Origin of the sequence: Nonomuraea sp. NPDC049129 (assembly GCF_040648495.1) — a bacterium.
Classification (GTDB): Bacteria; Actinomycetota; Actinomycetes; order Streptosporangiales; family Streptosporangiaceae; genus Nonomuraea.
Genome location: NZ_JBEZDU010000004.1, coordinates 56,767 through 112,124, shown reverse-complemented (window position 1 = coordinate 112,124; position 55,358 = coordinate 56,767). Strand labels below are relative to the sequence as shown.

Annotated in this window: 58 protein-coding genes (2 of these 58 only partly in view); 30 read left to right on the top strand and 28 right to left on the bottom strand. The window is 68.9% G+C overall.

What is annotated here, in order from left to right:
• Positions 1-135: the 5' portion of an ABC transporter substrate-binding protein gene (locus tag AB0B64_RS13405; RefSeq protein WP_357941783.1), read on the bottom strand. The gene continues 852 nt to the left of window position 1, outside the view; 135 of the gene's 987 nt are visible here — the first part of the coding sequence; the start codon lies at positions 133-135; the stop codon falls past the left edge of the window.
• A 575-nt stretch (positions 136-710) separates the two neighbouring features.
• Between AB0B64_RS13405 and AB0B64_RS13400 the strand changes: the two genes are divergently transcribed.
• From AB0B64_RS13400 to AB0B64_RS13385, 4 genes are all read left to right on the top strand, one after another.
• Positions 711-3,335 (top strand): nitrate- and nitrite sensing domain-containing protein, encoded by a 2,625-nt coding sequence (locus AB0B64_RS13400; protein ID WP_358177123.1) that lies wholly within the window; start codon positions 711-713, stop codon positions 3,333-3,335.
• A complete protein-coding gene (locus AB0B64_RS13395; RefSeq protein ID WP_357941780.1) occupies positions 3,332-3,754 on the top strand; it encodes a roadblock/LC7 domain-containing protein in 423 nt (140 codons plus the stop codon). Before AB0B64_RS13400 ends, AB0B64_RS13395 begins: the two co-directional genes overlap by 4 nt.
• 153 nt (positions 3,755-3,907) lie before the next feature.
• Complete coding sequence (locus AB0B64_RS13390) at positions 3,908-5,212, top strand: PHB depolymerase family esterase (RefSeq protein WP_357941778.1); 1,305 nt, start codon at positions 3,908-3,910, stop codon at positions 5,210-5,212.
• Between the two features lie 82 nt (positions 5,213-5,294).
• Entirely contained in the window at positions 5,295-5,873 is a 579-nt protein-coding gene (locus AB0B64_RS13385) for a TetR/AcrR family transcriptional regulator (RefSeq protein ID WP_357941776.1), read from the top strand.
• A 7-nt stretch (positions 5,874-5,880) separates the two neighbouring features.
• Here the strand turns inward: AB0B64_RS13385 and AB0B64_RS13380 are convergent, their stop codons facing one another.
• Positions 5,881-6,831, bottom strand: coding sequence for a M56 family metallopeptidase (locus tag AB0B64_RS13380; protein WP_357941774.1), 951 nt, complete (start codon positions 6,829-6,831; stop codon positions 5,881-5,883).
• A gap of 1 nt (position 6,832) precedes the next feature.
• On the bottom strand, positions 6,833-7,207 hold the full coding sequence (locus AB0B64_RS13375) for a BlaI/MecI/CopY family transcriptional regulator (RefSeq protein ID WP_357941772.1): 375 nt from the start codon (positions 7,205-7,207) through the stop codon (positions 6,833-6,835).
• A 154-nt stretch (positions 7,208-7,361) separates the two neighbouring features.
• Here AB0B64_RS13375 and AB0B64_RS13370 point away from each other — a divergent pair, with 154 nt between their 5' ends.
• Positions 7,362-8,720, top strand: a complete 1,359-nt coding sequence (locus AB0B64_RS13370) for a glycosyltransferase family 4 protein (RefSeq protein ID WP_358177120.1) — start codon at positions 7,362-7,364, stop codon at positions 8,718-8,720.
• On the opposite strand, the gene AB0B64_RS13365 is transcribed toward AB0B64_RS13370, so the two are convergent.
• Genes AB0B64_RS13365 through AB0B64_RS13355 form a run of 3 tightly spaced genes read right to left on the bottom strand, consistent with a single transcriptional unit; the run spans position 8,650 to position 10,842 of the window.
• Positions 8,650-9,045, bottom strand: coding sequence for a tautomerase family protein (locus AB0B64_RS13365; protein WP_358177117.1), 396 nt, complete (start codon positions 9,043-9,045; stop codon positions 8,650-8,652). The two genes, AB0B64_RS13370 and AB0B64_RS13365, sit on opposite strands and share 71 nt — an antisense overlap.
• Positions 9,046-9,070: 25 nt before the next feature.
• Positions 9,071-9,628 (bottom strand): TetR/AcrR family transcriptional regulator, encoded by a 558-nt coding sequence (locus AB0B64_RS13360; RefSeq protein ID WP_358177114.1) that lies wholly within the window; start codon positions 9,626-9,628, stop codon positions 9,071-9,073.
• Between the two features lie 50 nt (positions 9,629-9,678).
• Positions 9,679-10,842 (bottom strand): FAD-dependent monooxygenase, encoded by a 1,164-nt coding sequence (locus AB0B64_RS13355; RefSeq protein ID WP_358177112.1) that lies wholly within the window; start codon positions 10,840-10,842, stop codon positions 9,679-9,681.
• A 226-nt stretch (positions 10,843-11,068) separates the two neighbouring features.
• On the opposite strand from AB0B64_RS13355, the gene AB0B64_RS13350 reads away from it, so the two are divergent.
• The 6 genes from AB0B64_RS13350 to AB0B64_RS13325 all read left to right on the top strand — a co-directional run bounded on the left by AB0B64_RS13350 (position 11,069) and on the right by AB0B64_RS13325 (position 17,161).
• Entirely contained in the window at positions 11,069-11,566 is a 498-nt protein-coding gene (locus AB0B64_RS13350) for a hypothetical protein (protein ID WP_357941762.1), read from the top strand.
• A gap of 74 nt (positions 11,567-11,640) precedes the next feature.
• On the top strand, positions 11,641-13,002 hold the full coding sequence (locus tag AB0B64_RS13345) for an ATP-binding protein (RefSeq protein ID WP_358177109.1): 1,362 nt from the start codon (positions 11,641-11,643) through the stop codon (positions 13,000-13,002).
• 48 nt (positions 13,003-13,050) lie between these two features.
• Positions 13,051-15,339, top strand: a complete 2,289-nt coding sequence (locus AB0B64_RS13340; RefSeq protein WP_358177106.1) for a glycoside hydrolase family 95-like protein — start codon at positions 13,051-13,053, stop codon at positions 15,337-15,339.
• A 168-nt stretch (positions 15,340-15,507) separates the two neighbouring features.
• Positions 15,508-15,933 carry a hypothetical protein gene (locus tag AB0B64_RS13335; RefSeq protein ID WP_357941757.1) on the top strand — a complete coding sequence of 142 codons (426 nt, stop codon included), beginning with the start codon at positions 15,508-15,510 and terminating at the stop codon, positions 15,931-15,933.
• Positions 15,927-16,160 carry a helix-turn-helix transcriptional regulator gene (locus AB0B64_RS13330; RefSeq protein ID WP_358177103.1) on the top strand — a complete coding sequence of 78 codons (234 nt, stop codon included), beginning with the start codon at positions 15,927-15,929 and terminating at the stop codon, positions 16,158-16,160. The genes AB0B64_RS13335 and AB0B64_RS13330 overlap by 7 nt, the downstream gene beginning before the upstream one ends.
• Positions 16,157-17,161: an NAD(P)-dependent alcohol dehydrogenase gene (locus AB0B64_RS13325; protein ID WP_358177100.1), complete on the top strand. Its 1,005-nt coding sequence runs from the start codon at positions 16,157-16,159 to the stop codon at positions 17,159-17,161. The genes AB0B64_RS13330 and AB0B64_RS13325 overlap by 4 nt, the downstream gene beginning before the upstream one ends.
• A gap of 132 nt (positions 17,162-17,293) precedes the next feature.
• Here the strand turns inward: AB0B64_RS13325 and AB0B64_RS13320 are convergent, their stop codons facing one another.
• Together AB0B64_RS13320 and AB0B64_RS13315 are read right to left on the bottom strand one after the other, a co-directional pair.
• Positions 17,294-17,956: a hypothetical protein gene (locus AB0B64_RS13320; RefSeq protein ID WP_358177097.1), complete on the bottom strand. Its 663-nt coding sequence runs from the start codon at positions 17,954-17,956 to the stop codon at positions 17,294-17,296.
• A 157-nt stretch (positions 17,957-18,113) separates the two neighbouring features.
• Positions 18,114-19,121, bottom strand: a complete 1,008-nt coding sequence (locus tag AB0B64_RS13315) for a hypothetical protein (protein WP_357941749.1) — start codon at positions 19,119-19,121, stop codon at positions 18,114-18,116.
• Positions 19,122-19,351: 230 nt separating this feature from the next.
• On the opposite strand from AB0B64_RS13315, the gene AB0B64_RS13310 reads away from it, so the two are divergent.
• From AB0B64_RS13310 to AB0B64_RS13295, 4 genes are all read left to right on the top strand, one after another.
• A complete protein-coding gene (locus AB0B64_RS13310; protein WP_357941747.1) occupies positions 19,352-20,077 on the top strand; it encodes a helix-turn-helix transcriptional regulator in 726 nt (241 codons plus the stop codon).
• 117 nt (positions 20,078-20,194) lie between these two features.
• Positions 20,195-20,722: a hypothetical protein gene (locus tag AB0B64_RS13305; protein ID WP_357941745.1), complete on the top strand. Its 528-nt coding sequence runs from the start codon at positions 20,195-20,197 to the stop codon at positions 20,720-20,722.
• 148 nt (positions 20,723-20,870) lie between these two features.
• Positions 20,871-21,791 carry a M23 family metallopeptidase gene (locus AB0B64_RS13300; RefSeq protein ID WP_357941743.1) on the top strand — a complete coding sequence of 307 codons (921 nt, stop codon included), beginning with the start codon at positions 20,871-20,873 and terminating at the stop codon, positions 21,789-21,791.
• Positions 21,792-21,917: 126 nt separating this feature from the next.
• Complete coding sequence (locus AB0B64_RS13295; protein WP_358177094.1) at positions 21,918-23,054, top strand: NAD(P)/FAD-dependent oxidoreductase; 1,137 nt, start codon at positions 21,918-21,920, stop codon at positions 23,052-23,054.
• Between the two features lie 79 nt (positions 23,055-23,133).
• Here AB0B64_RS13295 and AB0B64_RS13290 read toward each other — a convergent pair whose 3' ends face one another.
• From AB0B64_RS13290 to AB0B64_RS13265, 6 genes are read right to left on the bottom strand one after another with little or no spacing between them, the layout of a single operon-like run.
• On the bottom strand, positions 23,134-23,922 hold the full coding sequence (locus AB0B64_RS13290; RefSeq protein ID WP_357941739.1) for a DUF1932 domain-containing protein: 789 nt from the start codon (positions 23,920-23,922) through the stop codon (positions 23,134-23,136).
• 44 nt (positions 23,923-23,966) lie between these two features.
• Entirely contained in the window at positions 23,967-24,728 is a 762-nt protein-coding gene (locus AB0B64_RS13285; protein WP_357941737.1) for an IclR family transcriptional regulator, read from the bottom strand.
• A 49-nt stretch (positions 24,729-24,777) separates the two neighbouring features.
• Positions 24,778-25,362 (bottom strand): methyltransferase, encoded by a 585-nt coding sequence (locus AB0B64_RS13280; RefSeq protein WP_357941735.1) that lies wholly within the window; start codon positions 25,360-25,362, stop codon positions 24,778-24,780.
• A 27-nt stretch (positions 25,363-25,389) separates the two neighbouring features.
• Positions 25,390-26,382: a tripartite tricarboxylate transporter substrate binding protein gene (locus tag AB0B64_RS13275; protein WP_358177091.1), complete on the bottom strand. Its 993-nt coding sequence runs from the start codon at positions 26,380-26,382 to the stop codon at positions 25,390-25,392.
• Positions 26,383-26,416: 34 nt separating this feature from the next.
• Positions 26,417-27,916: a tripartite tricarboxylate transporter permease gene (locus AB0B64_RS13270; RefSeq protein ID WP_357941731.1), complete on the bottom strand. Its 1,500-nt coding sequence runs from the start codon at positions 27,914-27,916 to the stop codon at positions 26,417-26,419.
• Entirely contained in the window at positions 27,916-28,449 is a 534-nt protein-coding gene (locus AB0B64_RS13265) for a tripartite tricarboxylate transporter TctB family protein (protein ID WP_358177088.1), read from the bottom strand. The genes AB0B64_RS13270 and AB0B64_RS13265 overlap by 1 nt, the downstream gene beginning before the upstream one ends.
• Before the next feature lie 251 nt (positions 28,450-28,700).
• Here AB0B64_RS13265 and AB0B64_RS13260 point away from each other — a divergent pair, with 251 nt between their 5' ends.
• From AB0B64_RS13260 to AB0B64_RS13245, 4 genes are all read left to right on the top strand, one after another.
• On the top strand, positions 28,701-29,903 hold the full coding sequence (locus AB0B64_RS13260) for a hypothetical protein (RefSeq protein WP_358177085.1): 1,203 nt from the start codon (positions 28,701-28,703) through the stop codon (positions 29,901-29,903).
• 188 nt (positions 29,904-30,091) lie between these two features.
• Positions 30,092-31,129: an ABC transporter substrate-binding protein gene (locus tag AB0B64_RS13255; protein ID WP_225289951.1), complete on the top strand. Its 1,038-nt coding sequence runs from the start codon at positions 30,092-30,094 to the stop codon at positions 31,127-31,129.
• On the top strand, positions 31,126-32,763 hold the full coding sequence (locus tag AB0B64_RS13250) for a sugar ABC transporter ATP-binding protein (protein WP_358177082.1): 1,638 nt from the start codon (positions 31,126-31,128) through the stop codon (positions 32,761-32,763). Before AB0B64_RS13255 ends, AB0B64_RS13250 begins: the two co-directional genes overlap by 4 nt.
• Positions 32,756-33,853, top strand: coding sequence for an ABC transporter permease (locus AB0B64_RS13245; RefSeq protein WP_358177079.1), 1,098 nt, complete (start codon positions 32,756-32,758; stop codon positions 33,851-33,853). The genes AB0B64_RS13250 and AB0B64_RS13245 overlap by 8 nt, the downstream gene beginning before the upstream one ends.
• 133 nt (positions 33,854-33,986) lie before the next feature.
• On the opposite strand, the gene AB0B64_RS13240 is transcribed toward AB0B64_RS13245, so the two are convergent.
• Positions 33,987-34,940 (bottom strand): zinc-binding dehydrogenase, encoded by a 954-nt coding sequence (locus tag AB0B64_RS13240; protein ID WP_358177076.1) that lies wholly within the window; start codon positions 34,938-34,940, stop codon positions 33,987-33,989.
• Positions 34,941-35,171: 231 nt separating this feature from the next.
• Between AB0B64_RS13240 and AB0B64_RS13235 the strand changes: the two genes are divergently transcribed.
• Complete coding sequence (locus tag AB0B64_RS13235; RefSeq protein WP_357943094.1) at positions 35,172-35,255, top strand: putative leader peptide; 84 nt, start codon at positions 35,172-35,174, stop codon at positions 35,253-35,255.
• Between the two features lie 94 nt (positions 35,256-35,349).
• Complete coding sequence (locus tag AB0B64_RS13230) at positions 35,350-36,639, top strand: dicarboxylate/amino acid:cation symporter (RefSeq protein WP_358177073.1); 1,290 nt, start codon at positions 35,350-35,352, stop codon at positions 36,637-36,639.
• Positions 36,640-36,695: 56 nt separating this feature from the next.
• Here the strand turns inward: AB0B64_RS13230 and AB0B64_RS13225 are convergent, their stop codons facing one another.
• Positions 36,696-37,295 carry a TetR/AcrR family transcriptional regulator gene (locus AB0B64_RS13225; RefSeq protein ID WP_358177071.1) on the bottom strand — a complete coding sequence of 200 codons (600 nt, stop codon included), beginning with the start codon at positions 37,293-37,295 and terminating at the stop codon, positions 36,696-36,698.
• Positions 37,296-37,362: 67 nt separating this feature from the next.
• Here AB0B64_RS13225 and AB0B64_RS13220 point away from each other — a divergent pair, with 67 nt between their 5' ends.
• Positions 37,363-38,277 (top strand): NAD-dependent epimerase/dehydratase family protein, encoded by a 915-nt coding sequence (locus tag AB0B64_RS13220; protein ID WP_357941714.1) that lies wholly within the window; start codon positions 37,363-37,365, stop codon positions 38,275-38,277.
• A gap of 10 nt (positions 38,278-38,287) precedes the next feature.
• On the opposite strand, the gene AB0B64_RS13215 is transcribed toward AB0B64_RS13220, so the two are convergent.
• Both AB0B64_RS13215 and AB0B64_RS13210 read right to left on the bottom strand, forming a co-directional pair.
• Complete coding sequence (locus tag AB0B64_RS13215) at positions 38,288-38,638, bottom strand: hypothetical protein (protein ID WP_358177068.1); 351 nt, start codon at positions 38,636-38,638, stop codon at positions 38,288-38,290.
• Between the two features lie 73 nt (positions 38,639-38,711).
• A complete protein-coding gene (locus tag AB0B64_RS13210; RefSeq protein ID WP_358177065.1) occupies positions 38,712-39,116 on the bottom strand; it encodes a hypothetical protein in 405 nt (134 codons plus the stop codon).
• Between the two features lie 208 nt (positions 39,117-39,324).
• Here AB0B64_RS13210 and AB0B64_RS13205 point away from each other — a divergent pair, with 208 nt between their 5' ends.
• Entirely contained in the window at positions 39,325-40,575 is a 1,251-nt protein-coding gene (locus AB0B64_RS13205) for a sensor histidine kinase (protein WP_358177062.1), read from the top strand.
• Positions 40,560-41,207, top strand: a complete 648-nt coding sequence (locus AB0B64_RS13200; RefSeq protein ID WP_358177059.1) for a response regulator transcription factor — start codon at positions 40,560-40,562, stop codon at positions 41,205-41,207. Before AB0B64_RS13205 ends, AB0B64_RS13200 begins: the two co-directional genes overlap by 16 nt.
• Before the next feature lie 7 nt (positions 41,208-41,214).
• Here the strand turns inward: AB0B64_RS13200 and AB0B64_RS13195 are convergent, their stop codons facing one another.
• Entirely contained in the window at positions 41,215-41,775 is a 561-nt protein-coding gene (locus AB0B64_RS13195) for a helix-turn-helix domain-containing protein (RefSeq protein WP_357941705.1), read from the bottom strand.
• Positions 41,776-41,917: 142 nt separating this feature from the next.
• Between AB0B64_RS13195 and AB0B64_RS13190 the strand changes: the two genes are divergently transcribed.
• Positions 41,918-42,682, top strand: a complete 765-nt coding sequence (locus AB0B64_RS13190; protein ID WP_357941703.1) for an SDR family oxidoreductase — start codon at positions 41,918-41,920, stop codon at positions 42,680-42,682.
• Between the two features lie 97 nt (positions 42,683-42,779).
• Here AB0B64_RS13190 and AB0B64_RS13185 read toward each other — a convergent pair whose 3' ends face one another.
• Positions 42,780-43,451 (bottom strand): hypothetical protein, encoded by a 672-nt coding sequence (locus tag AB0B64_RS13185; protein ID WP_358177056.1) that lies wholly within the window; start codon positions 43,449-43,451, stop codon positions 42,780-42,782.
• A 92-nt stretch (positions 43,452-43,543) separates the two neighbouring features.
• Between AB0B64_RS13185 and AB0B64_RS13180 the strand changes: the two genes are divergently transcribed.
• The 3 genes from AB0B64_RS13180 to AB0B64_RS13170 all read left to right on the top strand — a co-directional run bounded on the left by AB0B64_RS13180 (position 43,544) and on the right by AB0B64_RS13170 (position 44,933).
• The gene (locus AB0B64_RS13180; protein ID WP_358177053.1) at positions 43,544-44,170 is read left to right on the top strand and encodes a TetR/AcrR family transcriptional regulator C-terminal domain-containing protein; all 627 of its coding nucleotides are present in this window, start codon (positions 43,544-43,546) and stop codon (positions 44,168-44,170) included.
• A gap of 101 nt (positions 44,171-44,271) precedes the next feature.
• The gene (locus tag AB0B64_RS13175; protein ID WP_358177050.1) at positions 44,272-44,484 is read left to right on the top strand and encodes a hypothetical protein; all 213 of its coding nucleotides are present in this window, start codon (positions 44,272-44,274) and stop codon (positions 44,482-44,484) included.
• Between the two features lie 179 nt (positions 44,485-44,663).
• Positions 44,664-44,933: a hypothetical protein gene (locus AB0B64_RS13170; protein ID WP_358177047.1), complete on the top strand. Its 270-nt coding sequence runs from the start codon at positions 44,664-44,666 to the stop codon at positions 44,931-44,933.
• Positions 44,934-44,981: 48 nt separating this feature from the next.
• Here AB0B64_RS13170 and AB0B64_RS13165 read toward each other — a convergent pair whose 3' ends face one another.
• Positions 44,982-45,440 (bottom strand): carboxymuconolactone decarboxylase family protein, encoded by a 459-nt coding sequence (locus tag AB0B64_RS13165; RefSeq protein ID WP_357941693.1) that lies wholly within the window; start codon positions 45,438-45,440, stop codon positions 44,982-44,984.
• A gap of 231 nt (positions 45,441-45,671) precedes the next feature.
• Here AB0B64_RS13165 and AB0B64_RS13160 point away from each other — a divergent pair, with 231 nt between their 5' ends.
• On the top strand, positions 45,672-47,951 hold the full coding sequence (locus AB0B64_RS13160) for a helix-turn-helix domain-containing protein (RefSeq protein ID WP_358177044.1): 2,280 nt from the start codon (positions 45,672-45,674) through the stop codon (positions 47,949-47,951).
• A gap of 120 nt (positions 47,952-48,071) precedes the next feature.
• Positions 48,072-48,557 (top strand): DUF1801 domain-containing protein, encoded by a 486-nt coding sequence (locus tag AB0B64_RS13155; protein ID WP_358177041.1) that lies wholly within the window; start codon positions 48,072-48,074, stop codon positions 48,555-48,557.
• 54 nt (positions 48,558-48,611) lie between these two features.
• Here the strand turns inward: AB0B64_RS13155 and AB0B64_RS13150 are convergent, their stop codons facing one another.
• The 7 genes from AB0B64_RS13150 to AB0B64_RS13120 all read right to left on the bottom strand — a co-directional run.
• A complete protein-coding gene (locus tag AB0B64_RS13150) occupies positions 48,612-49,469 on the bottom strand; it encodes a 2OG-Fe(II) oxygenase family protein (protein WP_357941688.1) in 858 nt (285 codons plus the stop codon).
• Between the two features lie 185 nt (positions 49,470-49,654).
• Entirely contained in the window at positions 49,655-50,332 is a 678-nt protein-coding gene (locus tag AB0B64_RS13145) for a LuxR C-terminal-related transcriptional regulator (RefSeq protein WP_357941686.1), read from the bottom strand.
• A 48-nt stretch (positions 50,333-50,380) separates the two neighbouring features.
• Positions 50,381-51,343, bottom strand: coding sequence for a nucleoside hydrolase (locus AB0B64_RS13140; protein ID WP_358177038.1), 963 nt, complete (start codon positions 51,341-51,343; stop codon positions 50,381-50,383).
• Complete coding sequence (locus AB0B64_RS13135; RefSeq protein WP_357941682.1) at positions 51,336-52,061, bottom strand: GntR family transcriptional regulator; 726 nt, start codon at positions 52,059-52,061, stop codon at positions 51,336-51,338. The genes AB0B64_RS13140 and AB0B64_RS13135 overlap by 8 nt, the downstream gene beginning before the upstream one ends.
• The gene (locus AB0B64_RS13130) at positions 52,058-53,008 is read right to left on the bottom strand and encodes a ribokinase (protein WP_357941680.1); all 951 of its coding nucleotides are present in this window, start codon (positions 53,006-53,008) and stop codon (positions 52,058-52,060) included. The genes AB0B64_RS13135 and AB0B64_RS13130 overlap by 4 nt, the downstream gene beginning before the upstream one ends.
• Positions 52,984-53,895, bottom strand: coding sequence for a hypothetical protein (locus AB0B64_RS13125; protein WP_358177036.1), 912 nt, complete (start codon positions 53,893-53,895; stop codon positions 52,984-52,986). The genes AB0B64_RS13130 and AB0B64_RS13125 overlap by 25 nt, the downstream gene beginning before the upstream one ends.
• Before the next feature lie 11 nt (positions 53,896-53,906).
• Positions 53,907-55,358 carry the 3' portion of a N,N-dimethylformamidase beta subunit family domain-containing protein gene (locus tag AB0B64_RS13120; protein ID WP_358177033.1) on the bottom strand. It continues 615 nt past the right edge of the window, so the window shows 1,452 of its 2,067 coding nt (coding positions 616-2,067); its start codon lies off the right edge, out of view; it ends in the stop codon at positions 53,907-53,909.

Here is a 55,358-nt window from a genome sequence, read left to right as displayed (position 1 = left end):
CTTGATGGTGGTCTTCTCCAAGCCGTTGCTGTTGGCCGACGCGCCAGGAGAGTCGCTGTTCCCACCACAGGCGGTAAGGGTGAGAGCGACTGCGGCGCCGAGAAAAAGGGCGCGACAGCGCAGTGTGCGGGTCATCGGGGGGTCTCCTACCAGGGGAAGCAGCGTCTGGCGATCCGACATCGAGAACGCCGAGCGTGAAGCGTAGCGGAGGGAAGATCAAACCTGAAGCGCCATGCCACGCATATCCAAATATTTCAATGAAACGCAATATATGTGGAGATATAGACTCTATGTACTTAGAGTACTATTGATGATCACATGCCCGGATTGGCATGATTTTTCAGATATATGCACTGTAATGTAAAATATGATTAAAGTATCAACAAAAAAATATCGCGTTGGACCCGTTGAAACTTCCGAGGAGTTGGCTAACCTCTCGACTTCGTGATCAACTTGCCTGCACTAACTCGACAGTGTGACGAATTCCGTGACGAATTCCCTGTAGCAGGCCACGCGAGAGGTTGCCACCAGTGAGGACAACGACGACCAAACACGGACGCGTCGGGGCCCCCGCTCTGCCGGGACATTCAGTAGCGAATTCGAAGTCAACCGACTCGGCGCCCGCCCGCGGTAGCGCAATGGCCTTGCGCAATTGGCGGGTGCGAACCCGCCTCATTTCTCTCATTGCCATTCCCACCCTGGTAGCCGTTATGCTGGGCGGGCTACGCGTCGCCACCTCGATCAGCAGCGCACAGCAGTATCAGCACATCAGCAACGTGAGTTCCCTCGTCGCGCAACTCGGCGAGCTGTCCCGCGAGATGGCCCTCGAACGTGACCTCTCGGCGCAGTTCGTCGCCTCCAACAGGGCATCGGCCGAGAAGGAGCAGCTCGCGGCCCAGCAGGGGATCGTGAACGCCAGCGTGGCGCGCACGAACGCGGCCGCCGCGACGGCCGAGGACTCGCTGTCCGATCTCGGCCGCAGGAAGCTGGCCACCATACGCACCAGGCTGACCCAGCTCGCCTCGCTGCGAGCCACCGTGGCCGGCACACTGCTGCCGCCGCTCCCGACGATGGAGAAGTATTCCGAGGCCATCGCCGAGATGCTGCAACTCTACGACGAGGTCACACAGGGCTCGACAGACGAGCAGCTCATCTCCACGACCGCGGCCCTGCGAGCCATCGCCCGCTATGAGGAGGAGACCTCCAAACTGCGAGGCCTGCTGATGATCGCGCTGGTCAGAGGGTCGTTCGAAGAACCCGAGTACAAAGCGTTCCTCGATGCCCGCTCCAGGCGTGAGAGCGAACGCACCTCGTTCCGCACCGTGGCCACCGTCGCCCAGCGGCAGTTCTTCGACAACACGGTCGCCAGCGTGAAGGTCGGCCGGGGCGAGTTCTACATGAACAGGGCCGTGTTCCTCACCAACACGGGCCTGTCCCTGCGGCGGCTCGACACCTCGACCACCGACGACGTCGCCCGCTGGTTCGAGTCCATCAGCGACACCGTCGACAGCGCGCACACCGTGCAGAAGGCGATGTCGCAGCAGGTCGCCACCATCAGCGCCGACGTCCAGGGCAACGACCAGTACGTGGCCGGGCTCAACATCGCCCTCGTCATCACCCTGATCATCCTGGTCCTCGCCGTCACCGCCGTCATGGCCCGCTCGCTCGTCCGGCCGCTCAGGCGGTTGCGCGGAGACGCGCTCAAGGTCGCCGGCCAAACGCTGCCTGAGCTCGTTCGGCAGCTCCGCACCAGCGAGGTCAGCGCGGACGATGTCCAGGTGCCGCCGATCGCCATCTCGTCGACGGACGAGATCGGTGAAGTCGCGCGGGCGTTCGACGAGGTACACCGGGAAGCCGTCCGGCTGGCCGGTGAGGAGTCCCGACTCCGAAGCAACGTCAACGCGATGTTCGTCAACCTCTCGCGCAGAAGCCAGACGCTGGTCGAGCGGCAGATCACCCTCATCGACGGGCTGGAGCAGGGCGAGCAGGACGAGAGCCGGTTGGCGAACCTGTTCAAGCTGGACCACCTGGCCACCCGTATGCGCCGTAACAGCGAGAACCTGCTCGTCCTCGCCGGTCAGGACCCGCCGCGCCGCTGGAGCCAGCCGGTCAAGCTGGTCGACGTGGCCCGCGCCTCCCTGTCGGAGGTCGAGAACTACGAGCGGGTCGTCCTGCAGGTGCCCGACGGCGTTGCCGTCGCCGGTCAGGCCGTCAACGACGTCATCCACCTGCTGGCCGAGCTGGTGGAGAACGCGCTGTCGTTCTCGCCCCGCGAGACCCGCGTCACGGTCTCCGGCAGCCGCATTGACGGAGGCGGCGTGATGCTGTCGATCACCGACTCCGGCATCGGCATGACCCAGGACGAACTGACCCAGGCCAACGACCGCCTTACCAACGCGCCCATCGTGGACGTCTCGGTGTCGCGCCGCATGGGCCTGTTCGTGGTCGCCAGGCTGGCGCACCGGCACGGCGTCCGCGTACAGCTGCGCCCGCACGGCTCCGGCGGTCTCACCGCCATGGTGCTGATTCCGGAGGCGCTGCTGGGCATGCCTTCGCCCGCCTACGCCGGCATGCCCGTCGGGGGCCGCGAGGAGGCCTATTCCACGCCGCCGCCGTTGCCGGCGGCCACGTACCAGATGGGCCCGGGACACCCGTCGTATCCCTCCAATCCTCCGGGCTCGGCAGGCGCCTGGCCCTCGCCGCCCCCGCGGCCTGCCGAGACCGGTCGGCCGGCCGTGCCGCGCGCGAGCTTCGGCTCCTACGACACCGGCGACATCTGGACGCCGTCGAGAACGCCGGTCGGCTGGTCCGGCGATAACGACCCGCCGAAATGGCCCACTGGCGACCAGCCGCCGAGCAGGAGCCTCGGCGACCGCGTGGACGGCCCGGCGCGGGCCGGATACGACTTCCCCGAGACCGAGTCGGCCGCCACCGGCCCGATCCCGGCCGTGCGGCCGGCCTCCGGGGGTGATGAGTACCTGCCGATCTACGAGTCGATCGAGTCGGCCTGGTTCGAGCGTGGTGAAAGCGGCGCGAACTGGAGTTCCGCCCAGGCGGATGCCGGCTGGCACGCCGCGGCGGCCGCGGTCGAGCCGGTACGTGACGGCGCGACGGCCGCCGGGTTGCCCAGACGGGTGCCCAAGGCCAACCTCGTGCCGGGTTCGGCCGGCGCGTCCACCGCGCCGAAGGACGTCCCGCCGGCGCCGCCGATCTCACCCGACCGGGCGCGCAACCGCCTGGCGAGTTTCCAGAAGGGCCTCCGGGCCGCGCGCGAGGACATCAGTCAGGGCAGGGCCCCTTCTACTGGCCCCATGAACAGGGAACTGGGTGCATGAACGACCTGACTTACGTGGGGCATGGGCTCGACTGGCTGGTCACTGAATTCGTCAGCACCGTCCCAGGCGTCGCCCACGCGATCGTCGTCTCATCCGATGGACTGCCCCTCGCGGTCTCGGCGGCCTTTCCCGCCGACCGGGCCGAGCAACTGGCCACGATCGCCGCGGGGCTGGTGAGTTTGACGCTGGGAGCGGCCAGGGTCTTCGAGGCCGGCACCGTCACCCAGTCCGTGGTGGAGATGCAGCATGGGCTGCTGCTGACGATGTCGATCAGCGACGGCTCATGCCTGGCCGTTCTCGTCGCGCCTGACTGCGACATGGCGCTCGTGGCGTACCACATGACGCTCATGGTGGAACGGGCCGGCCAGGTGCTGACCCCCGCCGTACGCGCACACCTACGTACCAGCCTGACCAGGTGATTTCCGAAACTTTCAAGAATCCGAGCCTGGGTTAAGCAGATTCCCCAGGTCACTCGAATGCCGGGCATGGCGGCCCACTTGGGTCCTTGTCTCTCGAAACGTTTTTAAGAATACTCCGAATATTTCGGGGTCGCATCGAGAGAGGGGCAGCGGATGAGGATGACCACCAGAGTGCTCGGCGCCTTGATCGCCGCCGCGATGTTCGTCATCGCGTGGCTGACCATGGCGCCGCCGGCCTCGCCGGCCTCGCTCACCGAGGTGACCAACTTCGGCACCAACCCCAGCGGGCTGCGGATGTACGTGTACGTACCGAACAACGTCGCGGCCCGGCCGCCGATCCTGGTGGCCGTGCACTACTGCACGGGCTCCGGCCCGGCCTTCTACTCCGGGACCGAGTTCGCCTCGCTGGCGGACAGGTACGGATTCATCGTCATCTACCCCTCCGCCACCAGGAGCGGATCCTGCTTCGACGTCTCCTCGCCACAGGCGCTCAAGCACGACGGCGGCAGCGACCCGGTGGGGATCGTGTCCATGGTCAAGTATGTCGAGCAGCACAACAACGGCGACGCCTCCCGGGTCTACGTGACCGGCGCGTCCTCGGGCGGCATGATGACGAACGTGCTGCTGGGCGACTATCCCGACGTCTTCAAGGCCGGGGCGGCGTTCATGGGCGTGCCGTTCGGCTGCTTCGCCACCACCGACGGCTCCAGCTGGAACAGCGCCTGCGCCAACGGCACCATCATCAAGACCCCGCAGCAGTGGGGCGACCTCGTACGCGGCGCCTTCCCCGGCTACACCGGGGCGCGTCCGCGCATGCAACTGTGGCACGGCACCGAGGACGCCACGCTCCGCTACCCGAACTTCCAGGAAGAGATCAAGCAGTGGACCGACGTCCACGGCCTCAGCCAGACGCCCACGTTCACCGACCACCCGCAGGCGTCCTGGACCCGGACCCGTTACGGCGGCACCGGCACCATGGTCGCCGTCGAGGGCGTCAGCATCCAAGGGATCGGGCACAGCCTTCCGCAGGGCGGCATGGCCGCCGGGGTCATCCAGTTCTTCGGCCTGGACGGCGGGTCCACCGGCCCTTCGCCGACACCCACCCCGACACCCACCCCGACTCCCACGCCGACGCCCGGCGGACCCTGCGGCGTCACCTACACCATGAACAGCTGGAACACCGGATTCACCGCATCCGTCACCATCACCAACACCAGCGCGTCCCCGATCAACACCTGGGCCCTGACCTTCACCCTCCCCGGCGGGCAGACGGTCACCTCCGCCTGGAACGCCACCGTCTCCCCCTCCAGCGGTCAGGTCACGGCCAGGAACGTCAGCTACAACGCCACCATCGCGCCCGGAGCCTCCACCAACTTCGGCTTCCAGGCCACTCACACCGGTAACACCGGCAAACCCACCTCCTTCACCCTGGGCGGCACGACCTGCACCATCGCCTGACCAGGTGGCTCCGGGCGGCGGCCCGCCCGCCGCCCGGATTTAGAGCATCGACAGAAGTGCTAGCGATGCTAGAGTTGTCGGCATGTCGATTCAGGAGCGCAAGGAACGCGAGCGGGCGGAGCGGGAACGGTTGATCATCACAGCGGCCCGGACGCTGGCCGAGGCCGAGGGCTGGGAGGCGGTGACGACGCGCCGCCTGGCCGAACAGGTCGAATACAGCCAGCCGGTGCTCTACAGCCACTTCAAGGGCAAGGACGCCATCATGGCGGCGGTCGCGGTGGAGGGCTGCGCCGACCTGGCCGTCGACCTGCGCGCGGCCCGTACTTCGACAGACGACCCCCGGCAGGCCCTCGCCGCCGTCGGCGCCGCCTACGCGGACTTCGCCGAACGGCGGCCCGCACTGTACGACGTGATCTTCAATCTGGCCGTCGACCTGCCCTTCGCCACCCCCGAGGCACCGGCTCCCCTGCAGGCGGCCTTCGGCGAGCTGAGCCAGGCGCTGGAATCGCAGGTCGGCGACGACGACCTCGGCCTGCTCACCGAAACCTTCTGGAGCGGCCTGCACGGGCTGGTGACGCTCATGCGCGGCGGCAGGCTCCCCCGCGAGTTCCACGACCAGCGGCTGGCCATCCTGGTCGACCGTTTCTCCCACCGCCCCTGACCCAGCTTCAGGCCGGGCAGTGGGGAGCGCAGAGCAGGAAGATGGGCGCCCCGCTGTGCACCAGCAGCGACTCGGCGTCCTGGTTGGCGTTCAGCGGCGCCCACAGCGTCAGGACGGCCAGGGCGGCGAGCACGGCCACGAGCACGGGCCGGCGCCGTGGCCGGGGGCTGAGCAGGGAGCGCACTCGCTCGGGTACGTCCGACGAGTGGTAGCCCATCGCCGGGGCCGCGGGAGAAGACGATGCGGCCAGCGAGGCGAGGGCGGCGCGAGCCAGCGCCCGGGCGGCGAGCGCGCGATCACCGACGGCGCTCGCGGCTTCTTCGTCGGCCCAGCGTTCGGTGGCGTAGCCGACGGCCCGGGGAAGGCGATACAGGAGGGGATTGACCGCGGCGGCCGCGTCGGCGAGCGCCCGGCACAGGTGGTGGCGGTGGGCCAGGTGGGCGTTCTCATGGGCCAGCAGGACGTGTCGCTCGTCCGGGCTCAGGGCGTTCAGCATGCCGGTGGAGACCACCACCCGCCCGCCACGCCGGGCGGGCAGGGCGAACGCCTCGGGGCGGACCTCGTCGATCACGACCAGGTCGCCCGGTCCGCCGTCCAACTCGTCGGCGACACGGCGGACCTCGGCCATGGCCCGGCGATGCCGGAAGATGGTGCGGGTCAGCCGGATCGCGGCGACACCTAGAGCGAGCGCCGCGCCCAAGGCGACCGGGGTGGGCACGGGATCGGCGTCGTCCCAGGACTGCAGGGACCAACCGCCGAGCCAGGCCACCAGCCGGATCTGGGCCAGCAGGGTCCAGGTGAGCAGCGCGAGCGCGTACGCGGTGCTGACCGCCGATACCAGCGCGGCGGCCACCAGGGCACGGCCGGCGGTGGACGGTGGCAGCCAGCGCGCCAGCGGCGCGGCGACCAGGCCGAGCAGCAGCGAGATGAGCAGCGGCAGGTAGACGTCGACGCGCATGTCAGGTGCCGCCGCTCTCGCGCAGGAGCCGCTGCAGCAACGCCTCGTCCTGCTCGGACAGCTCCCCGACGAACTGGGCCAGCACTCGAGCCCGGTCCTGGCCCTCACCGAGCAGGCTGCGCATCTGCGCCGCCCGCCGGGCTGCCTCGTCGCGCTGGATGGAGTAGGCGTAGGCGCGGCCGGTGCGGACCCGGCTGACGGCGCCCTTGTCGTGCAGGCGGCTGAGCACCGTCATGACCGTGGTGTAGGCCAGCGGGGATGCGAGCCGCTGGGCCACCTCACCGGGGGTCAGCGGACCAGGGGTGCCGGCCAGGATGGCCAGCACCTCACTCTCCAGGCCGCCCCGGTCCCGGCGTTGGCGCGATGGTGAGGTCATAAGCGCTCACTCTCTACTTACAGCTTGTGTAGCAGGGTAGCTGTAGTGCCTGGGCGATTCACCCCCTTCAACTACTACAAACTATGTAGTAGAAAGGTAGGGGGGTTCTGACATGTCCTTCTCGTGACGATCATCCAGGTAGGGGGCGGCTGAGGTGTACGAGCGATCGCGAAATTGGCTGCTGGGGTCGGGGGCACGCTGGGTGCGATGGACGGCCTTGTGGCTGCTCCGGCTGGCGGACCTGCGGCGGGCCCGCACGGCACCCGCGCCCGATGCCGGCACGGTGCGCATCCTGTTGTTCCACGCGTACGGCATGGGTGGCACCATCCGCACGGTGCTCAACCTCGCCGGATACCTGGCGCGCGACCACGACGTCGAGATCGTCAGCCTGATCCGCGAGCGGAACCAGCCGTTCTTCCCGCTCCCCTCCGGTGTGCGGATCTCGGTTCTCGATGACCGTACGCGCGACAAAGGCAGGCTGCGCCGATGGCTGTCGCGGCTGCCCAGCGTGCTGGTGCCCCCGACCGAGCCCTCCTACCGGCGCTGCTCGCTGCTGACCGATCTGGTGCTGCTGCGCTACCTGCGCTCGCTGCGCGGCGGGGTGCTGATCACCACCAGGCCGAGCCTCAACCTGTTCGCCGCCGGTTTCGCGCCGCCCGGGGTCATCACCATCGGCCAGGAACACCGCAACCTGGCCGCGCACAAGCCCGAGCTGCGCAAGGTCATCAAGCGCCGGTACGGCAAGCTGGACGCGCTGGTCACACTGACCCGTGCCGATCTGGAGCGCTACACCAGGGCGGTGCCCCAGCTCCATCTGACCTGCATCCCCAATGCCCTGCCACCTCTAGGCGGCGGCGACGCCTCGCTGGACGGCACGACCGCCGTCGCGGTGGGGCGGCTGGATCGGGTCAAGGGCTTCGACCTGCTCCTGGCGGCCTGGCGGCTGGTCGGCGAGCGGCACCCGGAGTGGACGCTGCGCGTCTACGGGTCGGGGCCGTGGCGCGAGCGGCTGAGGGCCCAGATCGAGGAGTCGGGGCTGGACGGACGCGCCTTCCTCATGGGGCGTACCGATCAGGTCGGAGAGGAGCTGGCGAAGGCGGGGATGTTCCTGCTCAGCTCACGCTCCGAGGGGATGCCGATGGCGTTGATCGAGGCGATGAGCAAGGGCCTGCCCGCCGTCGCCTTCGACTGCCCCACCGGTCCGGCCGAGGTCATCACCGACGGTCTCGACGGCCGCCTGGTCGAGCCGGGCGACGTCGGCGCCTTCGCCGAGACGATCTGCGAGCTCATCGAGAACGAGGACCTGCGCCGCAAGTTCGGCGCCGCCGCGAAGCGCACCGCCAGGGCCTATGACCTGCGGGAGATCGGCGCCCGCTGGGACAGCCTGCTGGCCGAGATCACGGAGCCTCGGCGGTCGTCCCGGCCCGGGACGGCCGTGGAGATCACGGAGCGGCCCGCGCATACTGGGCCACGCCGTCGCCGAACGACCAGTCGAGCGGCTCGTTCTCGGTGACCGTGACGAACACGTTCCGCGGCTCGGTGCCCGCGTAGTCCTGGGCGAGCTCGGCGATCCTGCGGTAGAGAGCCTGCTTCTGGTCCGCGGTGCGCCCGGAGCGCATCGTGATGGCCACGAACACGAGGCCGTCGTCCCGGTGGATGCCGAGGTAGTTGTCGTCGTAGCTGACCATCCGCCGCGTTCCGTCATGGCCGGTGATCACCTGGAACCTGTCGTCCGGCGGGATGCCGATGGCGTCGACCAGGGCATCGTGCACGGCCCGGCCCAGGGCCGCCAGCCGCTTCTCGTCTGCACGAACCGCATCAATGCGTACAAATGGCATTACTTCTTCCTTTCAACGATCCGGTTCAGTGGGCAGCGAGCAGGCCGAGCGCGCCGTCCACGGCCTGTGCGTAGACGTCCGCGTCGCCGGCCGCGCGGGCCAGCACATACGCGCCCTGCAGCACCGCGACGAGCGCGGTGGCGGTGGCCGCCGGGTCGAGCGCGGTGGCCAGCTCACCGGCCGCCCGCGCTTCGGTGAGGACCCCGGCGAGCCGGTCGCGCAGCCACGCGAAGGTCTCCTCGATCGGCCGGCGCAACGTGGGATCGGCCATGACGTCCGAGTCCTGGGTGAGCCGGCCCACCGGGCAGCCCCTGAGAGCCTCGCGCTCCCGGCGCAGGTAGCTGGCGATCCGCTGGACCGGTGTGCCCGAGCCGCCGAGCTCCGCCTCAGCGCGATCACGCAGCTCCTCGGCGCTACGGGTGATCGCGGCCAGCGCCAGGTCGGACTTCCCGCGGAAGTGGTGGTACATGCTGCCCTGGCCGGCCCCGGATCGCCGCTGGATCGCCTTCGGCGAGGTGCCTACGTAGCCGCACTCCCACAGCAGCTCCCGGGTGCTCTCGATCAGCCGTTCCCTCGTGTCCACGGCACTGACCGTACATACTAGTAGGTACAGAATGCAAGACCGGATCTCGGTCAGTGCTTGGGACCGCGCGCCAGCCCGAGCTTCCCGGCCACTTGGTCCAGCCGGTAGTACAGCCGCGGCGGGATGTGCGGGAGCAGCACCGAGTGCCGCTGGCCGAGCAGCGCGAACAGCTGCCAAGGCGGCAGGTTGATGTAGCGGGGCAGGCTCTCGTACCACCGCGCGCTGTAGCGGGCCGCCCGCTGGGTGGCCCGGATGACCGCCCGGCGTTCCCGCTCGTAGCGGGCGAGGGCGGGCTTGAGCGCCGTCTCCTCGTGCAGCGCGTTGACCAGGAATGCGGCGTCCCCCAGCGCGAGGGCGGTGCCCGCGCCGATGGAGTAGTGCGTGGTGTGCGCGGCGTCCCCGACCAGGACGAGGTTGCCGTGGTACCATTTCCGGTTGGTCAGTGTGCGGAAGTTCAGCCAGTGCGCCCGGCCGTCGGGGTGCGCCCGGCCGATCAGGGGGTGCCCGTCCAGGATTTGGGCGAAGAGCTTCTCCAGGAGGGCCAGGCCGTCGGCCTCGTTCGCCTGGTCGAGCCCGAGTCCCCGCCAGGTCTCAGGGGCGCATTCGATGACGCAGGTGCTGTGGTCCTTGCCGAATCCGTAGCCGTAGTACCAGATCCAGCCGTGCTCGGTCTCCACGAAGGCGAAGGTGAACGATTCGAAGATCTTGGTGGTGCCGAGCCAGATGTAGACGTTCCGGCCGACCGCGACCTGGGTCCCGAAATGGTCGGAGTGGCGCTCGCGCAGCACGCTGTTGACCCCGTCACCGGCGACGACGAGGTCGGCGTCGGCCAGTTCCTCCTCCTCGGCGATCTCGCGCTCGTACTCGATGCGCACACCGAGGGAGCGGGCCCGCTCGGTGAGGATGTCGAGCAATCGATGCCGGCCGATGCCGAAACCCTCGTCCCCGTGATCCACCGTCACCGTGGCGCGGTCGCAAACGTGCATGACCCAGCCGTCCCAGCGGACCGAGCTCTCGATGATGGCACGCGCGGACTCGGGGTCGACGCCGTGGAGACTGTGGAGCAGTTCGTAGATATATGTCACGCCCCAGCCATAGGTCGACCCGGCCGGATTTCGCTCATAGACGGTGATGTCGTGGGACGGGTCCACCCGCTTCATCAGGATCGAGAAGTACAGGCTGGCGGGCCCTCCGCCGACGCAGGCGACCTTCACGCTAACTCCCCATAACTACGCAACGTCATCAACTCATCTCATAGCGTAGCAATGAGGTATGTATTCCTGCGGTCTCCTCCGGCTGAACCACCAGTCACAAAATGCCCAATAATCGGCACAGCTCCCACCTCCTCAGGGTGGCCAAGTGCGTTCCCGTGCAGGTGGGACAATGGGGGTGTTCATTCCGTGCTCCCCCCTTGGCGACAATTTCAGGAAGGGGGCGGCCATGGCGACCATCGCTCATCACCCGGCGACAGAAGCGGCGCCCGGCGCCCTGCGGCTCGGCGCGGCGCTCATGGCACTGGCCGGCCTGACATTCATGGGTTACGCGGTGATCTTCTTCATCCGCAACTTCACCGGCGGGTTCCTGGAGCTCGGCATCGGTCCGCACGAGGTCGATGTCAGCCGGGCGCAGGTCCAGTCGTTCAGTCCCGACCTGTTCAGGTACATCGCGCACCTGCACATCGCGCTGTCAGGGTTCCTCGCCTCGACCGGGCTGGCCACCGCGGCACTCGCCTGGTTCGGGGTCAGGCACGGGCTCTGGTGGGCGTACGTGACGTCGATCGTGGTCCCAGTGCTGGGCCTGGTCGTCGCCCTGCCCGCGCACTACCCGTACCATTTCGCCACTCTCGGCCACCTCGGGCTCATCTACCTGGCCACCGCGATATTCGCCGTAGGCGCACTGGTGGCGCTGAAACCGATGCTGCACGCGCGGCACACCTGATCGCGTCAGGCGAACCAGGAGCGGCTGTCTCCACATCCGCTCCTGGCGCGTGATCGTCAGGCGGACGGAGAGACATGGTGACCTTGCGGCACGAGTTGTCCGTACGGACACGGATGACGCTGCTGGCCGGTGCCGTCATGGCGGCGTTGTGCGTGGTCTTCTGCGTGTTCATCCTGCTGGCCGCCCACGACCGCGCCATGGACGACCGGACCGACGTGATCCTCCAGTCCGAGCTGCACGTGGCCCGGCACATCTCGCGCGACCAGCTCCCTTCCCTGCTCCCCGACCATGGAATCCCCGCTCTCCAGGTGGTGGACGCCCACGGCAAGCTCGTGGCGGCGAACATGCGGATGCTCGGCCAACCACGCATGGCCTCCTTCGCCCCACCGGATGACAACCTGATCAAGGACCGGATCGTCTGCACCCTGCCGAGCTTCGGGGACACGTGCATGATCGTCGTGGCCATACGGGTCGCCGGGGCCGGAGGCGACTGGATCGTCTACGGCGCCGATTTCGTCGTCCCCGGGTACATCGATCGCTCGGTCGTCATCACCCTGCTCGTCGGGTCCGCGCTGCTGATCAGTGCCACGGCGATCGGCGCCTACCGTACCGTCAGCAAGACCCTCGACCCCGTCGACGACATCGTCGCCGAGCTGGCCGAGATCACCTCGACCGACCTCGGCCGCCGGGTGCCCGTGCCCGACCACCACGACGAGATCCGGAAGCTGGCCGAGACCGCGAACCTGACCTTGGAGCGGCTGGAGGCGGCAGTCGAGCAGCAGCGGCGCTTCGCCTCCGACGCCTCGCACGACCTGCGCAGTCCCATCACCGCCATACGCACCCAGGTGGAAGCGGCCATGCTGCACCCGGACGAGGCGGACTGGCCCGCGATGGCGCAAGCGCTGCTGGCCAGCCTCGACCGGCTGGAGGCGATCGTCGTCGACCTGCTGGTGCTGGCCCGGCTCGACGCCGGCGCCCAGTGCGACGGCGACCGCGTGGACCTGCGCGAGCTGGTCAAGTCCGAGCTCGAACGCCGGGCCCCCAAAGCACGTGTCGTGACCGACCTCGGACCCGAGGCGGTCGTCGACGGAGACCGGCTCCAACTCGGCCGCCTGCTCACCAACCTCCTGGACAACGCCGCGCGGCACGCCGACTCCACCGTGGCGATCTCGGTCCGCCGCAAGGGTGACGATGCGGTGCTCGAGGTGAACGACGACGGCCCCGGCATCTCCCCTGACCAGCGGGAATTCGTCTTCCAGCGCTTCACCCGGCTGGATGCCGCCCGAAGCAAGGACATGGGGGGTACGGGACTCGGCCTGGCGATCGCCAGGGAGATCGCCGAGCGTCACGGCGGGTCGCTGACCATCGAGGATTCGGAGAAGGGCGCGCGATTCGTGCTGAAAATCCCTGTCGCCCCTGCCGACCCAGCACGTTGAGAGGGCTTGACAGAGCCAGTCATCGGGATAGATCTTCTCATTCATCAGATGAATTGCCTCATCAGTCCCCCCAGTGGAGGCACTATGTCGGAAAATCCATCCTCGCGACGAACATTCCTCGGAGGTCTTGCCTTAGGCGGAGCCGCTGCGGTGGTCGCCACCTCCCCCACCGCGTGGGCGCAGGCCGTACCGGAGAAGACGGACGCGTACGGGGACGTCCTACGTGACGCCGCCATGATCTGGAAGCGGCTGCCCAGCGGCTGGCAGAACGGGCCGTTCCTGGGCAACGGGTTTCTCGGCGTGCACGTCTACAACAAGGGCGGTGAGGGGAACGTCCTGCGATTCATGCTCAGCCACTCCCTCGTACAGGACCAGCGAGGGCAGTGGGAGGCGGCGATCGGCTACTCACGGCTGCCCATCGGCTATCTGACACTGACCTTCGCCGGGACCGTCACCGCGGTGGACTGGCGGCTGGACCTCGAACGCGCCGAGCTCACCGGGACCGTGACGACCACCCAGGGCGGCGTCCGGTTCAGCGCGCTCGTGCTCAACCAGCGCGGCGTGCTGCTGGTGTCCATGACGCCGACCCCGGGAGAGGAGGCGGCGGCGTGGGGCTTCACGCCCCTGCCCTCCCATACGACCAGGACGATCCGGCTCCCGCCCGAGTACACCGGCAATCCCGAACCGGTGGTCGCCGAGGGGCACGTCGAGCAGCCCATGCACGCCGGAGGCGGGTACACGACGGCTTGGCGCGAGGTCCGGCACGGCACCGGGCGGGTGTTCGCGGCCACGATCGCCTATGGATACCCGGACTCGACCGGGGTCGAGGAGGCCGTACGGACCGTGCGCCAGGTGCTCGACGGGAACCCGGAGGCGCAGGTCGTGGCCCACCGGCTCTGGTGGCAGCGGTTCTACCGGCGCAGCCTGCTGTCGGTCCCGGACAAGCGGCTGCAGCGGTTCTACTGGATCCAGCTCTACAAGATGGCCTCGGCCACCAGGGACGGCGCGCCCGTGGTGACCGAGTGGGGGCCGTGGTTCCCCGAGGCGGGCAACAGCTGGACCAACATCTGGTGGAACCTGAACGTCCAGGTCAGCTATCCGATGATCAACGGCTCGAACCACCCGGAGCTGGACGCGGTGACCACAACGTTCCGGAAATATCGCGAAAATCTGGAGCTTAATGTGAATCCGGGTTATCGCGATGGGAAGTCGTACGCGCTGTGCCATCCGGGCGATCGCATGCTCAGGCCCGGCCCGCGATACGTCGGCGTGCCCGGCGTGAGTCCCAACGACCACACCGGCAACCTCACCTGGGGCATGCACAACGTCTGGCTCGCCTACCGCCACTCCATGGACGACGGCGTGCTGCGCGACGTGCTCCACCCGATCCTCACCGGCGCGATCACCTACTACGAGCGCTTCCTGGTCGAGGGCGCCGACGGGCGGCTGCACCTGCCCGAGACCCGCTCGCCCGAGTACGCCAACGCCTCCGACGCCACCTACGACCTCTCGCTCATCCGCTGGGGCTGCCGCACCCTCCTCGACAGCGCCGAGCGGCTACGCCTCGACGACCCGCGCAAGTCCCGCTGGCAGGAGATCCTCGCGCGGCTGGTGCCGTACCACCAGAACGAGGACGGGGTGATGATCGGCGCGGACGTGCCGCTGGCGGAGTCGCACCGCCACTACTCGCACCTGCTCTGGATGTATCCGCTGCAGGAGTCGCTCGACCGGCGCAGCTTCGAGCACTGGGCCGGCATGCGCGAGCGGTGGCACGGCTACAGCTTCGCGGCGGCCTCCTCGATGGAGACGCTGTTCGGCAACCCGGAGGAGGCGCTGGCCCAGCTGCGCTTCTTCATCGACGGCAACGTCGTGGACAACTGCGCGATCACCCCGAACACCATGTACAGGGAGGGCGCCAACTTCGCCATCGAGAGCCCGCTGGCCGCCGCCCAGTCGATGCTCGACATGCTGATCCAGAGCCATGGCGGGGTGGTCAAGGTGTTCCCCGCGGTCTCCGCCACCTGGGCCGACGTGTCGGTCGAGCGGCTGCGTACGCAGGGCGCGTTCCTGGTGGACGCCTCGCGGAGCCAGGGGCGTACGGACTGGATCAGGGTCCACAGCGAGGCGGGCGAGCCGCTGCGGCTCCGGCACGGCATCGAGGGCCCGGTCGAGGTCCGCGACGAGCACGGCAGACCGCTCCCCCACCGCGGTACGGACACGCTCGAGATCCCGCTGCGCAGAGGCAGGACGGCCGTCATCAGCCGGCCAGGTCAGCACCCTTCTCGGCCGCGCGATGTCCCGGGCGATGACAGCGCGCCCGCGTGGGGACTGCCCTAGCGGCCTCCGGCCGCCAGATTGACGCCAAGACCGTCGACGGACCCGTCGGCGGTCTTGCGTGTGTTCGGCCCGGGCTTGGACCGGAGAGCGATGTAAAACTTTCTAGACATGAAGTCAAAGATTTGCTACTTTCGAGATGTCAAAGATTCTGTACATCAGGGAGCTGTCATGACACTCGAAGAGAGACGGGCGTGGATCCGGCTGATCGTCTCCGTCGCCGCGTACGGCGGGTACGCGTTCGTGGTCTTAGGCCGGACCGGCGAGCGCCCGCTGGCCGAAGTGCCCTATGGCGCGGCGCTGCTGTGGAGCGTGGCAGCGGCCATCCTCGGCACGATCGCGCTCGAGATCGTGGTCGCCGCGGCCAGGCCGGCGTCCCTGGTCAAGGACGAGAGGGACCGGGAGATCGGGCGGCTGGGCGACCACGTCGGCCAGGCGTTCGTGGTGATCGGCGCGGTCGCGGCGATGCTCATGGCGATCGCCGACTGGGACCGCTTCTGGATCGCCAACGTCATCTACGTGTGCTTCGCCCTGTCGTCGGTCCTCGGCAATGTCGCCAAGGTCATCGTCTACCGCAGGAGCCTGCCTCAATGGTGAAACCGACCCGTGTGACCAACCGCATCCGTGCCCTGCGCTTCGCACACGACGAGATGACGCAGGCCGAGCTGGCCGACCGCATCTCCGTGACCCGCCAGACCGTCATCGCCATCGAGCAGGGCCGCTACTCGCCGTCCCTGGAGATGGCCTTCCAGATAGCCCATGTGTTCAAGGTCCCGCTCGACGAGGTGTTCCAATACCCCGACTCCCAGGAGGAGACACCATGAAAGCGATCGCTCAGGACGTGTACGGCTCGGCCGATGTCCTCCGGTTACGCGAGATGGACCGGCCGTCGATCGGCGACGACGAGGTGCTGGTCCAGGTACACGCCGCCGGGGTGGACCCGGGCGTGTGGGTCTGCATGACCGGCCGGCCGTACGCGGTGCGGGTCGCGTTCGGCCTGACCAGGCCCAGGGTGTCCGTACGCGGCCGGGCCCTGGCCGGGGTGGTCGTGGGGGTCGGCGCCGGCGTTCAGCGGTTCAAGCCCGGTGACGAGGTGTACGGCACCAGCCCACGCAGCGGCACGTTCGCCGAATACGCGGCCGCCCCCGCCAAGCGGCTCGCGCCCAAGCCGCCCAGGCTGTCGTTCGAGCAGGCCGCCGCGGTGCCCATCTCCGCGGTTACCGCGCTGGAGTGCGTCCGCGACGGCGGCCACGTACAGGCTGGGCAGAGAGTGATGGTCATCGGGGCGGCCGGCGGCATCGGGTCGTTCGCGGTGCAGATCGCCAAGGCGTCCGGCGCGAAGGTGACCGGGGTGTGCGGCACCGGCAAGGTCGACCTGGTGCGGTCACTCGGCGCCGACGAGGTGATCGACTACACCCGGGAGGAGGTCGACCGCGACGGGCCGAGCTACGACGTGATCATCGACCTCGCTGGCTGCCGCCCACTGGCGCTGCTGCGGCGCGCCCTGACCCCGCGCGGGACCCTGGTGCTGGCCGGCGGCGGACATGACGCCGGCGGGCTGCTCGGTGGCTACACCCGCCAGATGCGCGCGCCCTTCGTCTCGATGTTCACCAGCCAGCGGCTCCGTGGCGTGACCTCCAAGGAACGCGCCCAAGAGCTGGAGGAGCTGGCAGAGCTGATCGAATCGGGCGCGGTCACCCCGGTCATCGACCGCACCTACCCCCTCGCCGACGCACCCGACGCCATCCGCTACCTCGCCGAGGGCCATCCCGCCGGGAAAGTCGTCATCACCGTCGGAACAGGTCCGTCGGCTGACGCTCCATGACCTCCGCTCCCGCCCGCCGCTCACCAGAGCCTGATGGCAAGAGGAGAGCGACGGCCCGCTGGTCAGGGGCCGTCGCTCTCCCGTTTCGCCCATCGGACGCTTGCGGGTCATTCGCCGTGTTTGGCGGCAAAGCTAATTTTCAAGAAAAATGTCCCGGACTGCTTTCGTGAACTCGTCTCTTGGAAACGCCTGTCGCCGAGTGGTGTAGGCAGGCAAGTCCAGGGCCCCCAGAGCGCGTTCGGTTTGGCGTTCCGTCCGCAGCGCCAGGACGAGGGTGACCGTCGGATCACCGGAAGCCTCGCTCCGGTGCACTACATCTGCGGGCATCGTATAGACGCTCCTCGCGAAATGGCGCGTCTTCCGCTCGGCCTCGATCCTCACCAGGGTTTTGGTGGGCACCACGCGGTCGACCACGCCCTCGCCGTAGATCGTGAACACCCGGAAATCAGCATCGGACGGCTCGTCCACCTCAACGACACTTACCTCGACGTTTTCCAGGGCGCCGTGGGCGATATAGCTGACGAGGTTCCATGTGTGATCGTGCATGGGAGACACCTCGTCGGCCGTCAGGTGCCGACGCCGTACCACCGGCGGCCACAGATGCAGGCGCAGAGTGGCGTGTGGCCAGCGGGCGAGCGGGGCGTAGACGAACCCGAGAGGGTGCAGCAACGGCTCCACGGGATGGCGATCGCGGGCGACGGCGTCGAGCAGTCTGGCGCACGGCTCTTCGAGAAGGCGAGGGTCCTGCTTGCGAAGCAGGTCGCCGATCTCCGCAAGATCGGGTCGGTCGCCCATCGGGGACACGGCTCTCCCTGAGGTGTTACATGCTGGTGCGAGCTGCGCATCCGAAGATCGCTAGAGGCTTACCCTAGGACATGCGGGCATGCCAGACGCCCCGAACACGCGGAGCCTTGACGAGGCGGCCTCCGGCCTCCGGAGCCACGGAACGAGGTCAGTCGCCGTAGGGGTTGGTGGGGGTCAGCGCCTGCTGGCGGATGTGTGCGATGTCGTGATCCGTATAGGAGTGCAATGGAAGATGGAGCTGGTCGAAAAGCTGTCTGATCTCCGCGGTCGACGGTATTTCGGCTAATACGCTGTCACCGAGGCCGCTCAGGCGCACCGCCCGAGCTTGCCGGAAGCTGACCGACAGGTGGGTCGAATAGTCCGCGTAGAGCTTCGCATTGCTACGGATCCGGTAGGCGGGCCAACCTTTGTCCCGCACGGTTATGAGCAGATGGTCGTTGTAGCGGTCGAAGCGCTGATTGGACCATACCGAGGAGAGGGAGAGCTCGATATCCAACGGAGATCGCTGATTATACCGGAAAGCGGAAAGAACAGTCGCGAAACAATTGAGCTGAATACGCTTCCCGACTCCTTCGCCGTTGTCCTGCGGCCATAGTTCGTGCGCTATCTGCTGCTGATATCTGGCATAGGCGTCGCACAGCTCGAAATCGGCCGGATCCAGGATGTCAACGCGAATACGTATGGGCCGGTTCCGCAGTCGCGACAGCCGGGCGAGCTCTGGCAACGTCTTGGCCCGAAGGTATGTGCCCGTGCCTCCCTTGAACTCCCAGAAGTCGCAGGATCGACGAGCCTCGGAGAATGCCCGGCTGATCGCCGGGCCCGCTAAAACCTCGACTTCGGCCAGGCCGCGAAGCAGCCCGTACACGGGCGCCATCTCACCACCCAGCTGCCTCACCTCTCGAAGCTCGTACAGCGAATCATCCAGATCACCAATAAGCTCCGAAAACCTGCGCAGCGCCGTCTCACCGGTCTCCTGCTTCCGCCAGCGATCCCGTAGGAGAGAGAAGGCCAGCACCGCCAGAGTCACCAGGATCGTATTGTTGATCACGTCACCCGGGACCGCTTCCAGCACACCGAGAACACTGAACACAACAGCCAGAATGAGTGCGATTACGGCGTCGGCCTGGTCCTTTATCCGAGCAAGCCATCGCCGCATGGCTACCACCTTGGGAAATAATCGGAGCAAACCTCTCTGGAGAACTTCTACCCTCAGGCGCCATCGGTCAGTCATAAAGGACTATTCGCATTACCGGCTCCACTCGCATTACCAGCTCCACCCGCGGCTCGACCACCCGCGCCGCGGCGCAGCTCATGCAGGCGCTGCGAGAATGGTCGGCAACTGCCAGGGGGTTCGCGTCCGGACGGCGCGGTAGGCGAAGGAGGCGTGTGGACGAGAGCGTGTCGTTGGCTCAGCTGGCCCATCGGCTGGAAGAGGTGGTGGGCGAGCTGCGCGGCATCCCCGTCGACGTCGAACGGCTGGAGGACCGCGAGCTCGTACGGCAGCAGATCGCGCAGGCCGCCGCCTCGGCCGGGGAGCTGCGCGCCATGCATCCGGTGGGCTCGTCGGAGAAGGGCCGCGAGGAGCAGAGGAGCCGGGTCGACGTGCTCGACGCCCTGCGGGACGGCATGACGATGCGCACGATCATCCACGCGAGCGTGCTGGACGACCCCCGCAAAGCGGCCCGGCTCAGGGAGTTGCACGCGGCCGGTGACCTGCACCGGGTCGTCGACGAGCCGATCCAGCAGTTGCTCATCTTCGACCGGACCATCGCGTTCGTCCGCATCACCCCCGTCGCCTACTCGCCGGGCGCGCTGGTGATCCGGCAGCAGAGTCTGATCGCCACCCTCATCGATCTGTTCGAGCAGACCTGGTCCAGGGCCAGGGAGGTCACTGAGGCTGCTCACCAGCTGACCCCGCGCGAGCGCGAGGTGCTGGCGCTGATCGCCGAAGGGCGCTCCAACAAGGCCGTCGCCCGCACCCTGTCCATCACGGAGGCGGCCGTGGGCAAGCACGTGGCCGGCGTGTTCGCCAAGCTGGAGCTACCTGCTTCCGATGACGACAACCGGCGGGTGCTGGCCGTGCTGGCTTACCTGCGCGGCGCAGTCAGGTAGTGCCCAGTCCCGCCTCTCTGCCGCCGCGCGGCGCGGTAGTGCCAGACCTACCTCGTCCTCGGCCCAGCCCCACTGCGGCCCCCACCCGATTCGGAGTTCGATAAGATCATGCAGCGAATGACTGGATTGCTGGTTGGCGCGGTCTTCGGCGCGGTCTTCGTCGTCGTCAACGCGCAGAGCCCGCTCAACACCGTGACCGTGAACCTCTTGCGGGTGGCCGCGTGCCTGGCGGCCGCGAGTGTCCTGGCCCTGTGGTTCGTCACCGCCCGCAAGGAGCGGTCCGCCGCGGGCCCGCAGCGGAACATGTTCAGCCGCGGCTACCTGATCATCGTCGCCGCCGAGGCGATTCTGCTCTTCGGTGGCCTCCGGGTGCTGGCCGCCTGGGAACGCCCTGTTGAGACCAATGTGGCCTGGGTGGCGTTCGTGGTCGGTGTGCACTTCATCGCGTTGGCGCCCATATGGAAGGACTGGAGCATTGCCGTGCCCGGTGTGGTGCTCACCCTGCTGGGCGTCGCCGGTCTCGTTCTGGCGTCCACGGCGGCCGTGGCCTGGGTGCCGCTCATCAGTGGCGTGCTGTCCGGCCTGGTGCTTCTGGTCGGCTCCATCACCTTCGGGTGGCGGACGGTGGCGGCTCGGACGGCTTAGCTCACGGGCCGGATCGCCGGTCCTTGCCGGGCGTACGGGGGGCCACGTACGGACACGGAGCGGAACCATGCAGTTTCTGTATGTTTTCTGTACGGATTTTTCCCACCCTGGGCCCTAGCAAGACATACACGGTGCGGAAGGGGTCCAGTTGAAACTCCGAGCAATCGCGATCGCGGGCTTAGCCCTGTTCCTGAGTGTCGCCGCCGCCGACCCAGGCGAGGAGAGCGGTGGCGACCCGCCCAACCAGGTGACAGCGGACGCGAGCATCATGGCCACCAACTTCCAGCTGCCCTTCCCCTGTGGGCAGGCGTGGACCGGCAACTCCAACGGGAGCAGCGCCCACCTGTCATGGGAGATCGACTTCAACAGGGGCAGCACGGCCGACGCCGACCTGGGCGACCCCGTGGTGGCCGCGGCCGCGGGCACGGTGGTCATCTCCGCCCACCAGGGCTCGACCAACGGCTACGGCAACCTCGTCAAGATCGACCATGGCGGCGGCTGGGCGACCTACTACGCGCACCTGAACACTCGCTCGGTCAGCGAGGGAGCCACCGTCTCCCAGGGGCAGAAGATCGGCACGGTCGGCAACACCAGCAAGCCAGGTAACAACATCTCCCCCCACCTCCACTACGAGGTACGGCTGGGCACCGACTACCCCTCCAACATCCAGAAGGCCGTCTTCAACGGCACGACCTTCGGCTACCCCAACCAGACGGTGACCTCCAAGAACTGCGGCAACACCACCAACCCGTACACCCCGCAGGAGGTCTGCGGCGCCGGCTACGACGTGATCGACTCGGCGGCGCTCGGCACCTCCGGCACGGTCTACCTGCTCTACAACAGCGGCAACGGCAACAACTGCGTCACCACCCTGAAGCGAACCTCCCTCGGCACCGCCACGGCGACGAGCGCCTACCTGGAAGTGCAGGGAAGTAGCAGGGTCACCGACTCAGGCAACTTCGCGTACTACGCGGGGCCGGTACGCGCCGCGGCGGCGGACAAGTGCGTGAGGTGGGGCGGCAAGGCAGGCTCCTCCACCTACGACAGCATCTTCGAACACTGCAGCTGACCATCAAGCGTTGGCAGGGCCTCCACGGCGCGGTGGAGGCCCTGTTCCATGCGACCTTGTGGACGGTGGCCAGATGCTCTATAAGGGGTAGTACTACTTCTCGTAGAGTTGAAGTGGAGGCCGCCGGTGCGGGTGCTTGTGGCAGGGGCGGGGATCAGCGGGCTCGCGGCGGCACGGGGATTGATCGGCGCGGGCCACGAGGTGGTCGTGCTGGAGCAGGCACCGGAGCCGCGCGTCCAGGGCGGGGCCATCACGCTGTGGCACAACGGCACGGCCATCCTCGGGGACCTGGGCGTCGATCTGGAAGGGACCGGACAACCGCTGACGACGTTATGCCTGCGGACCGCACGCGGGCGCCGGGTGCTGGAGTTCGACCTGGCGGCGCTGGCCGAACGGTTCGGGTCGGTGGCGCGGGTGATCCCGCGCGGGTCGCTGATCACCCTCCTGGAGAGCGGCCTGCCGCAGGGGACCGTACGGTTCGGCGCACGGGTCGCGGAGCTGCGGGCCGACGGCGGCGGCGTACAAGTGCGGACTCAGGCAGGTCAGGAGTACGCCGGTGACGTCCTGGTCGGAGCCGACGGGGTGCGCTCGCGGGTGCGTACCCTCGTCCTGGGCGACGGCCCGGCGGCCCAGACCGGTGTGGCGACCTGGCAGGGCCTGACGCCGGCCCCGTTCGATCCCGGGTCGGCCACGACGATGATGGTCGGCCGGCGGGGTGACTTCGGGTACATGGGGGCGGGTGACGGGCTCATGCAGTGGTTCTTCGACGTGCCGTGGTCGCCGGGCGCGCCGCCGGAGGACAAGCCGCTGGAGATGTTGCGCCGGCGGTTCGGGGGGTGGGGCTCGCCGGTCGAGCGGGTGCTGGCGTCGCTGGGTGAGGGCGACGCCGAGGTGTTCCCGCACACCCGGCACAGGGTGCCGCGCCGTTGGGGTGGCGGGCGGTGCGTGCTGCTCGGGGACGCGGCGCACGGGATGCCGCCCGTCATGGCGCAGGGCACGAACCAGGCGTTAGAGGACGTGGCGACGCTGGTGGACTGCCTGGGCGCCGTGCCCGACCCGGCCTCCGTCGTAGAGGTGTACTCGGCCAGGCGGAGGCGGCAGGCGGCCCTGGCCTCCACGATCGCCACGCACAGCCTCGCGGTGTCCGGCCCGAGGACGCTGCTGCAAGGCGAATACCTCCTGCGCATGAACGGAGCCGCCCCGCCGCGTCTCGCCACTCGCGGGTTCGGCGCACTGCTGCGCACCCTCAGCGACCGGATCTGACGCCAGAGGGGTTCGGCCCTGAAATACGGCTGCTTCCCAGGCGACCATGCCACGACATGACCGCCTGGGAAGCGAACCGTCAGGGACGGGCCTCGGCCAGGAGAGGGTCGGCTTGGGTCGCGATGCGGCGCAGACCCCGTTCGGCGGCGCGGGTCATCTCGGTCGGCACCCCGAGATCGTCCAGGTACGCCCCGGTGTCGTGCATTTCCTGTGCCCGCCGTACGGCATGCGTACGCGTGCCGGTCAGGAACCGGTCGATGACCGCCTGCCCGTCACCGGCGAGCTGCCTGGCGACCTCGGCCCGGATCCAGTCCTTGTCACCCGCCGCCTCCCCCGCTGTGACGGCTTCGCAGACCACCAAGGCCAGCCCCTTCATGAACACACTGCGCAGGAGCTTGCGGGCCATCGCCGCGCCGGGCGGCGCGTCGAGCACTTCCACAGGGGTACCGAGCGGGCTCACGAGCCGGGAGACCGCCGCCGCGCCCGGCCCGCTGACGAGGAGCGGCACCTTGTGCCCATGCAGCGGCACGGGGCCGAGAATGGCCACGTCCGCGAAGCCGTCGATGGTCCCGCCGAGCCGCTCCATGACCAAGGGGGGCGCGGAGGTGAAGTCGGCGTAGCAGGCGCCTTCGGCAAGAAGGGGCGCACATTCCGCCGCGACGGCGGGGGCGGCGGACGCAGCGGTCAGAACCAGGACGTACGCGGCTCCCTCGACGCACTCCCGCAGCGTCGCGGTCCTGGTGACACCTTCAGGCGTGGGGGTGTTGGCGGGGTCGTACCCGAGCACCTCGTGCCCGGACGCGGCGAGTGCGGCGGCGAAGACGCCGCCCGCCTCTCCCAGGCCGATGACGGCACAACGCATTTTCATCAATCCTTGCTCAAAGAAGTGGAGAGGTTAACGAAAGGAGATCGTCAAAGGTCACGCGCGCGGCCGAGCGCGGCGGCGGCGCGGAGCAGTTCGGGCACGATGCTCAGCATTTCGCTCTCGGGGTGGCGTTCGGCGGGGCCGGAGATGCCCACCGTGGCCATGACCTGGCCGTCCGGGCGCGGCACGGGCGCGCTCACGCCCGAGGAGCCCACCACGCGCTCGTCGGCGGAGACGTGGTAGCCGCGCTCCCTGATCAGCGCCAGTTCGGCACGCAGGTCCGCCTCGCTCACGGACTTGCCGCCCGCGGTGCTCAGGTCGCGTACCGCTGACATCAGGGCCTCGAGCTCTTCCTCGGGCATGGCCGCCGCGAGCACCTTGCCCGCGCCGAGATGCAGCGGGAGCCGCTGGCCGATGGGGAGCTGGTAACGCAGCGGATCGGCGCCGTCGACCCGGGCGATGACGATGCGCTCCAGGCCCGATCTGATGTGCAGGGTCGCGGTCAGGCCGGTGGTGGCGGCCAGTTCCTGCAGCACCGGGGTGGCGGCGCGGCTCAGGCTGTCGGTGACGAGGAAGCTGTGGGCGGCCGCGAGCGTGGCCGGGCCGAGGTGGTAGGCCTGCTGCTCGGCGACCACGAACCCGCGGCGCTGGAGCACCCCGAGCAGGCGCAGGGTGGTGGCCGGGGACAGACCGGCCCGCCGCGCGACGTCCGATAGCCGCATCGGCTTGTCGCTCTGCTCCAGCACCTCGATCACGTCGAACGCGCGCTCGACCGAGCGCATGGACGGCTGTGGCTGCCCAGCGGCCATCGGTGGAACTCCCTCGCCCTAGGAGAACGGTTGTCACGCGGATTCGCTGTCACTCGGATCCAAGGATGGCAGCCCGTTTGCCCTCCTCGAGGCTGAAGACCGCCTCCGCCGCCTGCGCGACCCGCTCGGCCTCGGCGAGCGGAACCACCACCACACCGTCGGCGTCCCCGAGGATCAGGTCTCCCGGTGCGACGGCGACGCCGCCGACCGCGATCGTGCGGCCGAGATGACCAGGTCCGTTCTTGTACGGCCCCGCGGGCGTCACCGCTCGCGCGAAGACCGGCATGCCCATCTCGCCAAGCCCTTCGGCGTCCCTGACGGCTCCGTCGATGACGAATCCGGCCACGCCGCTGTTCTTGGCGCGCTGGCCGATCAGCTCGCCGATCAGCGCCCTGGACTCGTCGCCACCGCCGTTGACCACGATGACGTCGCCCGCCCCGACGACCTCGAGCGCCTGGTGGATGAGCGCGTTGTCGCCCGACCGGGTCCATATGGTGAAGGCGCGCCCGGCCACGCGGGCGCCGGGCCAGACCGGGCGGATCCGGGAGTCGAGGATGCCGAGGCGGTCCATCGCATCGCCGATGTTGGCGGTGGGCAGAGCGGCGAGCCTGTTCAGCACGGAGGGTTCAGTCATGTTCGTTGCCTCTCAGCCTTTTTCAAATCAGCCTTTGTCATTACGGACGAGGGGAAGGGTCTGCTTGATGGTGGTTTCCTGCTCGGTCCAGTACGTGGCGTACTCCTGACCGGACTTGTAGACGGTGCCCAGGCCGAGATCCTTCATCTTGGCGACGACCGCCGGATCCTCGATGGCCTTCTTCAACGCCGCCTCGATCTTGGTACGCACCTCGGCGGGCACCCCTGCCGGAGCCGCGTAGCCGCGGGCGGTCGCCTGCTCGATCTGGTACCCCTGCTCGGCGAAGGTGGGCACATCCGGCAGGAACGGACTGCGCTGCCCCGACATGACCCCGAGCACCTTGATCTTGCCCTGGGCGACGAGGGGCTTGACGTCGCTGACGTTGCCGACGTACGCGCCGACGTGCTTGCCGAGGAAGGCGGCGATGGCCGACGCGGCGCCCTCCGAGAAGTGCACGGGCGCGAACTGCGCCCCCGTCTTCTGCTGGATGTCGGCCAGCGCGAAGTGCTCGCCGGTCTGCACGCCCGTGGTGGTGACGGTGATGCTCTTCGGCTTGGCCTTGACCGCCTCGATCAGGTCCTTCAGGGTCTTGTACGGACTGCTGGGGTCGACCCCGACGAGCATCGGGTCGAGGACCTGCATGCCGAGCGGCTGGAAGCTCTGCCGTGTGTAGGTGGCGCCCCGGCTCGGGTCGAGGGGCGAGACGACGATGGACGGCGAGCCGGTGGCGCCGATGGTGTAGCCGTCCGCCTTGGCCTTGCTGAGCGCGGTGTAGCCGATCTGGCCGCCGGCGCCCGGCCGGTTGAGCACCTCGACGTTCGTACCCAGCTCCTTCTCCAGCATGGGCGCGACCACGCGGGCCGCCGCGTCGACGGCCGCGCCGGGCGCGAAGGAGACGATCAGCGTGATCGGCTTCCCCTTGCGCGGCCAGGCGCCCGGGGCCCCGCCGGCCTGCTGGGCACCGCACGCGGCGAGCGCTGTCGTCACGGCCACGGCCATGACTGCGATCTTGAGTCTCACGATGGCTCCTCTTTCTTGGGGGGTGACGTTCTGGTCAGGCTTCGGGATCTTCGGCCAGCGCGGCGGGCTTGCGCAGCCGCAGCAGCGGGCTCGCCGCGATGACGAGCGCGACCACCAGCAGCACGACGCTGATCGGACGGGTGAGGAAGACGGTGAAGTCGCCCTGGGACAGCTCCAGCGACTCGCGCAGGGAACGTTCCATGAGGGGCCCGAGCACGAGGGTCAGCACCAGGGGCGCGAGAGGGATGTCCAGGCGGCGCAGCGCGAGGCCGAGCAGCCCGAAGGCGACCATCACGAAGACGTCGAAGACGGTGAAGTTGATCGTGTAGGCGCCCACCACCATGAAGGTGAGGATCATCGCGGTCAGCACCGGATACGGAATGCGCAGAATGGACGTCCACACCCCGACCAGCGGCACGTTCAGCACCAGCAGGATGACGTTGCCGACGAACAGGCTGGCGATGATCCCCCAGGCGACGTCCGCGTGCTCGGCGAACAACGTGGGACCCGGCGTCAGCCCTTGTTGCAGGAAGGCACCCATGAGCACGGCGATCGTCGGCGAGGCCGGGATGCCGAGCGTGAACAGCGGCACGAGCGCGCCGTTCGCGTGGGCGTTGTTCGCCGTCTCCGGGCCCGCGACGCCCTCCACCGCGCCCGACCCCAGCTCGGCGCGGTGCCTGCCGAACTTCCGCTCCGCGCCGTAGGCGAGCAGCGAGGAGACCGAGCCGGTCATCCCCGGGATCAGCCCGAGCGCGAACCCGATGCCGGTACCCCTGGCAATCGCGGGCACGCTGCGCCGCAGGTCCGTGCGGCCGGGCAGGAGCGCCCGCAGCCCTGGCGCCACCGCCTGCGCGGTGCCGCCCTTGGCCGCGCCGAGGATCTCCGACAGTCCGAAGAGCCCGATGATGACGGCGACGAAGTTGATGCCGTCGAGCAGCCGATCGCTGCCGAAGGTGAACCTGGGCGCCCCGCCCACGGGGTCGATGCCGACCATGGAGATCAGCAGGCCGAGCACGCCGGAGATGAGCGCCTTGGTCATGGAGCGGCCCGCGAGCGCGACCAGCAGCGAGATGCCGAGCACCATGAGGGCGAAGAACTCCGGCGGCCCGATCCGCAGGCCCAGGTCGCCGAGCGGCTTGGCCGCGACGACGAGCCCCGCCGTGGCGACGGTGCCGCCCACGAACGAGCCGAGCGCGGCGATGGTGAGCGCGACTCCCGCGCGGCCCTGCCTGGTCATGGCGTAGCCGTCGATCGTGGTGATCGCGGAGGCGGCCTCGCCCGGTGTGTTGAGCAGGACGCTGGTGATCGTGCCGCCGTACTGGGTGCCGTAGAAGATGGCGGCCAGCATGATGATGGCGCTGGTCGGGTCCAGGTTGAGGGTGAGCGGGATGAGCAGCGCCACCCCGGCGACGGGGCCGATGCCGGGCAGTACCCCGATCAGGGTGCCGAGTGTGCAGCCGATGAACGCGTACAGGAGGTTCTGCGGCGACAGCGCCGTCGACAGACCGCCGAGCAGGTCGGACAGGACATCCATCACAGACCCCATCCGGCGAGGAACGGGATCGCCGACGGCGGCAGCTGCACCATCAGACCGTGCTCGAAGCCGTAGAAGACGCCCGCGCTGCCCACCAGGGCCAGCACCAGCGACAGCGCCCAGCTTCGTCCCGCCCGCCATTTGAGGTGGAACATGAGGAACAGGAACATGCTGATCTGGTAGCCGAGCAGGTCCATGACCGCCGCCAGGACCACGAGGCTGACCAGCACGGCGACGGCGTGCCGGACGTCGGTCCGGTCGCCCGGCGCGGCGTCGGCGCGCCCCTCGCGGATCGACTGGAAGAACCACGCGACGCTCAGCGCCCCGAGCGCCACACCCAGCACGAACGGGAAGAACCCCGCCCCAGGGCCGAACGAGGACCACAGACCCAGGCTCAGGGACTCGATCGCGACATAGACCGAGAGGGCCACGAGGGCGGCCTGCGCCCCGGTTCTCAGCCGGGCGTCAGCGGACGGCGCCGCTGGTGCCGGATGGTCGGGAGGGTACTGGGCGAGCGCGGGTTCGTGGCTCATGGGGGTGTGGCCGCCTTCCAATGCTTTTCACTGTGTGAAAAGTCTTTTCATTTCCCGACAAGCGTGCTGGGTGGCGGGTTGGCGTGTCAAGGGTTGCGCGGAGGTTTCCGGCTTTGGACCGCTATGTGACATCACCCGCAGGGGCGGCCATCCGCCCAGGTCAACCGGCTGATCTACCGATTCAGGGTTAACGAGACAGCCCAGGGAAACGGACAATAGAGACAAATCACTCGGACGCTGAAGGAACGCCAATGGCTGACATCGATGTTCCGATCTGGGCCGCCCGCCTGAGGGTCCTGCGCCGTGGACGGCTGTGGAGCCGCGACGAGCTCGGGAGACGGCTGGCCGACGCGGCGGACGAGACGACGCGTGATCAGCTCCCCGAACCGGAGGCGCTCAGCTCGATGATCCGGCTGTGGGAGACCGGAGAGCGGCGGCTCGACGAGTCGCACGCGGAGTTGCTCTGCCGGACGTTCGGCGTGGACGAGGCGGACCTGTTCGTCGGGGACGCGGCCGGCACCACCCGGTGGCACTACGTCACGAACATCCCGTTGCAGTCGGGGATGTTCAGCGCCGAAGAGGAGGAGCGTACCGGCCGGGCGATCGAGGCGCCCCAGCGCGCCGATGACGGGACGGTCCGTTACTTCAGGACCCTCCTCGACGCCTACTCCCGGACCGACCTCCGCCCCGCCGACCTGATCAACGCGCTGCGGCCGGTCTTCGCCGGGATCGAGGAGTTCCACCGCGACGCCAGTACGCCGGTCAGGCGCGCCTTCCTGGCGCTCGCCGCGGAGAACGCCGAGCTGATCAGCCGCATGCACCACGAGGCCGGCGACCCCGACGGGGCGCTGACCTGGTCGGACGAGGCCATCAGCGATGCCCGTGGAACGGCGGACGCGCTGCTGGAGGCGTACACGCTCGCCCAGCGGGGCGGTCTTTCCGACACCACCGGCGATCCCAGCCGGCTCGTGGACCTGGCCATCGCGGCCCGCGAACGCGCCGAACTGCCGCCACGGATGGACGCTTTGTGCCGGCATCACGAAGCGCAGGGCCACGCCCTCGCCGGGGACGTGGACATGTGCCATCGCCGCCTGGAGGAGTCGGCGCAGTCGCTGGAGGAACCGGACGAGGACCCGCCCTACCGGTTCGACTGCTCGGCCGAGGCGCACAACGCGCTGTGCGCCGGGTGCCTCATCGACCTCGGTCAGGCCGGTGGCGCGATCGAGATCCTGGAGCTGGGACCGCCGAAGGCGCAGCCGACGTACGCCGTCGCCTACGCCCTGGCCCGCATGGCCCACGCGTACGCCGACGCCCATGACAAGGAGCGCTCGGCCGAGGCGGCCCGTCAGGCGCTCGCCCTGGCCAGGCGGAGCGGCGCGTCGCGCGCCCTCCGCGAGCTCGCCAGGGTCCAGCGCCCTCGCCAGTACGCGCGGCACCGCCGCATCCTGCTGTAACCGCTGTAGTCGCTCAACCGCCGCCGCTGTGGCGCTCAGCGGCGCGGTGGTTGGCGGATGCGAGTAATGAGTTCTTTTCTCTTTACTAGTTTCGAACCAGTGAATTCCCAGGCTTTGCTGGAAGGGTGTTCTCGGGGGCGCTACGACCGAGAGCGACTGCCGCCTGAGACACCTTTCAGGGGGTCGTCATGGCTAGTTCTCGAATCGTTTTCTCGCTCTCGCTGGTCGCGGCGATCGCGCTGGTGGCGCTGGTACTCGGGGTGGTGGGAGGCCGGGCGACAAGTACGGCCGGACACGCCGCGGGCGGCGGCGCGGGCGGGCTGGCGAGCGGCAAGAAGATCGATGTGATCATCAAGGCGAGCGACTCCTCGTTCTGGCAGACGATGATCGCCGGGGCGAAGCAGTCAGGCGGGGATTTCGGGCTCAACGTGAGCACGTTCGGCCCGACCTCCGAGACGAACATCGACCAGCAGGTACAACTGGTCGAGAACGCCATCTCCCGGGGCGTCGACGGGCTGGTCATCGCGCCCAACTCCTCCAGCGCCCTGAACTCGGCGATCGACCGGGCGCGCAAGGCGGGTCTCAAGGTCATCACCGTGGACAGCCGCGTGACCACCGCCTCAGAGGGGTTCATCGGCACCGACAACGTCAAGGCCGGGACCCAGGCGGGCAAGCGCATGTGCGAGCTGCTCAAGGCGCAGAACAAGACGAGCGGCACTGTCATGATCGAGTCCTCGGTGGCCGGCATCCAGTCACTCGTCGCTCGGGACGCCGGCTTCAAGCAGGGCATCGCGAACAACTGCCCGCAGGTCAAGGTGGGGCTGCAGCGCTTCAACAACAACGACATCAACACCGCGGCGTCGCAGGTCAACGACGCGCTGACCGCCAATCCGAACCTGGCGGGGGTCTTCGCCGACAACAACACCTCGGGTGTCGGCGCGGCTCGGGCGATCCAGGACAACCACGCCGCCGCGACCGTCCCCGTCGTGGCGTTCGACTCCGACCCGCAGGAGAACGCCGCGCTCGTCGCCGGCACGATCGACGCGCTGGTGGTGCAGAACCCGTACTTCTTCGGATACCAGGGTGTCCTGGCGGCCGGGATGGCCACGGTCAAGCGCATCCCGCCGCGTGACATCGACCCCGGGGCGGTCGTGGCCGACAAGGGCAACATGACGGCGCCGGATGTGAAGCAGCTGCTCAACCCGCCGACGATGAAGGCGGAATGATGACCGCGCCGGTCGTCGAGCTGCACGGCGTCTCCAAGGCGTTCGGCCCCGTCCAGGCGCTCAGCGACGTCTCGCTCCGCCTGGTCCCCGGCCAGGTGAACTGCCTGGCCGGGGAGAACGGCGCGGGGAAGTCGACCCTGATCCGGGTGCTGACGGGTGCGCTGCGCCGCGACAGCGGCAGCTACGAGATCGACGGCCACCCGGTCACCGCGCCGACCCCGGCATCGGTACGCGCGGCCGGCGTGCAGGCCGTCTACCAGGAGCTCAGCCTGCTCCCCCACCTGTCGGTCGCGGAGAACCTGTTCATGGGCCGCCTCCCGGCACGGACCGGGATCATCGCCAGGAACCAGCTGGAGACCCGCGCCAGGAAGGCACTCGACGAGGTCGGCCTGACGGAGCTCAGTCCGCACGCGATCGTGGAACGCCTTCCGGCGGCCACCCGCCAGCTCGTGGAGATCGCCAAGGTGCTGACCGCGGACTCCGTCAAGGTGATCGTCTTCGACGAGCCGACCACGGCGCTCACAGAGGCGGAGTCGGAGCGCCTCCTCCAGCACATCCTGCGGCTGCGCGAGCGCGGCATAGCGATGCTGTACGTGACGCACCGGCTGGAGGAGATGTTCGAGATCGGCGACTGGGTGACCGTCCTGCGGGACGGGGGCCTGTCCGAGGCCGGGCCGATCAGCGGGTACGACGAGGACCGGCTGATCACCGCGATGGTCGGCCGGGAGATCAGCTCGCTCTATCCGGAGACCCACCGGCACGCGGGAACGCCCGCGCTGCGGGTCCGGGGCCTGCGCCGGTTCGACCGCTCGCCGAGCATCGACCTGCACGTCGGGGAGGGCGAGATTCTCGGCATCGGCGGGCTGCTGGGGGCGGGGCGGAGCGGGTTGCTGCTGTCCATCTTCGGCGCCGCTCCCATCGTGGCCGGTGAGGTGGAGGTCAGGGGCAAGTCGGTGAAACCGTCCGGGCCGCGCACGATGATGACCGCCGGGGTAGGACTTCTTACCGAGGACCGCAAGGTGCTGGGGCTGCTGCCGGAGCTGTCGATCCGGGAGAACGTCACCATCGCGAGCCTGCGCAGCGGCTCTCGCCGGGGCCTCCTGCCCGGCCGCGAACAGACCGAGGAGGCGGACCGGCTGCTCGACAGCCTGCGGCTGCGCGCCGGTTCGTACGACCAGCCGGTCTCGACGCTGTCCGGCGGCAACCAGCAGAAGGTGCTGCTCGCCCGGTGGCTGCTCACCAAACCGAAGGTACTGATGTTCGACGAGCCCACGAAGGGCATCGACGTGGGGGCCAAGGGCGAGCTCTACAACGTCATCGGTGACCTGGCGGGCGACGGGCTGGGGATCATCGTGGTCTCGTCGTACCTGCCGGAGTTGCTGGGGCTCGCCGATCGCATCCTCGTGCTGCGGGACGGCGCGATCGCGGGCGAGCTTCCCGGAACCGCCACTGAGGAGGACGTACTCCGCCTGGCCAGCGGCGCCGGAGGCACTGACCTCCCGGACGGCGCGCTCCCGGACGGCGAGCTCCAGAGCGGCGAGAACGAGAGTCAGGACGGCGGGGAGGTCCCGGCCCCTCGGAGCGCGACTCCCCCGAAGCCGGACGACTCAGGAGAGGTGAGCCGAGATGCCTAAGCTGGTCTGGCGCGAGCCGATCGAGACCACGACGATCACCAGCAGGCCGCCCGGCGGCGCGGCCGACGACACGGCGGCGCTGGAGACGGTGCCGCAGCCCAGGCAGGCGCCCGAGCCGACGGCCGAGCCGAAGCGGCGGGTCGTCACGCTGGGCGACATCGCCGGACGAGAGAGCGGCGGGCTCGTCGTCCTGCTCGTGGCGATCGGCGCACTCACGCTCGCCAGCGACGAGTTCCTCACCGGCAACAACCTGGCCAACCTCGCCCGTCAGGTCGCCATCTTCGGAATCATCGCGATCGGGCAGCTCCTGGTCATCCTGACCGCCGGGATCGACCTGTCGGTCGGCTCCATCCTCGGCCTGTCCGGCGCCTCCACCGCACAGTTCCTGGTCGCCGGTGTGCCGATCGTGCCGTCGATCCTGCTCGGCGTGGGCATCGGCACAGTGCTCGGGATCGTCAACGGGCTGCTGGTGACCAAGGCCCTGCTGCCGCCGTTCATCGCGACGCTGGGCATGCTCGGCATCGCCCGCGGCCTGGTCCTGGTCACCACGGACGCCCAGACCATTCAGGGTGTGCCGGACGCGTTCCAGACCATCGCCAACGGCACGATCCTGGGGATCCCCAACCTGCTCATCATCGCGGCCGTGGTCACCGCCGTGATGTGGTTCGTCCTCGCGCGGACGGTCTTCGGCCGCTACATCTACGCCGTCGGCTCCAACCCCGAGTCGGCCCGCCTCGCGGGCGTCCCCGTCCGCCTGGTGACGATCTCCGTCTACATGATCTCGGGCCTGCTCGCCGGCCTCGGCGGGGTGCTGCTCGCCTCCCGTCTGGGAGCGGGCATCCCCACCGCCGGCACCGGCTTCGAGCTCAACGCGATCGCCGCCTGCGTCATCGGCGGCGCCAGCCTCTTCGGCGCGAAGGGCAGCGCGATCGGCGCCGCCACCGGCGCACTGATCATGGGCGTACTCAACAACGGCGGCAACCTCCTGGCGATCAACGCCTTCTACCTCCAGATCGCCATCGGCGTGCTCATCCTCGTCGCGGTGGGGTTCGACCAGCTGAACACCAGGCGATCGGCCGCCGGCGGCTGACACCGCCCAGAGGGCCGCCTTGAGGATCTTCGGACCTCCGCCATGAAGGACTGGGCCTGCTATTACCCACCAGAGGGTTACGACCTCTGGGTCCTCCTGCCCTGACCAAAGCTCACCACAACCGAGAAGCCTGTCAGGTCAGCAGGAGGGTCTTGCCCAGGGTGTCGCGGTTCTCAAGGGCGGCGTGCGCCTCGGCGGCGTGTTCCAGCGGGAACGTCTGGCCGATGAGCGGACGGATCCGGCCGGCTACCGCCTCCTTCAGCACCCGTCCCACCCACGTCCTTCGATGCTGCTGGCCCTCGACGAGCTGCTCCATGCCGAACGCGGTCACCCCGCGGCGCGCCGCCTCGTCGCGGTCGATCTCGGTGAACCCGCCGCCACCGGAGAATCCGTAGTTGGAGTACGTGCCGCCCGGCTCCACCAGGTCGAAGACGGCCCGGCCGAGCTCCCCGCCGACGCCGTCGAAGACCACGTCCACCCTGCCGACCTGGTCGAGCCAACCGGGCGTGGTGTAGTCGACCACCACGTCGGCGCCGAGCTCCTTGACGGCCTTGAGCTTGCGGGAGCCACGGGCGGCGCCGATGACACGGGCGCCGGCGGCGTGGGCGAGCTGCACCAGCCCGCTGCCCAGGCCGCCGGCGGCGGGTTGGACCAACACGGTCGCGCCGGGCCGCAGGTCGACCCGGTCGAAGAGTTGCATCGCCACGGAGCCGTCGTGGAGCAACGCCAACGCCTCCCGCGTCCCCAAGCCATCGGGGATCGGGATGAGGTTCTCCAGCGCTGTGACGACCTGCTCGGCGTACGCGCCGTTCTCGACGTCGGCGAGGACCCGCCGGCCGATCCACTCCCGATCGACGCCCTCGCCGACCGCGCTGACCTGCCCCGCCGCGCCGACGCCCGGCACATAGGGCAACTCCACCGGGAAGATCTCACCGGCCAGCCCGCTGCGGATCACCGTGTCGATCGACAGGACTCCGGCGGCCTCGACGTCGACGACGACCTGGCCCGGCCCGGGGACCTGGTCCGGCACGGTCGCGATCTGAAGGACCTCCGGGCCGCCGAACTCCGCCACTCGTACAACTCGCACAACTGCTCACTTCCTCGCTTGACGACTACGAGCCCCAGTCTGGAACCTCAACTGCGGTAGAGGTCAAACGCGGCCATTCACCCCTGACTGATCAGAGCCAATAGTCACTACGCGCGCCGGTGAGCACCCGGCCGTCCATCCCCTGACATCTGGTCGGGAAAGTCTTGATTTGTGAGATAGATCGCTCGTAGAGTCGGAATAGTGTCCCGTTAACTACGGTTAAGTGATCCTGTGAGGTTCATCGTCCTGTCTGTGTGGCTTGTTGAGCGGCTGCACATCGATCTCTGTCGTCTGACCGGCTCCCTCTGTCGCTGACCGCGCTCTGACGAGCGCTGGATCCCCCGACCCCTCACCCGCCCCCCTTTCGCATGCCTTCTTAGGCATGCCGTCTTTCGGAGCCTTCCTCATCGTGAAGAGATTCTCTTTTTCCCTGCAGTTGCTGCTGGGCCTGGTCGTGGGCATCGCCCTCGGCTTCGCCGCCCGTATCTGGGACCTCGCCTGGCTGGCCACCACGCTCACCGAAGTCGGAAAACTCTTCGTTCAGCTGCTGAAGCTGGCAGTGCCGCCGCTGGTGTTCACCGCTGTGGTGGTCAGCGTCGCCAACCTCCGCAACGTCAACGGCGCGGCCCGGCTGGCCGGCAAGACGCTGTTCTGGTTCCTGGCCACCGCGCTGATCGCCGTCATCATCGGCATCGGCCTCGGCCTGATCCTCAACCCGGGCCAGGGCATCACCCTGAACACGGCGGGCGCGAAGGCGCCCGAGAACGTCGGTACCTGGGTCGACTTCCTCACCGGCATCATCCCGACGAACATCGTGACGGCGTTCACCGAGCTCAACGTCCTCCAGATCGTCTTCCTGGGGATCGTCCTCGGCGCGGCGGCCATCGCGATCGGTGAGAAGGCCGAGCCGTTCCTCACCTTCAGCCGTTCCATCCTCGAGCTGGTCCAGAAGGCGCTGTGGTGGGTCATCCGCCTGGCCCCCATCGGGACCGCCGGCCTGATCGGCAAGTCGGTCGCCACGTACGGCTGGGACCTGATCGCGCCGCTGGCCAAGTTCAGTCTCGGCGTCTACGTCGGCTGCTTCATCGTCCTGCTGGCCGTCTACCCGACGCTGCTCGCGGTGGTCGGCAAGGTCAACCCCATCACGTTCTTCCGCAACGCGTGGCCCGCGATCGAGCTGGCCTTCGTCTCCCGCTCCTCGGTCGGCACGCTGCCGCTGACTCAGAAGGTCACCATCGAGCGCCTGGGCGTGGACCGCGACTACGCCTCCTTCGCCGTGCCGTTCGGCGCGACCACCAAGATGGACGGCTGCGCCTCGATCTACCCGGCGCTGGCGGCGATCTTCGTGGCGCAGGTGTTCAACGTCCCGCTGGGGATCGGCGAGTACCTGTTGATCGCGTTCGTCTCCGTGGTCGGCTCGGCCGCGACGGCCGGTCTGACCGGCGCGATCGTCATGCTCACGCTGACGCTGAGCACCCTGGGCCTGCCGCTTGAGGGCGTCGGCCTGCTGCTGGCCATCGACCCGATCCTCGACATGATCCGCACCGCGACCAATGTCGCGGGACAGATGGTGGTGCCGGTCCTCGTCGCCCGCGGCGAGAGCCGTCTCGACGAGGCGGTGCTCAACGCTCCCCCGCAGTCGCTCGACGAGGCTCCGGTGAGCGCGCCGCGCCCCTCGGGCGAACCGGCGATCGCCTGACGCCCTCCCCCTCCTGAAAAGACCGGGCGGCCCCGCACAGGGGCCGCCCGGTCTTGCTATTCGGTGGCACGCAACCCTCGCATCATGGTGTCAAAGGCGTCGTCCCAGTGGCGGCGTGCCTCGTCGGCGCCACCAAGGGCGCCGCGCAGGTCGAGGCTGCACAGCCCGTGCGCGAGCGCGTTGATCCGCACGGCGAGGGCATAAGGCTCACCGGGCGCGAATTCGCCTTCCTGTACGCAGCGGGCCACGGCGGCGACGAGAGTGTCGAAGGTCGGCTGGATCAGCGCGGCCGTGGCGGCGTCGGGCTGGAAGGCGGGGATCGGCCGGCCGAACATGAGCTCGTACAGGTGCGGGTTGGCCACGGCGTTGGCCCGGTAGGCGTGGCCGAGCGCGAGCAGGTCGGCGACCGGATCGCTGGTGCGGGGGACGGCGGCGAAGGCCTCGGCGAGGCGCTCGAAGCCGGCCAGGAACATCTCGCGGACGAGTCCGGCCTTGTCACCGAAGAGCTGGTAGACGGCCGTGGTGGACACGCCCGTCTCCTGTGCGACCCGGCGGGTGGTCAGCGCGGCCGGGCCCTCCGAGGCCAGGAGCCGACCGCCGGCATCGACGAGTTCGTGCCGAAGCTCGCCGTAGTCACGGTTTCTCGGTCTTGCCATGGGAGCAAGATTAGCATAACGTTGTTACATAACAACGGTTTGAAACCAGCTTCCGGGGGACTTTACTATGTCTGACCTGCACGTTGTCCTTGGCGCCACCGGCGGGGTCGGCTCGGCCGTCGTCGCCGAACTCACCGCCCGCGGCCACCGAGTCCGCGCCGTCAGCCGGGGCGCGGCCGTGGACCGGCACGACGTCACCACCTCTGAGGGCGCCATCGCCGCCTGCCAGGGCGCCGCGGTCGTCTACCAGTGCGCGCAGCCGAAGTACGAGCGCTGGGCCGAGGAGTTCCCCGGCCTCATCCGTACGATCCTGACCGGGGTGGAGGCTGCCGGGGCGAAGCTGGTCATGGCCGACAACTTGTACGTCTACGGACCCGTCGACGGCCACATGACCGAAGACCTCCCGCACGCCGCCACCACCCGCAAGGGCCGGGCCCGCGCCGAGGTCGACGAGTTGATCCTCGACGCCCACCGGTCCGGGCGGGTCCGCGCGACCATGGGGCGCGCCTCCGACTACTACGGCCCCGGAGGCGTCAACACCACCTACGGCCCGACCATCTTCGCCGCCGCCCTGGCCGGCAAGACCGCCCGCTGGGTCGGCGACCTCGACCAGCCGCACACCGTCGCGTACCTGCCGGACATCGCCGCCGGGCTGGTCACCCTCGGCGAGCGCGCCGACGCCGACGGCCGCTCCTGGCACCTGCCCGCCGCCGAGGCGATCACCGGCCGCCAGTTCCTCGACCTCGTGCGTGCCGCGGTGGGAGGCGAGCTGAAGACCGCCGGACTGGGCCGGGGTATGCAGCGCCTCATCGGCCTGTTCAACCCCACCGTGCGCGAACTCGGCGAAACCTGGTATCAGCGCGACCGCCCGTTCGTCGCCGACGACTCGGCCTTCCGTAAAGCGTTCGGACCGGTCGAGGTCACCCCGCACGCCGAGGGCATCGCCGCGACCCTCGACTGGTATCGCCGCAACGCCGGCTGATGATCGCTACTCAATACGTGCAGGCCGGTGCGATGCCAGGCTGGATGATGACGCTTGCCGACCGGCGAAATTCGGCAGGCACGCTCCCGCGGCCGACGCACAGCACTTTCGGGGTGCCCGATAGGTTGACCAGCACGGCCTGACAGCCGGGCAGCGGCTCGTTGACGAATGCGTCGATCTCGTACTGCCGCACCGGATACTGCCGCGGATTCTGGCAAGCGGAGTACGCGATGGTGGCGGCACCTGTGCCGCTGATCAAGGTCAGCCGCCCGGTGGCCGCGTTCGCCGCACCCGCGGTGCCTGCCACTGCCACGCAGGCCAATGCCGACGCGGCGAGAAACGCCTTCACTGTCGATTTCATGGAGCCAGTGTCAATCGCGGTTGGCCGCCGATCCAGGGCATTGACCGGACATCGGCAATGCCCGGCCAGTCGATCATCTGGGGAAGGCGGCGCGCAGTCGGGACCCGTTGACGATGAAGGCGACCGCGGCGATGGCAAGGGCGCAGGTGGCCTGCAGCATGGCGAACCAAGCCGTGGTGACACCGGGGATCAGGTCGACGCCGATGATCGCGACCGGCATGACGATCGAGATGATGCGTACGCGGAGAAAGGCCCCTCGTGCTCCTCGTGCGGCGAGGACGGTCAGCCAGTAGGTCACCGCCGCGCTCGCGAGCACTCCGGCTGATCGCCCCCACATGAACGAGGTCACCGTGTGCCCGGTGATCGCGAGGATGGCGACCGTGATGAGAACCGCGGCGCTGAGGGCTCCGTAGACCGCGACGAGGATCTTCGCCTTGCCGAAGGCCCGCTGGATGCCTGGATGGTTGGTGGTTTCCATGTCTCTTCTTCTCTCGTGTCGACTGGAGCGGTGTCGACGTTAGGGAGCGCATGAGTGGCGCGGTATCGGCCTGGACGTACAGGTAGGTAGGGCTAGACCCACTCCACAGCCGATCTGGTGGGGACCAGGGGCGGGTGCGGTGCACAGTGGAGACACCAAGCCGTACTGGCCGGATCGGCGCAGGGTCATGAAGTGCGAAGGAAGAGTCATGCGACAGTGGGTGGCGAGCGCCTGCGTGGGGTTCGTGCGAGCGTGCGTCGTGGTGGTCGTCGCCACGCTGGTGCCGGCCGTGTGGGCCGCTGCCGTGGCGCTGTGGTTCTGGTGGTGGGGCGGAAACCCGTGGTCGGGGATAGCGCCGTTCATATGGGCGTGCATCGGCACGCTCGCCCTGTCCCGCCCGGTGTGCCGAATGGTCCGCTCCCTCGTCGCGAGGTGGACGGGCACCGACATTCCCGCCGGATATCGGCAGGCCGGGCCGGTGACGCAGATGGCGACCGGGCACTGGTGGAACGGCTACTCCTACGAGCGCACCAGCCGGGACGCCCGCATGGATCTGCAGTGGCGAACCCGGTGGCGCGATCCCGCCGTCTGGCGTGACCTGCGGTTCACGGCGATCGTACCGATCACCGCGGGCGTGATCTGCGCGATCCCACCGGCCGGAGTCGTGGCGGCGGTCCTCGGGTTGTCCCAGCCGGCGCTCTCCGCGCGCCTGGTCGGGGCGCTCGGCCTGGCCGTGGCGATCGGCGGCGCCCCGTACGCCTGGCGGTCCGTCGAGCCGGTGGCCGTCCGCTTCCTGCGCGCCTCCCCCGCGACGGCCCTGGCGGACCGGGTGGACGAGCTGACGGCCCAGCGCGCGGACATCACGATCGCCCAGGCCGCCGAGATCCGCCGGATCGAGCGGGACCTGCACGACGGAGCGCAGGCCCGCCTGGTCGCGCTCGGGCTCTCCTTGGCGACCGCGGAGAAGCTGATGGAAACCAACCCCGACCAGGCCAAGGCGCTGATGCGGGAAGCACGGGTCGGCGCCGCCACGTCACTGACCGAGCTCCGCGAGCTGGTCAAGGGAATCAACCCGCCGATACTGAACGAGCGCGGACTGGTCGATGCCGTACGCGCTCTCGCCCTGGACAGCCCGCTCGAAGCGACGGTCAGCACCGACCTTCAGCTACGCCTGGACCCGCCGATCGAGTCCGCCGTGTACTTCGGAGTCGCCGAACTGCTGACCAACGCCGTCAAACACGCCCATGCGACCCGGGCGCGCATCTCGATCGCCAGGAATGACACCGGCATCGTCGTTGACGTCGAAGACAACGGCCGAGGCGGGGCCGGCATGTCAGCCGACGGTGGACTCGCGGGGCTCCGCCGCCGCCTCGCGGCCTTCGACGGCACTCTGCGGATCACCAGCCCGGTGGGCGGTCCGACCTGTGTGAGGATGGTGGTGCCATGCGAATCGTTGTAGCCGAAGACCTCTACCTCCTACGCGATGGGATGGTCCGCCTCATCGAGGCGTACGGACACCAGGTCGTGGCGACGGCGACCACCGGGCCCGAGACGCTCGACGCGCTGCTGAAGTGGCGGCCTGATGTGTCCATCGTCGACGTCCGCATGCCGCCGACGCAGTCGGACGAGGGCCTGCGGGCGGCGCTCGCCGCCCGTCGCGAACTGCCCGGACTGCCGATCCTGATCCTCTCTCAGCACGTCGAACAGCTGTACGCTCGCGAGCTCCTGGCCGACGGCGCCGGTGGCATCGGCTATCTCCTCAAAGACAGCGTGTTCGACGCCGACCAGTTCATCGACGCTCTGCACCGAGTCGCCGGTGGCGGGACCGCGATGGACCCGGCCGTCATCTCCAAGCTGCTGTCCAGCGGGTCCTCGACCCGGCGGCTCGGCGGACTCACCGAACGCGAACACTCCGTGCTCAGCCTCATGGCCGAAGGGCTGTCCAATCAGGCCATCGGCCAGCGGCTCTTCCTCAGTGAGAGCGCCATCAGCAAGTACACGACCTCCATGTTCGGCAAGCTCGGCATCGCCGATGACGACGGCAGCAACCGCCGCGTCCTCGCCGTCCTCACTTACCTCAACGAGCCCTGATTCGGCCTCACCTGGTGAAGAGGGCGCGGTGCAGCATGCCCCGCACCCGCCTGATGCGCCCCTCGCGGCGGACCAGGTCATCGCTGGCCACGACGCTCTCGCCCATCGAAATGGCCAGCATCAGGTCCTCGATGTCGATGACCGGGTGGACGATCCCGGCCGTACGACCTCGCTCAAGCAGCGGCTCGAAAGAGGCGGCGATGCGACTGTAGAGGTCGGTGAACCACTGCATGTCCACTCCGGCGAGAACCTGCGCGAGGCCGCGATTCTCCACCTGCATGTCCAGCACGAAGTCGAGCAGCTTCACCACACCGTCAGGCACCTCACGCAGCTCCGCCGCATAGCGCTCGATCTGGGCGGCGTTGTCCTCGAAGACCGTGGCCACGAGCTCTTCACGAGTCGCGAAATTTCGGTAGATGGTGGTGCGACTGACCCCGGCTACCCGCGCGACCTCTTCCAGCGCCACGTCATGACCATGCTCGGCGAACACCTGCCGGGCCGCCGACAGCAATCGGTCTCGGTTGCGGGCAGCGTCACGCCGCATCGTCGGTGGGCCGTCTTCACGCACGATCCAACCCTAGCGGGCATAAACGTACACAGGTGTACGGTTAGCTGATGTGTGGTCCCGCACCTGTGGGATCACGGCGACTTACATCACGTACACGGACGCCAGGGCGTCGCATGGATCGGAGCACAACACAATGCGCGGTTTGCGGGAGAAGACGTTCATCGTGGCCGGCGGGGCGACCGGCATCGGCGCTGGTACCGCGGTCAGGCTCGCCGAGGAGGGCGCCAACGTCGTCGTCGGCGACATCAACCTGCCCGGGGCGGAGTCCACCGCCGCCAAGATCACCGAGGCGGGCGGCTCGGCGATCGCGGTGCACTTCGACCTCGCCGACGAGCCGTCCATCAACGCGATGGTGGCCAGGACGATGGAAGCGTTCGGCGCGGTGCACGGCCTGTTCAATGTCGGCGCTGATCTCTCGCCGGGCAATCTCGGGCGTGACAAGTCGCTGCTCGACACCGATCTCGACGTATGGGAGCGCACCATGGACGTCAACGTGGTCGGCTACGTACGGACCGTCCGCGCCGTTCTGCCCCACCTGCTCGCGAACGGCGGTGGCAGCATCGTCAACACGTCCTCGGGCACCGCCGTGAGCGGCGGCGACCGCAAGCGCCCCGCCTACGCGGCCTCGAAGTCGGCCATCAACGCGCTCACGCGGCACATCGCCGGGAACTGGGGCTCCGCGGGCGTGCGCTGCAACGGGGTGATGCCCGGCCTCGTCATGGGCGAGACGCAGAAGGAACAGAACGACGTCCAGCTGCAGAAGATGTTCCTGGAGATGGTCCCCACGACCCGCCTGGGCCGCCCGAGCGACCTGGCCGCGACCGTGGCCTTCCTGCTGTCGGACGACGCCGAGTGGATCAACGGCCAGGTGTGGGCCGTGGATGGCGGCGCCAACATGCGCGCCTGAACCGCCGTATTTCGCGCCCGACCCACCCCCTGCGGAGCTGAAGGGCGCGCCCGAACCACCGCCCGTGGAGTTGCGGCCAAGCGGTGGAGCCCAAGTCCTAACCCACCTGAGCGGGACGTCGCATCAGACGGCGGCCCGCCCAGATGAGGACCGCGAGCGCGAAGCCGTACACGGCGACCAGGCCGTGGCCGTTGTCCTGCAGGAACCACATGAGCAGCCCGAGCGCCGGGACGCCGGCCGCCAGGACCCGCTGCTTCACGGCCCTGGTGCGGGTCAGCAGGGCCAGGGCCAGGGAGACGCCGAGGAAGTAGGTGGCGCCCGAGCTGCCGGCGAAGTTACGGGGATCGGTGCTGGGACCGCCCATGCCGAGCAGGGCGTCGATGCGTTCCGGGAGGAGGACGCCGGCCAGGAAGAGGATGGCGCTCGTCCACGTGCCCCAGAGCCACTGGGCGAGCGCCGCCACGATGGCGAGGGTGGCGATGTTCCAGACGGCGCCGCCGACGCCGCCGTTCTGCAGGAAGACCGACGTGAACACCCGCCACCAGCCGCTCTTGGCGGGGTCGTGATCCAGCGCGGCCATGGCTCCCGGCCAGGACGACTGCAGCACGACTCCCGCCACGGCCAGCGTCGTCAGCACCACGGCGACCCACGGGACGGGACGCCCGCGCACCATGTCACGCACCGGCCCGCCCCCGAGCGCGCCGAGCCCGCAGTTGATCATCATCACCATCAACGCGGCCGTGGTCGCGAAGAACAGCAGCCCGTCCAAGGTGACCCACCTTTTCTAACAGTGTTTGAAACCGTACGGCTCACGCTAGCACACGATTCAAACACCGTTTGAAAACGGGATACGGTAGGCCCATGAAGCTCACGAAGGAGCGGATCGTCGAGGCCGCGATCGACGCGTTCGCCGAGGTCGGCTACCACGGCCTGTCCATGCGCCAGGTGGCCGAACGGCTCGGCGCGCACGCGGGCAGCCTGTACTACCACGTGCGCAACAAGAAGGACCTGCTGGCGTTGGTGGCCGACCGCGTCTGCGGGCAGGCCTACGACGCGGGCACCGCCGCCCTGACCGCGCTCCCGCCCGGCGCCACCTGGCAGGACGAGATCCAGGCCCAGGCCGGCGCGCTGCGCCACGTCATCCTGCGCCACCCCAGCGGCGCGATCCTGCTGGCCGACAGCCCCAAGATGCTCAGCCCCGGCGCCCTGTCCCTCATGGAACGCCTCCTGTCCACCCTGGAGGGGGCGGGCGTACCCGCCGGGCCCCGCATCGTCGCCGCCGACACCCTCCTCAGCCACGTCACGGGGTTCGTCCTGCAGGAGCAGGGCACTCCTCCGGTACGGGACCTCACCCCGGACGCCTACGCCGCCCTGCTCGAACGCTTCCCGCGCGTCTTCCAGGAGGCGCCCGGGATGAGCCAGGACGAGAAGTTCCTGCGGAGCGTCCGCCTTCTGTGCACGGCCTTCGAGACCCTCGTCGAGAAGTGACCCGGCGAAGGCTCGACGCCGACGAAGTTCTGTTCGATCTCCGCCAAGGGGTAGAGATCGAGGATAATTACGCGATTCACCCCTTCGGCAATGAGGCAGACATGGGCTGGGACGAGGAACTGAGCGAGGCGTTCGGACTCCTGCTGGGCAGGAGGCTCGACGACTACGACACGGCGGCGACGTACGCGGTCTACTACGGTGGCGACGTCCTCAACGAGATGGCGCCGCCCGCTGACTGCTCGACGGTCCGTTCTCCGGCGCTTTCGCGGACGATGTCCGCGCCGCCGCCGCCCTGGACGGCGTCGACCTGCTGATCCGTGGCGCGGACCTGTCCCCCCTCCTGAACCGCCACGGCATCGACCTGACCGCCGAGGACCTCGGCGACTTCCACTACTCGATCACCGCGACCCTGCGCCTGGCCACCGACGGCACCCTCCTGGACGCCCTGCGCGCCGCCACCTTCACCCACCGAGGCCCTGCCCACCTCATCCCCATGGGCGGCGACGACGGGTACGTGGAAGAGGCCGAACCCCAATGGGAAAAGGCCCTTCGCCCCATCCAGAACCAGGCCCTCCGCGACCACCTCCGCTTCCACCGTGTGGGCGACGCGGACGCCGTCTCCGCGGGCGCCCAGTACCTCGCCACCACGGAATGGCCCCCCGGCAGCGGCGCCGTCGAAGACCTGGGCGCCACCCTCATCGCCGGCTGGAGCTTCGGCGAATATCAGCACGGAGCCGCGGTCGTCCGCCTCCCTAGCTCCTGAAATGACCGGTGGGAGCCCGCCCAAGGGCTCCCCCCTCACGCGACGCGCTTACCACTTGCCGCCCGCCTGCTGGCGGGTCGGCGCGTTGAGGCGGTTGAAGGCGTTGGTGATGGCGATGTTGAGTACGAGTGCGGCGAGTTCCTTCTGGTCGAAGTGCTTGGCTGCCATGTCCCACACCTCGTTGGGCACCGGATCGGGCCGGTCGGCGAGCCGGGTGATGGCCTCGGTCAGGGCCAGCGCGGCGCGTTCCTCCTCGCTGAACCAGGGCGTCTCACGCCAGGCGACGACGGCGTGGGCCTGTTCGTCGGTGGCGCCGTGGTGGCGGAGCTGCTGGGCGCCACCGGCCACGCAGGGGCTGCAGCCGTTGATCTGGCTGGCTCGCAGGTGGCACAGCGCCAGCAGCTTCCCGTCCACTCCGGCGCCCACGATGGCCTTGTTGACGGCCATCAGCGCCTGCATCGCCTCGGGGATCAGGGTCGCCGGGTTCGGCATGCGTTCGGTGGGCATCGCTTTCTCCTTCGTGGTCATGTTCTGAGCGAGTGTTCTGAGCGAGTGTTCTGACGGGTGTCGGCCCATGTGGTGACGGGTGTCCGTCGTGTTCCGACGGGAGTCATCTGACCACCGGCGGGTCCGGAACCGCCCCGTCCGTGGGACAGCGTGGGACACCCGGAATGCGGCCCAGCTGCGGAAACGACCCTCTGTTCCGTGGTCGCGGGCTGGGACGGGTACCGTGTGCGGGTGTCGAGCGCACCCGAACACCTGACCGCCCAGCTCACCCAGATCAAGGAGTTGAGCGGGCTCAGCGTGCGCGCCCTCGCCCGCCAGGCGGGCCTCAGCAGCTCCTCCCTGTCCCGGTACATGACCGGCCGGCTGGTGCCGCCGTGGGAAGCCGTCGTGGCACTGTGCCGGGTCGTCGCCCGCGATCCCCGTCCGCTGCGCACGATGTGGGTCGAGGCGTCCAAGGCCGGCGCGGCGCCCAGCCCGCGCCGGAACGACCTTCCGGCCGACCTCGCCGACTTCACCGGACGCGAGAGGGAGGCGGCGCTGGTCGAGGAGCTGCTGCGTACCACGGGCGCGGTCGCGATCGACGGCATGGCGGGTGTCGGGAAGACCAGCCTCTCCGTGCACGTGGCGCACCGGCTCGCGCCGTCCTTTCCTGACGGTGGGCTCTATCTCGACCTGCGCGGCTTCACTCCGGGCCAGGAACCGTTGGAGCCGTCGGCCGCGCTCGGCCGGCTGCTGGGCGCCCTGGGTGTCGCGCATCCCCCGGCCGACACGGTCGAACGCGCGGCGCTCTGGCGGTCGGAGCTGTCCCGGCGTCGGGCGCTCGTCCTGCTCGACAACGCGGTCGACGCGGAGCACGTACGTCCGCTCCTTCCTGGTGCGGGCAAGTCCGCGGTGCTGGTCACCAGCCGCAACCGGCTGGTGAGTCTGGACGGGGTGCCGCCGGTCTCCCTGGAGGCGCTCCCCCCGGCGGACGCGGCGTCGCTGTTCGGCCGGGCGGCCGGGGTGGAGCTGACTGAGGAGGAGGCGGTCGCCCAGGTGCTGCGGCAGTGCGGCGGCCTGCCGTTGGCGCTGCGGATGGCGGGCGCGCGGCTACGGCACCGGCCGGGTTGGACGGTGGCGGTGCTGGCCGAGCGGCTGCGGGACAGCGCCAGTCGCTTCGACTCGGTGTTCGGCATGTCGCTGCAGCAGCTCGACGCGGGACAGCGCCGGGTGTTCCGGTTGCTGGGCGTGCTGCCCGGCGCCGACTTCGACGCGGCGGTGGCGGGCGCGCTCGCCGACATGACGCCGGACCGCGTCAACGCGGTGCTGGAAGAGCTGGTGGACGCGCATCTGGTCCAGGAGCCCTCGCCCGGACGGTATCGGCTGCACGACCTGATCCGGCGGTACGCGGCGGACCTCGCCGCCGATGAGGAGCCGCAGGCGGATGCCGCCGTACACCGTGTTCTGAGCCACTATCTGGCGCGGGCGACCGCCTACGATCGGACACTGCCCCTGCCCCACCGCAAGGAGGCCGTCCCGGGCGATCCGGCGAAGGCCATGGTCTGGTTCGACACCGAGTACGCCAACCTGATCGCCTGTTTCGACGCCGCTGTTCGGCTCGGCGCGGACGAGGTGGTGGCTGAGCTGCCGCCGGCCATGCGCGTCTGGTTCTTCCGGCATCGCGGAACCGACGACCAGATACGTCTGCTCGAGGCGGCCGCGGCCGCCGCCGAACGTCTCGGGCGCGACCAGCAGCGTGCCTCACTGCTCCTGGATCTCGGGTTCGCCCGCGCCGCCGCCGGACGTCTCACCGAGGCGCTCGCCGCGTACGAACTGGCCGAACAGTCCGGTGTGGCCGATGACGAGCTGGCCGGCGCGCTGGCGCTGCGTACCGGCTTCGTCCGCCGGGATCTCGGCGACTTCGAGGCGGCACAGGCGAAGTTCCGGCTGGCGCGCCTGTTGTTCGAGAAGACCGGGCATCGCTCCGGACGTTCCCAGGCGCTGGCCTTCGACGGATGGGTGACCCTCCACCTCGGACGGCACGGCGAAGCCGCCGAACTCGCCCGCGCGTCACTGGCTCTGGCCGATGGCCCCGCCCGGATGACCGGGCTGGTCACGCTCGGTGTCGCCCTGGCGCCGGACGACCCGGCGGAGTCGCTGCGAGCGCTGCATGAGGCGTTGGAGCTCGCCGAGGCTCAGCACAACAAGGCGTGGTGCCACAACTATCTCGGTGTCGCGCTGCGCGTCATGGGTTCGCTCGACGAGGCGCTCGAGCACCATCGACAGGCCTTCGAGCTGCTGGAACCGCTGGCCGAGGCCCAGCTGGAGATCGACTTCCTGCCCGCGTACGCCGAGACGTACCGCCTGGCGGGCCGCCAAGACGAGGCGCTGGCGTTGCACGAGCGCACGATCGAGCTGGCGCGCAAGCTCGGGCGGCCGCACAACGAGAAGCTCGCGCGTGCGGCGTACCAAGCCACCGTGGGTGCCGTCCCAGCCCGCGAGCATGGAACGGAGCCTCGTTTCCGCAGCTAGGCCGCGTTCCCGATGTCCCATGGTGTCCCACGGACGGTGCGGGCCTTGACGCGTCGGTGGTCAGATAACTCCTGTCGGAACGCACCGACGAACTGCCACCCAGACGGAAGGACGCCCGCCATGAGCGCCGCCAAGCAGCCCGCCAAGACCACCAAGACCGCCACTGAGGCCGACAAGAAGTACGACGGGTTCACCGACGAGGAGCGGAGCGCGATGAAGGAGCGCTCCAAGGAGCTGAAGGCCACCGCCCGGCGCGGCTCGCGCTCGGCCAAGGCCGACGGGGAGAGCGAGGTGCTCGCCAAGCTCGCCGAGATGTCGGAGCAGGACCGCGCCACCGGCGAGCGGCTGCACGCCATCATCAAGGCCAACGCGCCGGAGCTGTCGCCGAAGCTGTGGTACGGGATGCCGGCCTACGCCAGGGACGGCAAGATCGTCTGCTTCTTCCAGCCCGCGCAGAAGTTCAAGACGCGGTACGCCACGCTCGGCTTCAACGACCAGGCGTACCTCGACGACGGCACCATGTGGCCGACCGCCTTCGCCCTGACGACGTTGACCGCCGAGGACGAGGCGCGGATCGGCGAGTTCGTGAAGCGGGCGGCGGGCTGAGGGACGCTCCGGCAGCGACCAAAAGGCCCTGCCCGCCGCCCGGGTCTCGGGTGACTACTTTCCCAAGCCCTGGAATCTGTTCTCGATGAAGTCGCCCCATGTCGCGTTCAGCGTCATGAGCTCGCCGTCCACCATCTTCCACTGCCGGGCCTTGTGCGGCGGGTAGGCGAAGAGCACGGACGACAGGCGCCGGTAGCCCGCGGGCATGGGCCGCGTGTGCACCCGATGCGTGGACGGCCGGAAACGTCCGTCGGAGGCGCTGGTCAGCATGCGGCCGATGTTGCACAGGACCACGTCGGTCTTGGCGATCACCGGCTCGACCCAGGTGCCGTCGTGCAGGACGTACTGGAGGCCCTGGTCGGAGGGGGGAAGCTGGAGGCCGAGCATCTGGATCCCCGAGTGCTCGTGCGCCAGCACGCGGCGGTCGCCGACGTCCCGGTAGTTGATCACCCGCAGGTTCGTCGCGTCACGCGACAGCTCCAGCTCCGGGGTGCCGTCCGGCAGCATGCCACGTACGACCTCGCCGAAGCGGGAGATCAGCCGGAACGCGATGTCGAACACCTCGGTGGCGGCGGTGCCGAAGGCCGGGAAGGCGCGAATGAGGTCTCCGGCTCCGGGCGGCTGGTCGGAGATCATGGCGCCGCTGACGTGAATGAATTCCTTGGGATCCGGTACGCCGTTGGCCAGCCGGGGGATCTCCGAATTGTACGGGAAGAACCCGTGGGTGCCGCCGACGCCTAACTGCGGCACGGCGGTGTGCGTGTAATCGGAAAGACTCGGCTCGGTCGACGCGCAGGCCGCGGCGAATTCGTTCATCATGGTCTCGACGCGGGCGCCGATACCGGGCACCTCGGCGGCCATGAATCCCCATCCGGTCAGCTGTGACCTGATGGCTTCCGTGGCGGACGTCATGTCCGCCTCGATTTCCGCCGACCGTACCATGGGAACGCGACCACTGAGTTCCAGGGGAGGGATTTCCATTGTCACTCCATTTCTCGATGACCTTTTCCTGTTTGCGGTTCATACCTTTCATTGGGGGGCGGCCAAGAAAGACATATTTTTGGGGCGCGAACAAAGCGGATCAATTCCGGTGATGCTTACATGGCCTTCGGCGGCGCGGAATCCAGCCCCAGCCGCTGGGCGACCAGCGCCACCTCCGTCCGGTTGGAGCAGTTGAACTTCACCAGCAGGTTCGAGACATGCCGTTTGACGCCGTGGACGGATATCCCCATGGCCCGGCCGATCTGGTGGTTGCTCATCCCCCGCAGCAGCAGGGCCAGCACGAAACGCTCCCGCTGGGTCAACTTCCCGTTCAGGTGCGTGTCGGGGCGATGCACCGTAGTGGGCACGTCGCCGCGGATCAGCCGGTCGAAGGTGCGGGCCAGGCTCGCGACATTGATCTCGTCCCAAAGGAGGCAGCCGGCCACGCCGTGCCGCCAGGCCAGGCGCGAGACGATCTCTCCTTGCTCCCGCACGAGGGCCAATATCCTCGGGCGGTTTCGCCGGGGACCGCCGTCCAGTACCTCCGGCAACATGGTGAGCGGTATCACCGCCACGTCGAAATCCTCGCCGGCGAGCCGCGATCTGGCCTCCGCCGCGCTCCGCCCGACCGCGGCCTTGGCGACGTTCGGCACCTTCATGAGCAGCAGCGGCAGCCCGTAATAGGAGACCTCGTCCATGGCGAGGCAGAAGACCGACAGCTTGGAGCACCCTGCCCGGTGGCCGGACAGGGAGGCTGGGAACGGCCTGGTGACCTCCAATGTTCGCGTACTCATCGCATGATCCTTTCTTCTTGATCCATGAACCGCGGATCCCGGATTAGGTCAGAGATTCGGTGGCTTATCCGGGGTTAGTGTGTTGAGGAAGTGCTGGTAGAACCGGTCGGCGTCGACCGCGCGTGCGCATCTGACAGGCCGCCCGTCAGGGAGCCGGACGATCCGTCCCTGGCTCTCTCCTTGGGTGATCACGTCGCAGCGCACTGTCTCGAACGTGCAGATGTCGGGTTCGGCCAGGTACGAGGTGGTCAGGCTGTCCCAGCAGCAGTACGGCAGGCCGGTGGTCTCCAAGGTGCCGAATGTCAGCGCGAGCAGCGATCCGGCGAGGTCGCTGACGTGCCACCCGTAGTGGCGGCCGAAGGCCCGGACGAAGTCGTGGGTCACCGGCACGAGGTTGGTCACGTCCAGGGGGAACATCGTGATGGGGACGGACGAGTCGAAGACCCGCTTGAGCGCGTCGGGGTCCCAGAAGACGTTCCATTCCGCGCTGCCGTCGTGATCCGGCTGTCTGACGTTGCCGGCGACGTCGAGCGCGCCGCCCATGAAGACCACCTCCTCGATGCGTGACTCGACCTGCGGGTGGTGATCGAGACACCAGGCGAGGTTGGTCAGCGGGCCGGTGGCGAGCACGGTGACCGGAGCCGGCGCCCGCATGAGCCAGGTGGCGAGCTGTTCGTGCGCGGGAAGCGCGTCCGCGTCGCCGGGGCGCTCATCCTTCTGATTGAGCACCGGTAACGCGTCCGCCCGCAGGGCGTCGATCCGCCAGGCGAGGGGGAACGGGTTGCGTCCGGGCAGCACGCCCACGGCCGTCGGCACGTCCCTGCCCACCAGGTCGAGGATCTTGTGGGTGGCCGACAGGGCCGGCCGGGGAAGGCAGTCGGCGGGGGTCACCGCGACTCCGCGCAGGTCGACGTTGTCGTACTGGGTCAGCAGGAGAAGCGACAGCAGGTCGTCCGGTGCGCCGTCCTGGTCGAACAGAACCTGACGGCGGCGCCTCAAGGTGTCAGTCACGGTGCCTCACCAGGTGGAAGGAGAAGTCGGTGCCCCGGTGGTAGTCCTGGGAGTACAGCAGCGGCCGGCCCGCACTGTCGTGGTGGGTCTGAATCAGCAGCAGCCACGCGCCGTCGGCTTCGAGGCTGCCGATGCGCTCCGCCTGCGCCTGGCTGAGGGTGACGGCGCGGACCTGGGTGATCGCGTACGCGATGTTGTGGCCGTACTCGGTGAGCAGCTGGAACAGCGACCCGGTCCAGTCCACCTCGTCCAGCGGCCGGCCGATGAGCGAGCGGGGGAACAGGTCGATCGAGTAGAGCAGCGCGTCGTCCTGGTAGCGGCGCAGGCGCTCCAGCCGGACGATGGCCTCGCTGCCAGGCAGCTGAAGCAGTTCGCGCTGGTTGCGGTCCGGTTCCGTCGCCGCGATGTCCAGCACCGTGTTGACGCCGGTGTAGCCGCGGCTGGCCAGCATCTCCGTCACGCCTTCGAGGCGGGTCAGCGGGCGGTCCAGGCTGGGCTGAGAGGTGAGATACCGGCCGTCGCCGTGGCGGGACTGGATGAGTCCTTCCTGCTCAAGGAGCTTGAACGCTTCTCGGATGCTGGTCCGGCCGACGTCGAAGAGGGTGATGAGCTCGTTCTCCGAGGGCAGTCTGTCCCCGGGGCGCAGCCCCTGTTCGACGATCAGCGCGTGGAGCCGATCGCGTACCTGAATCGCGAGGGTGGGGTGTCGTCGTGTCACGTGGTTCTCTCCTGCCCGGGCGCACCTTGGAGCGGAGCGACACCGAGCTCTGCGGCTGATGGGTAACTGGGAGCACAGAACCGGCGTGTGACGGAAACGGCTGCCACCCGGCAGGCGAGCCGGACTCCTTGCGCCAGGCTCGCGCCGGTGCAGAGGGCGGCCGCCAGGGCCCCGGTGAAGGCGTCACCCGCGCCGGTCGTATCCACAGCGTTCACGCTGGGTACGTCGATCAGCATAGTGCCGTGGTCGTCGGTGATCTCGGCCCCGTGCTCGCCGCGAGTGACGATCACCGTGCGCCCTCTGGTTCTGCGGCGCAGGCACTCCACCGCGTCGTGTGTGTCCGAAGCCAGCGCGGACAGCTCGCTCTCGTTGAGCACCAGCACATCGGCCCGGCTGAGCAGGTCCTCTCCGGTTTCGCTGAGGAATGGTCCGGCCGGGCTGGGGTTGAGCAGGACGCGCACGTCCGGCGAGGCAGCGGCGGCCGCCGCCGACGAGGTCGCCACGGGGATCTCACCTTGAAGGACGAGTACGGAAGTGCCCGGCAGTTCGGACACTGTGGCGGCCGCCCGGGAAGGGGGAAGCAGATTCGCCGCGCCCGGCCAGGTCATGACGATCTGCTGACCATGCGCGTCGACGTAGACGAAACTGCGCCCGGTCGCGATGCCGTCGGCAGTGGCGCAGTCGTCGACCTCGACGCCGTCGGCGGCCAGCGCGGCCAGCGCCGTCAGCCGGTCTGTGTCGTCTCCCAGGCAGCCGACGAAGCGGGTGGGCGCGCCCAGCCGAGCCGACGCGACCGCCACGTTCGCCGCCTTGCCGCCGTGCGCGGTGGCGTAGTCGACGGCGTCGACGCTCTCCCCCTTGGCCGGCAGGTGGTCGCCGAACATGTAGAGGTCCACGGTGTAGGCGCCGATGGCGAGGACGGTCATGAGCCGAGCCCCAACGCGCAAGGGGCGATGCTGTCGGCGTCCAGGCTCACGTGCACGTTGGGGTGGCGATGCGCGAGGGTGACCGGGAGCTGCACCTCGGGTTCGGTGGTGAGCAGGAGGACCCGCACGATGTAGCGCTTCCAGGCGCCTCCGTCGGTGATGAGGTGCAGCCGCCGGGCCGACAGGATCTCCGACATGCCCAGGGTGATGGCCATGCGGGGAATGGCCTGGGTGTAGCCGCCGGTCACCCGGTGGGAGTGAGCCATGATCGTGTCGTCGAGCAGCGGGACGATGCGCGTGGTCGAGGCGGCGAACTCCTCCAGGCCGTAGTGGTGCCAGCGCGTGGTCGGCGGCTCGTTGAAGGCCAGATGTCCCCGGTAGCCGAATCCCGCGAAGCAGGTGTCGGCGCCGCCCACCTGGCGCAGGCGCGCACCGTACGCGTCGGGGTCGAAAACGTCCGGGTAGATGATGTTGTCGGGGTGGGGCCGCAGATCGGGGTCGAGCAGCTGGTAGAGGTTGCGGTCGCAGTAGCCGCGGAAGCTGAAGGGGTGTGACGGGTCCACGGGCCGGCCCTGCCAGTCGAGGAACTCATCCATGTGGAAGGCGAACACCTCGGTCCAGCTGATGCGCTCCTGATTGCAGATGCGGGCGAGGATGGGATATTGCGCCTTGGGGCCGACGGGGAGGATCCAGCGGGTGGGTTCGCCGCGCATGTTGTTCGCGCGCAGCTCGTCGGCCATCTGGCGGGCCAGCCGGTGATAGAGCTCGGTGGTGTCCGCGTACACGGTCAGGGGGTGGCGGGCGATCGCCGCGAGGTCTTCGGCGGGCATGGACAACTGCTCATCGGTGAGGTCACTCGACTTGTCGGGATAGGGGTAACCAATGTGCCGCTCGCTGACGTTGGTCATGTCACTCCTCCTCACAGGGGCGGGGAGAGCAGGAATCTGGACAGGACATTCCGGGTGACGCGTCTGATGTCGCCGTCGCAGCAGGCGAGGCTGGCAACCCAGTTGATGGATCCGGCCGCGAACACCGCGCCGCCGTTGCCGAGGCGTCGCAGGGTCATGTCGGCGCGTACGGTATGCGCGCCCAGCGCGGCCTCCTCGGTGGCCGGCTGGTAATGGTGGCTGTGCCCGCCCGCGGATGTGGCCAGCAGCAGGGTGCCGGGCGGGGTGCCGAGCTCTGGTGCGGCGCGGTCGATCTCGTCTCCGGCCGCTCCGCCGAGCGCGAGCCCGCAGCGGCCCACGGTGTCCGTCTCGACACCGGCGAAGATCCAGGAGGCGTTGTCGCGGTAACTGTCGGGCAGGCGGGTGTAGCCGGGTGCCGGTCCCCAGCCTTGCGCGGCGAAGCCGACGCCGAGGAGCTCCTGTGGTGCCAGGCCGCGGTGGCGCCAGAGCCCGCCGGGCTCGCCGGTGGAGGTGAGGACGTCCTCGCCCGGCTCGTTGTCCCACCAGTCGCCGGCGTGGCCGCGGCGGACCTCGATGGCGTGGGGGTGGCGGGGGTCGACGCCGGTCACCCAGTAGAACCCGTTGCCGCCGAGGTACATCAGCCGTCCGCCGCCGGACACGTACGCGCTCACGGCCGCGCGCTCCGGCGCGCTGATGTACTCGGGGTGGCTGCCGGTCATGACGACGCGATAGCCGGCGAGCAGATCGGCTCCGCCCTCGTGTACGTCCTCGTCCGTGAGGACGTCGAAGGCGAACTCCTCGGACCGCAGCCAGCGGAGGAGCAGGAGGTCGGCGGAGAAGTGCCGCGGCGCTCCGGTCATCCACCAGCGGTAGCCGGGGGCGAAGTTCAGCACGGGGCGGCGCCCGGAGGAGTAGTAGACGGGGCCGCCCTCCTGCCGCTGGTCGTACAGCGACAGGCCGAGCTCCCGGTGGTCGTTGAGGTAGGCGTCCGTCGGCGAGAGCGTGATCCCGTGGTCGGTGACCCGCGAGTAGTCCCCGAAGTACTCGGCCTCGCTGAGCTGGCGGTGGTTGGCATAGGCCAGGTAGGTGAAGGTGGGCAGGACGACCGCGACCGGGGCGCGACCCGGACCGGCGGGACGGACGATCACCGGGATGACGCAGGACTGGCTCCGGGTCCGCAGGCGGACGCCGAGCACGGTGGAGGTCGTCTCCTCCGGGATGGTCAGCGCGCACGTCTCTTTCCATCGGGCGTCGTCGAGGTCTTCAGGACTCAGCTGTACGGCGGTGCGGTCCGTGCCGCTGCCCGGCCCGATCAGCCCGGCGAGTGGCCGGTTGACGGCGCGGGCGTGATGGCCGTTCCCGCTGATGTCGGTGACGAGGCAGGCGCCCGGATCGATGGAGGCGTCCCAGAGGGCCAAGACGTCCTCACCGAGGTGCTTGACCAGCTCGGCACCGGTGGTCAG

Bases quoted from the DNA above. Each gene is read 5' to 3' on its own strand.
- AB0B64_RS13400 (WP_358177123.1), top strand. From the start codon at position 711: ATGCTGGGCGGGCTACGCGTCGCCACCTCGATCAGCAGCGCACAGCAG.
- AB0B64_RS13395 (WP_357941780.1), top strand. From the start codon at position 3,332: ATGAACGACCTGACTTACGTGGGGCATGGGCTCGACTGGCTGGTCACT.
- AB0B64_RS13390 (WP_357941778.1), top strand. From the start codon at position 3,908: ATGAGGATGACCACCAGAGTGCTCGGCGCCTTGATCGCCGCCGCGATG.
- AB0B64_RS13385 (WP_357941776.1), top strand. From the start codon at position 5,295: ATGTCGATTCAGGAGCGCAAGGAACGCGAGCGGGCGGAGCGGGAACGG.
- AB0B64_RS13380 (WP_357941774.1), bottom strand. From the start codon at position 6,831: ATGCGCGTCGACGTCTACCTGCCGCTGCTCATCTCGCTGCTGCTCGGC.
- AB0B64_RS13375 (WP_357941772.1), bottom strand. From the start codon at position 7,207: ATGACCTCACCATCGCGCCAACGCCGGGACCGGGGCGGCCTGGAGAGT.
- AB0B64_RS13365 (WP_358177117.1), bottom strand. From the start codon at position 9,045: ATGCCATTTGTACGCATTGATGCGGTTCGTGCAGACGAGAAGCGGCTG.
- AB0B64_RS13350 (WP_357941762.1), top strand. From the start codon at position 11,069: ATGGCGACCATCGCTCATCACCCGGCGACAGAAGCGGCGCCCGGCGCC.
- AB0B64_RS13345 (WP_358177109.1), top strand. From the start codon at position 11,641: ATGGTGACCTTGCGGCACGAGTTGTCCGTACGGACACGGATGACGCTG.
- AB0B64_RS13340 (WP_358177106.1), top strand. From the start codon at position 13,051: ATGAATTGCCTCATCAGTCCCCCCAGTGGAGGCACTATGTCGGAAAAT.
- AB0B64_RS13335 (WP_357941757.1), top strand. From the start codon at position 15,508: ATGACACTCGAAGAGAGACGGGCGTGGATCCGGCTGATCGTCTCCGTC.
- AB0B64_RS13330 (WP_358177103.1), top strand. From the start codon at position 15,927: ATGGTGAAACCGACCCGTGTGACCAACCGCATCCGTGCCCTGCGCTTC.
- AB0B64_RS13325 (WP_358177100.1), top strand. From the start codon at position 16,157: ATGAAAGCGATCGCTCAGGACGTGTACGGCTCGGCCGATGTCCTCCGG.
- AB0B64_RS13320 (WP_358177097.1), bottom strand. From the start codon at position 17,956: ATGGGCGACCGACCCGATCTTGCGGAGATCGGCGACCTGCTTCGCAAG.
- AB0B64_RS13315 (WP_357941749.1), bottom strand. From the start codon at position 19,121: ATGCGGCGATGGCTTGCTCGGATAAAGGACCAGGCCGACGCCGTAATC.
- AB0B64_RS13305 (WP_357941745.1), top strand. From the start codon at position 20,195: ATGACTGGATTGCTGGTTGGCGCGGTCTTCGGCGCGGTCTTCGTCGTC.
- AB0B64_RS13290 (WP_357941739.1), bottom strand. From the start codon at position 23,922: ATGAAAATGCGTTGTGCCGTCATCGGCCTGGGAGAGGCGGGCGGCGTC.
- AB0B64_RS13285 (WP_357941737.1), bottom strand. From the start codon at position 24,728: ATGGCCGCTGGGCAGCCACAGCCGTCCATGCGCTCGGTCGAGCGCGCG.
- AB0B64_RS13280 (WP_357941735.1), bottom strand. From the start codon at position 25,362: ATGACTGAACCCTCCGTGCTGAACAGGCTCGCCGCTCTGCCCACCGCC.
- AB0B64_RS13270 (WP_357941731.1), bottom strand. From the start codon at position 27,916: ATGGATGTCCTGTCCGACCTGCTCGGCGGTCTGTCGACGGCGCTGTCG.
- AB0B64_RS13265 (WP_358177088.1), bottom strand. From the start codon at position 28,449: ATGAGCCACGAACCCGCGCTCGCCCAGTACCCTCCCGACCATCCGGCA.
- AB0B64_RS13260 (WP_358177085.1), top strand. From the start codon at position 28,701: ATGGCTGACATCGATGTTCCGATCTGGGCCGCCCGCCTGAGGGTCCTG.
- AB0B64_RS13255 (WP_225289951.1), top strand. From the start codon at position 30,092: ATGGCTAGTTCTCGAATCGTTTTCTCGCTCTCGCTGGTCGCGGCGATC.
- AB0B64_RS13250 (WP_358177082.1), top strand. From the start codon at position 31,126: ATGATGACCGCGCCGGTCGTCGAGCTGCACGGCGTCTCCAAGGCGTTC.
- AB0B64_RS13245 (WP_358177079.1), top strand. From the start codon at position 32,756: ATGCCTAAGCTGGTCTGGCGCGAGCCGATCGAGACCACGACGATCACC.
- AB0B64_RS13225 (WP_358177071.1), bottom strand. From the start codon at position 37,295: ATGGCAAGACCGAGAAACCGTGACTACGGCGAGCTTCGGCACGAACTC.
- AB0B64_RS13220 (WP_357941714.1), top strand. From the start codon at position 37,363: ATGTCTGACCTGCACGTTGTCCTTGGCGCCACCGGCGGGGTCGGCTCG.
- AB0B64_RS13215 (WP_358177068.1), bottom strand. From the start codon at position 38,638: ATGAAATCGACAGTGAAGGCGTTTCTCGCCGCGTCGGCATTGGCCTGC.
- AB0B64_RS13210 (WP_358177065.1), bottom strand. From the start codon at position 39,116: ATGGAAACCACCAACCATCCAGGCATCCAGCGGGCCTTCGGCAAGGCG.
- AB0B64_RS13205 (WP_358177062.1), top strand. From the start codon at position 39,325: ATGCGACAGTGGGTGGCGAGCGCCTGCGTGGGGTTCGTGCGAGCGTGC.
- AB0B64_RS13200 (WP_358177059.1), top strand. From the start codon at position 40,560: ATGCGAATCGTTGTAGCCGAAGACCTCTACCTCCTACGCGATGGGATG.
- AB0B64_RS13180 (WP_358177053.1), top strand. From the start codon at position 43,544: ATGAAGCTCACGAAGGAGCGGATCGTCGAGGCCGCGATCGACGCGTTC.
- AB0B64_RS13175 (WP_358177050.1), top strand. From the start codon at position 44,272: ATGGGCTGGGACGAGGAACTGAGCGAGGCGTTCGGACTCCTGCTGGGC.
- AB0B64_RS13170 (WP_358177047.1), top strand. From the start codon at position 44,664: ATGGGCGGCGACGACGGGTACGTGGAAGAGGCCGAACCCCAATGGGAA.
- AB0B64_RS13165 (WP_357941693.1), bottom strand. From the start codon at position 45,440: ATGCCCACCGAACGCATGCCGAACCCGGCGACCCTGATCCCCGAGGCG.
- AB0B64_RS13155 (WP_358177041.1), top strand. From the start codon at position 48,072: ATGAGCGCCGCCAAGCAGCCCGCCAAGACCACCAAGACCGCCACTGAG.
- AB0B64_RS13150 (WP_357941688.1), bottom strand. From the start codon at position 49,469: ATGACGTCCGCCACGGAAGCCATCAGGTCACAGCTGACCGGATGGGGA.
- AB0B64_RS13145 (WP_357941686.1), bottom strand. From the start codon at position 50,332: ATGAGTACGCGAACATTGGAGGTCACCAGGCCGTTCCCAGCCTCCCTG.
- AB0B64_RS13125 (WP_358177036.1), bottom strand. From the start codon at position 53,895: ATGACCAACGTCAGCGAGCGGCACATTGGTTACCCCTATCCCGACAAG.